Origin of the sequence: Alkalitalea saponilacus, from assembly GCF_900168165.1 — a bacterium.
GTDB classification, from domain to species: domain Bacteria; phylum Bacteroidota; class Bacteroidia; order Bacteroidales; family Marinilabiliaceae; genus Natronoflexus; species Natronoflexus saponilacus.
Genome location: NZ_FUYV01000003.1, coordinates 115,344 through 173,014, shown reverse-complemented (window position 1 = coordinate 173,014; position 57,671 = coordinate 115,344). Strand labels below are relative to the sequence as shown.

Below are 57,671 nucleotides of genomic sequence, written 5' to 3'. Positions count from 1 at the left end.
ACTTCAATCACACTGGAAATTCCGCCCCCCCAAGTACCGCTTACAGCGACATTTATGGGTCTTGTTACATCGTACTTTTTCGCAAAAGCCTGCATGTTGAGCGCAATTCGTGCGCCCTTTTCATTTCCTTCAATCATCCACTCTTCGTTACCAATTGACCAGAGGATGACGCTTGGATGATTTCTGTCCCTTATCATCAATCTACGCAGATGATCCAATATTTCATCTGTGGTTCCCATTATTCGGTTTTCATTTACCACCAGCATTCCCATTCTGTCGCAAGCTTCAAGCAGTGCAGGTGAAGGTGGATAATGAGCCATGCGGTAAGTGTTGTTACCCATGTATTGCAGCTGACGAATACGCCATTCGTGAAGTGCATCAGGAATGGCCGTTCCAACCCCGGCATGATTTTGATGATTATTGGTTCCTTTAATTTTCACATGCCGGCCATTGAGGAAAAAGCCTCTATCAGGCGTCCATTCTATGGTGCGAATGCCAAAAGTTGTTTTAAACTCGTCCACCAAAACTTCGTTCTGGTATATGTTTGTAACCAGTTGATAAAGGTGTGGATCATCAATATCCCATAAACGGGGATTGTCGACATTTAATATCATGGGGTACTCGCCATGAAACATAGATTTTAATTCTTTAATACCAGACCTTCCTGAAGCAACTACGCGTCCCTCAGCATCAATTATTTTATTCTCAATCTGAAAAGATGCCGGTTCAAGATTCTTATTCATAACAGTGATACGAGCTGTAACCTCTGACCGGCTGTCATCAACTTGTGTGGTTACATATGTTCCGTATTGCGGAACATACAATGGATCTGTTTTGGTTAAATGAACATGTCGGTATACTCCAGCTCCTTCGTAAAACCACCCCTCTTCCATACATGCATCAACACGAATTGAAACTACATTATTGCCTCCATAATTGAGATATTCAGTTACATCATATGAAAAACTGGTATACCCGCTGGGCTCGTTGCCGCAATAAAATCCGTTCACCCAAACCCTGGCATCACGAAAAACACCCTCAAATTCAATAAAAATACGCTTTCCTAAATCCTCCTCCGGAATATAAAATGAACGTCGATACCAACCAACACTTGACTCTGGAAAACCTGGCCCTACAGCCTTATAGCCGTGGCTATGACTAGCATCGGGATGAAATTCTGCTTCTACAGCCCAATCGTGAGGCAAGTCCAACAGTCGCCATGATCGATCATCGAAATCAGCAGCTGCGGCACCATCACCATATCCGGCTTTGGCCAAATAGGTAAAATAACTGGTACCAACATTAAAGTCCTTTTCAATGTTAGTTGCATGTCCAAATGCAAACTTCCAGTCATAATTCATCAGCAAGCGTTCGCGAGGTGATGACTCAGCAATTGCTGATAAAGACAATATTAAAACTGCTAACAGAACTCCCATTTTTCTTAGTATCCTATTCATTACTCTTCTAATTTATTTGTTAGAATTTATCTATTTCCTAGAACTTATTAGATATACCTCCTACTAAATGTAATTGTTTAAAATGATTTCGCATGATGGGGACATCAATAATCTTTTATAACCGGAATTAACCAAAAATCGGCATTATGTGAAAAACTCCACACTAAACAGTTGCTTGACAGAATCCAATCATGCCAACCGAAACAATTCATTAGACTTTACAAATATATTTTAACACTTCTTGATTGCTTGGACGTATTTGTATGACATCAAGGGATAATTTGTGTACATACAAGGTTGCTATGTGCACCACTTAGGTGTTAAATGTATTTCAACGTCACCACTACGCACAAACAATCAAACACTTAACTATACAAATTCTAAAAATCTCAACACAAGTGAGATATTTCCCGGAGGCTATTTATATATTCAAATACTCTTACTTTCTCTGAAATTAGTTATCCAAAAAGCAATCTTCATACAATTTGTTGGATGGCATCCTCGTCAAATGGACATAGAATTCTCACACTTGTTTAAATGTCAAAAAGAGATTCATGGCCATACCAATATTTCATTACTGGAGTAAATGATGACGTGGGAAATTAGACCCAATTCGCACCAAAACTAAAATCAGAAGTAGGAGAATTTAATCCGGAACAGAATAACAGCAGGAGTAAAAAGGGCTGTCGATCGACAGCCCTTTTTTAAAACAAATCACACCTAACAAAAATCGCGGAATATAAGACCATACGATCAATTCTAGAATTAAACACTAAGACTTACTTTTCCCGGCAATTGTAAAAAACTTTTAAAATTTAATTATACAATCAATATTTCAAGAACGATATTGTACATCTAAAAACCGTTTATCTGTACATTTTAAATTTCATGCATTTGTTGAATCTATTCAAAAGGCGGCACGCTGTTTAATGAAATTGGCAGAATATTTCCTTTTGCATCATAATTCAAACTATCAAGGCATAGCTGACGCAAAACATACTCCTGCTCCTGTGGATAGATCCGGTGATAAAGGATATAGTCCTGATTGTGGACTCTGAATACGCTGTGATGGCCGGGTCCTACCACTGCCCCATCGGGAGTTGATTGCAAAATCGGACTGTATTTTCCTTCTCTCCAAGGTCCATAAGGAGTATCGCCTACCGAATACCTGATGTGATAAGTCTCATTAATCGCCATTCCATCAGAATACATCAGGTAATACTGTCCGTTTCTCTTAATCATAAAGGCTCCCTCAAAAAAGTTTGGAGGAGTCACATCCTGGGGCTCTTCAAGAAAGGTTTTCATGTCATCATCAAGACGAACAACCAAGCAACGTCCATTAACCCAGTCCCAACCAGAACCCCAGTATAAATATATTTTGCCATCATCATCAATAAAGCAATTTGCATCAATGTGATGTATTCCTTCAATAAAATCAGATGGAATCAATGGAGTGTTGTCGGCTTTTAGGTTTTCCCAAGGGCCAAGAGGGTGGTCGCTTCCACCTGCCCATATTTCACTTCCAACAGATATATACATGTAAAAGCGCCCGTCTTTACCTTGAATAACATCTGGAGCCCAAACATTTGCATCCAATGACGTTGGACTGGTACAAGCCTCCTTAGTTGGCCAATTTAAAGAAGCTTCTTCCCATGACAAAAAATCTTCCGTGACAAACACAGCCAGATCGTCTCCTCCCCATGGATCCTTTGTTGCGTAAATATAAAATTTCCCTTCATATTCAACTATTGCCGGGTCAGCTCCAAAGTATCCTCCGAAGAGGGGATTACCCACCACTTGATCTTGTTCACTTTGATGACAAGAAACCAAAAGCAGGACAAGGGATAATGTAAAATAAAAGTAGTTCCGTTTCATTCTATAAATATTAAATTAAGAGACTATTTAAATTCATTTTGAATCATTTGAAAAGATTTTTAGATGTAAAACTTAAAGCCCGATAGACAAGACTTTAATTTATAACAATCGGAAGAGATCTTTCTAATTATCGTTATCATATGGACACGGAGTATTCGACCATCTCATTTAAACTAACAACGTGAACCAACCCTCGAAATCTGACAGTTTTATTTCTATTCAATTTTTTGAAAAACCCGAACGTAATCAACCTCATACAGAATCGGAAAATCAGTTTCAGATGGATCTCCGCCATTAGAGCCAATTGCCAGATTTAATAAGATATAATGAGGTTGGCGAAATGGATTGAATCCATCATAATTTATGGTTTCATTAAGATCAATTTCATTTAACAACTCATCATCCAAATAAATGCGGATATAATCCTCTGTCCAGTCCATCTTCCATATGTGGAATTCTTTAGCCCAATTGGGATCTTTTTCGAGAAAATACAAAAATGGAATAACTTCGGAATACCATTTGGGATTGTAATTGTTATTAACATCCCAGGCAGCGTTTGCCAAAATGGATGGAACACCATCAATACGGTAATATTCCATAACATCAACCTCTCCTCCTGATGGCCATCCTCTATCTACACCTAAAGTCCAGATTGCAGGCCACGATCCTTTTCGTGGATCTATTCGGGCGCGTACTTCCATTATCCCATATTGAAAAGAAAACCGATCACGCGTCTTTATTAATCCCGAAGTGTATTCAGCAAACTCTCTATTTCGTCTCCAATTTCGACTGTTGGGATCAAAATTCGGATTTTCAATCTGTTCTCTCCGTCCTTCAAAAACAAGAATTCCACCTTTTATGTACACATTATCACGATGATACCATTGCAATTCTTCATTTCGAACAAATCCTTCTTCGTACTCCCAATACTTCTCATTCACTCTGCCATCCTGGTCAAATTCATCCGACCATATAAGCGCATACCCATCCGGTGTCCGAATTTGCGAGTTATCTCCATTATCTGCAGCAATACAAGACATTAATAAAGATGTACATAGTACAGCAATCAATTTCATCGTTTTCATTAGCCTAAATATAATAGATAATCAACTATAGTTAACAACTTACACTCAAATGTAAAATTAGCCTTATTAAAAAACCTCAACCAACATAAATTCGGCATTATATATAACATTTTTTAAAGCAGCGATTTAATTTTTCTGATCAATAAAGGATTTCACAAATGACATATGGTTGGCAATATTAAAAGACAGGCAGAAATTTTATTTTCTCCGGGCCAACAAAAACCTTAGTAGCAGTAATGTTAAAGCGGTATATATACTTAGTACAGTCCATAAAAAATGCTCTTTGGTTGTTCTATTATTAAGAGAAATGAGCAATATTTAACACTTCGTGTGTTCAGAGAAATAAATTTTCGAAAACAGGCTTATACTGTTGTCCGAATAAGCCATATTACAACTACAAGAACCAAACAAAATCAAAGATTTTAAAAAAATTAACATCATATGCAGAGAAAATGACAAACCCTGTTTTTACAATAAAATATCTTTAACATTTATTACATATTTAAAGAATAGCTTTATGAAAAAAACAGGATTACTCTTGAAAATTTTCATGGTTATATTTGTCTTGGGACTTTCAAGTACCAATATAATCATGGCACAAACATTAAAACACTCCTACACGTTTGAGGATGGTACAGCAGCAGACATTGTAGGGGGAGCGGATGGAACATTGCATGACGATGCAGTCGTTGAAGACGGAAGACTAATACTCTCGGGCACAGGCTATGTCTCACTACCCGGCGAAGATATTAACGTTGCCTCTTATGAGAGCCTGTCAGTAGAAGTGTTTTTTAGTCAGGCTGCCGGCGTATCCGGCAATTCAACTTTATTCTGTTTTGGCCGAACCAATCATGATCCGGGATGGCCAATGGGAGTTGACTATTTGATTTATCAGCCAACCAGAGGAGGTGATGATAACTTCTCGAGATTTGCCATTTCAACACTGAACACCGAGAACCCATGGACAACAGAAGTTGGTGCCAACGGGGATATGATTACAGATACGAGAACCCATCAGGTAGTGGGAGTATTAACTGAAACTGAAATCACGCTCTATCTGGATGGTCAGTTTATGTCAACAGAACCATTGGAAGGCAACAATGCATTATCTGCCATAAGCAATGAGGAGGTCTTTATTGGTTACATTGTTTATTTAAATGATGCAAAATGGCAAGGAGAAGTTTATGAGATGAACATTTTTGATGGCGCTCTTTCTGCAGAAGACGTAGAACAACGCTTCTGGGATTTCATGGGAGAATCATACTTTGATCCAACTCTTTCAGAACTTTCATTTAATAGAGGAGTACTTACACCGGAATTCCATCCGGAAGAACAGTTCTATGACCTTTATGTGCCATATGGTACAACTTCGGTTGCCATGAACACCAGAAGTTCAGCCAATGGAGCTGAAGTTGTTGTTTATGATGGGGCAGGCAATCTACTACCTGCAGATGAAGATATTACATTCACCGAAGATGGAATTGATCTGGAAATAGTAGTGACTGCCTTGGATGAATTAACCGAGCTAACCTATTATGTTTACATCAACCATGATCCTGGCCAGGAATCTGCAGCTTTATCAGGAATAGATTTTTCAGCAGGAGCATTAACCACCGAATTCGACACCGATGTAACCAACTATATTGCAATCGTTCCTTATGGAACAACTTCTGTTGATGTGACCGGAATCCCAATGTGGGAAGGTGCTTCAGTTTCAGGAGGCGGAAGTATCACTCTTACTGAAGGAACTGGATCAACCTCAATTTCTGTAACTTCCGAAGATGGTGAATCAACATTAACATATAATATTGATCTTTACGTAACAGAATTCAGAGCGAATCAGGAACTCCTAATTCAGCATGAAGCTTCAGGTTTTGTAATAGGCGAAAGCGGAGAAGAGTACAATGTAACAAGAATTTATCATGCGATAAATGATGAGCCTTCAATTCTGTTTGTATTTGAAGAAAGCGGCGTTGATGGTCAATATTTCATTAAAAATCAAAATGATCTATATCTGACTCTGGTACCTGATCCGGTTTGGGACATGGTGATGTCAGAAAACAAGACCGATGATCTTGACAGCAGTCGTTTCGTGGTTAATGAGTTTGAACCAGGTCGTTTTAGAATTATTCCTGTTGGACGAATTAATGAAGGAGGCAGATACATCGGAACCAACAACACAAACCTAGAAGGTGGAGTATATTCTGACAAATGGCTTGATAATGAATTAGCAATATGGAGCATTAAGCCGATAGAACAGCTGGTCTCTCCATATGACACATATTTGTCTGAACTATCATTAGATGCTGATATTAATCTGCATCCGTCATTTAATATGCATATAGACGAATATTATGTAATTCTGCCAACAGGTACAACATCTCTTACCTTCAATGCGACTCCAAGAGATGAGAATTCTACAGTTTCAGGCGATGGCACTCATGAAGTAAGCGGTGACGGACAATTAACCATTACCGTTACAGCTGATGATCCTGAATACACCAGAAATTATGTGGTCAATTACATGGAAATGTCTGAACTGACTATGCAACATTCATATACTTTTGCTGATGGAACAGCCAAAGACATGGTTGGAAATGCTCATGGTGATATCAATGGTGGAACCATCGATAATGGCACATTTATATCCAGTGCAAACGGGCATCACATTACTCTTCCGGCTGAAGAAATTGCGTTGAATGAATATCCAGCAATCACCCTTGAAGCTTATATCACAAGTGATATAAACGGTGGTTTTACTATGTTGGCATACTTTGGTGGAGCATCGGGTTCAAATGCTTATTGGATGCAGCCCACTCGAGGTGGTGGCGATCTTAGTAGCCGTACTGAATTTGGCAGCACCATGTACACTCACAGCGTAGCTACGGCTTCAGGACCAAGAATGGTAGATGGTGCACAACAGCATCTTGTAAGTGTTCTTACTTATGAAAACATATACTGGTATATCGATGGTCAATTACAAGCAGTAACAGAAACGCCGGATGATCTTTTAATAAGAGGCATCAGTACAGAAAATGCATGGTTGGGTTATGGAGGATGGAACGATCCAAGTTGGAGAGGAACACTTCACGAATTCAACATTTATAAAGGAGTAATGGATGAGCAAGAGGTAGCCTTGCGAGCACAAGAATGGCCAACTCATACTAATGCATCCAATGCAACTTTATCTGAGATTATGGTTGATTCTGATATCATCGAAGGTTTTAGTCCATTTGTAATGGAGTACACAGTATTTTTGGCTGAAGGAACAACAGATATTCCTGTAGTTGAAGCTACTCCATTTTATGAAAATGCAGGAGTAGTAATCAATGCTGCTGATAATCTTCCGGGCACTACCACCATTGTTGTTACCTCAGCCGATGAAGAGTACAGTAACACCTATACTGTTGAATTTGTTGTTCTGCAAGGCGAGATAGACGATGCGAGTCTTTCAGAAATCATGATTGACGGCGTTGAACTTGATGGATTCGATTCTGAAGTTTTGAGCTATTCAGTTGAACTTCCTTCAGGAACAACGACAGTGCCGGCTGTAACCGCAGTAGCTAATAACCCTGGAGCAACCATGGTAATAAACGATGCGGATCAAATTCCAGGTACAACAACCATCGTTGTTACTGCTCAGGATGGAATAACTCAGGTGACCTACACCATAGAGTTTACTGAAGAACCAACCACCAATATTCCGGGAGAAACCAAACAACAAACTGTTGTATTCCCAACCATGACCAGTGGAAGTTTCACAGTAAAATCTGAAGCCATTGGAAGCACCATCTCTGTATTCGATATTCAGGGAAGAGTGATCAGCAGAATATTGATGGCTTCTTCTGAGCAAACAATTGATGTTCCATCTCCAGGTATGTACATCATTTTGGTTGAAAATAATTCTAATGTGGAAACATTTAGAGTGATTAAAACCAGATAGTGTTTTTTGAGTAATTAAAAGATAATATAAAGGCCGTCATTTTCTTGAAAAATGACGGCCTTTTCTATTACCCTCTGTTTATCTGCACCTTAAAAACCAATAAACAAAACCACCTGTTTAAAAAACATCAAATAATTTACACTGTTTTTAGAATTTGTACTATTATTTATAGATTTCATTTCTTTAACTTTATAAAACATAGATTTACACAAAGGATTGTTTTTAGCCTATTGTAATTAATTGTCTTTTAAACTTTTAAACAATAATCATTATGAAAAGATTCTTACTCAATCAGGCCCGATTCCTGCTTATTGTTATGGGATTACTGGGTTTTACTACAAACATTCTGGCTCAGCCCGCGGTTGACCAAACAGGAACTTTTGATCCCCCGCTAACAGGTGAACACCTTTTATATTTTGAAATGGTTTTCTATGATGCAAATGAAAACGGTAATTTCGATGCTGTTTTTTCGCTTTCCAACAATGAAATTGTTGCCTGGGGAGATGCAATCGCTGAGATAGTATTTTATGGCACAGGTGGGGGCATAGGTATTCAGCACCAACGTTCGCGACAAATCATACCTGTTCCCGGAGAACTTATGAAGCTATGGATGCCGGTTGATGTCCCAAACAACAGATTTTCTTTGTTTGTTCAAACTTCCACAATGGATGCACCGCAGGCTGTTTACGACGGATATGTTAATTTCTATGGAGATGATCACGTATCAGAATTAACAAGGTGGACAGCATACCACAATTCTCAGGGTGAGCCGGATTATTTGGAAGTGAGCGTCATTGACTTCCTTCCGCTGGATGACAATGCTCTACTTTCAGCTTTGAGCGCAAATGTAGGCCAGATGTCTCCTGAATTCAATGCAGAAGTACTAAGTTATGACTTGGTTGTTCCATACGGAACATCATCCATCACCGTATCACCAATAGCGGCGGGAATGGGTGCCTCCATCGACATATTTAACAGCGGGACAGGGGAACTTATGCCGGCAACCGGTGTCATTCCTTTCGAAGGCGATGGCGTTGATCTGGAAATTACAGTAACAGCCATGGACGGTACTGAAATTACTTACTTCATGTTCATATTTGTGGATGAAGGTGTTTCAGATGCCACTCTTCGGGACATTGAATTAAGCTCAGGAATACTTGAACCAAACTTCAGTCGCGATGTAACCAGCTATACTGCCTATGTGCCAAATGGATCATCAAGCGTTACAGTAACAGGAATTCCTAACTTCCCAGAGGCAACTGTTACCGGAGGTGGCGAATTGGTATTAAGTGACGGTGCTGCAACTGCAACAATTGTGGTAAATTCACAAGATGGATCAGCTTCTAAATCCTATACAGTTAATGTAGTAGAAGAGCCATTTGAATTGGTTCATTCATACAGGTTCGACAGTGGAACTGCGGCAGATGCCATTGGAGATGCCCACGGAGAGGTAAATGGAGGAGTCATTTCTGAAGGACGATTTACCACAACAGTTAACGGTGAGTTTATTGAATTACCAGCCAGCAAAATCGGCATATACAACTATCGCATCGTAACTCTTGAGGCGTATTTTATCGCTGGTCAAGACAATCCGTACCATACAATGATGGCCTATTTTGGTAATACCAACGCCGGAAACAACTATGGAAACGATTATTATTATTTATCAGCGACTAATGACAACAGCAGTCGTACAGCTCTAAGCATAGGTCAACATGGAAGTCCATGGGCAGCGGACATAGACGTTAGAGGAGATAAGTTGGACGATGGAATGGCTCACCATATTGTAAGTACTTTAACCCGTGACTCTATTTCTTTATACGTTGATGGAGTATATGCAGGATCGGCGGCACTTCCTGAGTCGCACAAAGTACAAAACATTGGTAGAAATCTGGCATATCTAGGAAAATCAGGCTATACCGGTGACCAAACATGGAGAGGTTCTTTGGTAGAGTTTAATATATACAACGGAATAATGGATGCAACAACAGTTGCTCTTCGTTCTACTGCATTCCCGGTATATGATGTAGCATCAAATGCAACGTTATCTGAAGTGCTGGTTGATGGAGTTGAATTGGAAGGTTTTGCACCTCATATCCTGAGCTATGTTATAGATATCGACGATACCGTTACAGAAGTACCTGAAGTATTGGCAGCAGCCACTAATACCAATTCAACTGTGGTGATCAATCCTGCAGAATCTCTTCCTGGGATAACAACAATTGTAGTAACTTCAGAAAATGGAGAGTACTCCACTACCTACAAAATTGAGTTCTACAATGCAGAGGCTGATGCTTCATTAAGCGAAATCGTGGTTGATGGCGACATTCTTGAAGATTTCGACCCAGCAGTAACTGAATATGTTATCACATTACCATTTGGAACTACCGAGGTACCTCTGGTAACAGCAACTACCAGAAATCTTGAAGCAACGATGGTAATTACCGAAGCTACAGAGTTACCAGGTGTAACAACCATAGAAGTAACCGCAGAGAATGGAATCAACATCAAAACATACACCATTGAATTTGAACTCGCTGAAGAGGTTGTGGATCCAGATCCAAGCAATAGCATTTTTGAAGAAGAAACTTCAGGTGTTGTTGTCTATCCAACAGTTACAAACGGCAGCTTCAATGTTGTTTCTGAAACGGCAATTAATAGTATCACCGTATTTGATTTAAGCGGCAGAGTTATTGCCCGATATCAAAATGTAGGCAACGAAACATCCATCGCAGTTCAAAATGCTGGAGTTTATGTTTTAATGGTAGAAACCGGTAGCAAGACTGAAATGTTTAAGGTCGTTAAAACCAATTAACACTTTGTTTTTCTGATATTTCAATAATATCAATCAAATTAAAAGGGAACTGAATTATTTATAATTAGTTCCCTTTTTTTAACCAAAAATCAAGGCTACATTAATGTCAAGACGAATCTGAATGATCTTCCTCACTCACCCCTAACCCCGTTCGGCTAGGTGTTCGACTGAGGCTTCGGTGTTAGTTAGAGAGATTATTCAGATTTAAATTGGCACTAAGAAATTGTTTAAATTTAGTTTCAAATATATGTTATAGATAAGAAGAGTGTTAGATTCTAGACAAATAGATTAGTTGAGAAAGAAGATTAGATATATCTGATTTTCTATTTAATCTGGTCTATATATCTTACATCTAAAAATCTCTAAAACAGCTTTAATATAAATTTAAACAGTTTCTAAGTCTCTCAGTGAAAAAACAATTAAAACAGATCAAAAATATTCACTGAAAGTACTCTTAAACATAAAAAAGGGACTGTGTTAGCACAAGTCCCTTTTTTCATCTAACTCCAAATCAAAAATTATGAAAACCAAAAATCATTGTATGTTATTTAGGCAAATACCAACGATTAGGATCCGAAAGAATTCCTTCCAAGGCGCTGTTTCTCCTTGCTACCATGCTAGCAAGAAATCCAGGATCATTGCGCCTTAAGGCTACACGCATCAGATCATGAAAACGGTGACCTTCATAAGCCAATTCCAATGCATACTCCTCTATGATCATATCTTCAACATATCGAATTGAATCCTGCAAAGTAGGCATAGATGGAATTCTGAAAGAATTAACAGTACTTACATTTCCACTACCCCGCTCACGAATTCCCCGACTGTAGTTAAAGAACGTATTAGAAAAGTTCATATAGGTTGGTAAGTTATTTGTGCGTTCTCGAGAAGGCACAATACTGTCATTCATAATCACCTGCTCCTTCAATCCGTGCTTAATCACTGAAAACGCAAGATTAGGCTTACCTGCCCTGTTAACAGCTTCGGCATACCTCAAATGAAGTTGCGCTGCTCTATAAATAAAGATTGCACTTGCTGATTCTGTACTGGCATAATTTACATATTTTGATATATAACCTGCCTGCCCAGCAAATTGGTCGGGAACAGTTCCCAAAATTTCATCGAACAGCTGGAAAGTATGTACGCGACGCAAATCGCCGTCGGTTGTTACATTGGCATTGTGATAATAGGTCTGCTCAAGAAATGTTTCAACAGCGGCATTGCTCGGCGCCACCTCAAAATTATATATCATAATTGAATCTAGATAAGCACCAGAACCATGTTCGGTAGATTTAGCCAGGATGGTAATCCTTTCTTCGTGGATATTTTCCATATCAAAGGCATTCCACCAGACACGATTTTGTCCGATAAAAGCAGAACCAGTTACCTCCCAGGTATTTCTAATAGACCAGGCTATTATTTCCTCTGCTACCATCAGATTTCTGTACTCCAGCGCAGCACGTTCATACTCTCCATTCCATAAATAGAGATCGCCCAGTACAAACCTCACCGGAAAATGTATCATCCCACTATTGATATTGTCATCAATGATTACCTCATTAGGGGGAAGAATATTTCTCCAAGGTTCTAAATCAGCTATAAGAACTGGTAATAACTCATTCAAAGAAAGTTCAGGAAAATCCTTTTTGGCAGCATTTATACTAAGTAAGGGTTCTTCATAATACCTTACTGATCCGTAATTGAGAGCCATTTGCAAATAAGTCCATGCACGAACAGACTTAACAGCAGCCATATCGCGCATTAGAACTTTCTCTGCCTGAATGACCACAGAAGTATCTAATTTGCTAATAATATAGTTACACTGATTAATAACTGCATAATAATCTCTTATGTCAGCGTAAGGATTATCAGGTGAAATATTAAATTCGGAAATTTCACGTAAATCACGACCGGCATTATTGGTAATATCCATCATGTCGCCCCGAAGCTCCCCCAGAAGCACATACCTTCGACCTAGCTCCTGAAGTTTGGCATAAACCCCGGTTTTGCCATACATGGCGTCGAAAGTCGTATTAATGGTGTGATTCTCTTCTAGCAACCGTCGATCTGAATCAACCTCCAGGATATCATCACAGCCGCTTATCAAAATAACGGCCATGAAACTGCCTGCTAATAGTTTTAATATATTTCTCATCTCTTGTTTCATTTATGCTACAGAATAAAATATCTGCTAAAATTATACAGTACGTTCTGTTAGAGATTCATTTTAACTCCTACAAAAAAGCTCTTGGTAGATGGAAGAAGACCTGCATCTATACCTTGATATAGGACTCCGTTTCCAACAGAAACTTCAGGATCCCGACCAAGATAATCTGTCATTGTCCAAAGATTATTGGCCGCTACCCAAACATCCAGACCGCCCAGCCAGTTACTCTGCACAGGAACCTTATAGTTTAGTTTTATGCTCTTTAGCTTAAGAAATGACCCATCTTCTATCCATCGATCAGAAAATCTTGAGTTCCCCATTGGATCTCCATAGTATGCACGTGGCTGATTGGTTTGTTGACCTTCTGCTCTCCATCGAGTGAGCATGGCGGTTGACTGATTACTGAAATCACTACCAGACTCCAAACTGGCTCTTAAATGGTTATAAACATCGTTGCCTACAGAGTATGTAAAGAAAGCATCAAATGTAAAATTCTTATAACCAAGTCGGGTATTAAATGAGCCATAAAAATCCGGATTTGGATCACCAATAATCTGTTTGTCATTGGCGGTAATGAAACCATCACCATCAACATCTTCGAAATGAACATCTCCTGCTCCAAAAAGGTAAGTGTGTCCTTGAGAATTGGTCATTAACAATCCAGCAGCTAAAGCTTCAGCTTCTGTTGCAAAAACACCATTGGTTTTATATCCATAAAAGAGACCTGCAGGATTTCCAACAGATGTGAGAATTTCTGCACCATAAATGGTTGTAGTATAATCTCCATCAGGAAGTGAAACTATTTCATTTCTATAATGTCCGATGCTGGCTCCAAGTTCCCACTTGAAATTACTGTTGTTGATCACCTTAACATTGGTTGAAAAATCAAACCCTTGATTTTGAAGTTCTCCACCATTTTGCCAATAATATCCCTGTCCGGCCACTTCCGGAAGTTCTTTTAAACCCAGCAAATCTTTTGTATTATGGTGGAATATCCCTGCAGATAATGCGACCCTGTCATTTAGCATGATGGCATCAAATCCAAAAGTTGCTTTGGAAGTTGTTTCCCATTGAATAGATGTGTTAGCAATATTACCAATGATTAAACCATTCGCTCGATTCATATAAGGTTTAGATATAAGATAAGAATCTCTGGAAAAAGCGGCAATGTCATCATTACCAGAAATTCCATAACCTGCACGAATCTTTAAACGGTCAATAAAATCTGCTCCGGCCATGAATTCTTCAGAAGAGATAAGCCATCCGGCATTTAATGATGGAAACACACCCCAGCTGTGGCCTAACATCTGAAAGCCACCTTCTGTCTCTTTTCCAAAACGGGAAGATGCATCCATTGAAACACCAGCCGTTACAAAATAGCGGTTATCAAAACTGTACTCTACATTAGCATAATTGGCAATTGACCTGATTCTGTCATTAATTCCATCAATAAAACGAAACTCCATGTCTCCATAAAGATTTCTTCTTTGATCCGTTCCAGAGTTATGCCCTTCTCCATAATCCAATTCGTAGTAATTGGATAGGAAACGCCAGCCAGCCATAGCATCAATTCTATGCACATGATCAAACGTATTGCGATAAGTCAACCGTGTGTCGTCAAAAATAGCAACATTACGCATTTGCTGAGACATAAACATATTTTCTGAAACGCCATACCCAGGTAAATCAATATCAGCCACCCCCAAAATAGGTCTGAAATAAGTCTCCTTGACTTTGTCGAGACTATAATCAAAGTGAGTACTCAACTGAAGCCTTGGGGATATATAAAAGGTGGGTTTTGCACCCAATGAAAATCGGTAATGCTTGTTAACATTTAAGGAGCGATCCATAACTGCACTTGGGTTACTGATGCCAAACTCATCACTATCTTCGTGATCATTGGATTGTACACCGGCAGAGGTAAAAGTATATGGATTTAAAAATGGTGACTTGATCATAGCCAGATAAGTAGGAGATGTATGAAATACAACTCCGTCATCAAACAGTTCCCTGTCAACATTTGAAAAAGATACATTCAATCCTAAAGTAAAAAGTTCAGAAAGATCAAAATCAGCATTAAATCTGGTGGTTAACCTTTCCATTCTTGTGTCTCTTACAACACCTTCAACACCTGTATATCCAACAGAAAGAGCGTATAATGCCATATTATCACCACCGTTCACACTTACATGGTATGAATGGGTTAAACCAGTCCGATATACCTCATTATCCCAGTTTGTGTTATTATGAAAACGGTTGTATCCCGGGCGAGATGGATCAGTCATTAAAAAGCCAAATTCGCTGTATTCACTTCGGTGAATATTGGTTGTTCCCAGAAGTTCAGATGCATAGATTCTGAATTGATCTCCCCCCATAACAGGCAATGATTCAGGTTGAGTGGTGATTCCTCCATAAGCATTAAATTCTATTTGGGTAACAACCCCCTCTCCTCTTCTGGTTTTAATAAGGATAACTCCATTAGCACCTTTGCTTCCATAAATGGAAGTACCATCTTTGATCACACTAATACTCTCAACATCATTTAAATCCAGGTCAGCCAATGTGTTGCCAAAATATCCGGTATGTATTGAGTTTACATCATAAAGGCTGTTCCATATAACACCATCTACAATAATTAACGGCTGCGCATTCATGTTTAGTGAATTGAATCCACGAATAAACATGGAAGATCCCATTCCTGCAACACCGGAACGATTTACAGATCTCACATTTCCACCTAAACGGGTTTTAATGACATCATCGATGGTTAAAATTGACGGATGATCGACATCCCTGGTTTCGCCATATGCCAAAGGCATAAAGCTTTTACGAACAGGGCCCTTTAAACTTTCAATCTCCCGATAATTGTCGGTGAATATATCTGGAAACAAATCAATTTCAAGACGTTCTCTTCCTCTCAAAGGGACTTCACGCGTGCCATAACCAAAGGCCTCAATTCGAAGAATTTCGTTGGACGAAGTAAGGCTTATGATATAACTTTCATCATCCTGAAGAGTTGCGGCAGCGGGGTTATTAACAGCCTCAATCCGGGCAGTTAATACAGATTGTCCGGTATTTGCATCCCGCACTAAAACGTGAACTGAGAAAGAATCATCTCCCTGAGGAGCAACATTACCGGATACCGTAGAAAACATTGCTATAGCTCCAAAGACCATTAAAATCCTCAGGCTTTTCATCAGTGCGCTGGCTCTAAAGCCATGGTTTCTTAAGATATTGTGTTTCATTATCATCAAAATAATATTTAGCATCCCCTTACTCAATTACGGGTTCTAAAATGATACAATCGATACGCATTGTTCTGCTAAACTCAGCAGTCTCATCGGTTCGGACAGCATTGGTTACTTCCAATACCACAGGGACAGAAGGATACTCCTGATCAACTACATTAGCAAAATCAAAAGTAAATTCACCCAAATGCATCCTTGTCACTTCATGCGCATCTGTCACATTGTTTGAAGGTGTGATTGGATTCCTGCGAATACGACCTGTGGTTGTATTAATGGATACCAAGGTAAAGTTTGCTTTATTTGGCCTTGGATTGCTTGGATTTACAATTGCTTCCGGCACAAAAACTACATGAATATTATAAGTAGCAGATAACGTATTTGGAATTTGAAAGGTCACTGATGGTTGAGCAACGTTACTCAAGCCGGTGGGCTCTACAACAATGTACCTGTCGTCAGATATATCAAACCCTGAACCTTGGCTATTACGTTGAAGAATACTGCTGTTTGCATTGGTACGTCCTTGAGGAAATTCTGCTTCAACCAAAATTGGTTTAAACCATGAAGCTGTGTCTGAAATCTGTATGGAAGCTGTTTGATAAACCCAACCATTGCTCAACTCCTGCGCAACAGTATTCGAAAACAAGCTAGCCGGATTATACATCGTATTTCCATTGGTAGATGTCATATAAGGCATTGCCTCTGGACTTTCATAAACTCCTCTGTAAAACAAATCCTGAATAATGGTAAATTGTGTAATAAAATGGGCTCTTCCTGCCCCACCAAAAACATCCGGGATATTGAAATATGGACGTATTTTCTCATAGGCCTCATTCCACGCATCGTTGTTTGGAAGAAGCGCTGTATATATACTATCCTCATCATTAATATGGCCAAGACGATCTAAAACCAAATTGCGGTAAACAAAAATTGAATCATAAATAGGCTGGTCGTCTTCATTATAACCAATCTCAACACTATTTACAGGATCAAACACAAATCGATCTTGTCTATAGAGAAAACTACGCAATGAATCTAACCCAGATGTCCTACCAATATGCTCCCAAATGTTATTGGTATATGGAACGTATCCATCAATAATATGTAACAATCCATTCTTCAGCAAGGTATTCCCCTCGCTTAGGAGCATTCGCCCAAAGCTAAATCCGGCCTCTTCACGAATAAATGTAACATACTTACCGTTAAGCATACTCACTCTGCTTAACATTACGCCTGATGTAGAAAAAATACTCCTGGCTATATGGTTTCGAACAATTTCTACAACCAAATCTTCGTTTTGCAAATCTACACCTTCCAGTGCAGCATTGTTTGGTGCCCATACAGTATAGGACTGATCAGAATTAATAACTTTATCATACCCGGAAATGCGCAGCATTTCTGCAAAAGTGCTTAGTTCAGGTTTTGAATTAATATACCCGTATAAAGTCTGATCGGAAACAACTTTGGTTGATTTTGAGTAATGATCATCCCATGAATCATTACAGCTTGTTAACACCAAGGTCATGACCAGAATTAATACGCTAAAAATGCGATATAATGCTGTCCTTTTCATATATAAAAAATTATAATCCACGTTTAATAAATATCCTCAAATTCCAACACCTCCACGGGAACAAACTCTAGATAATCGAACATAAATTCTCCTGAACGCGCCGCACGTACAGTAAACTCATGGTTCTTTGCCTCGTCAAAAGTATAAATACCGAGTATTCTTCTTAATGCAGATGGGCCTTGACGTGCAGACTGTGTTGAATGTCCATACCATGTTCCGTTGATGACCCTGAAACTGGCAGGAGCTTTCATATACCCACGGTTGCGCATCATTCGGTCATTCTCAAAACCCTCAGGATCGTTCGGATCGCTACCCGGTGCAATGTAACCTATTGATGCATGTCCTGCATTTCTGGACAGATCCAAAGGAATCCCGCTGGGGATTCCGTTCCAATACAACTGAGCAGCACCTCTGTTTCCTGTTGCTACAAATCCAAATCGAACTTCGTAAGTTCCGGGTGGAACAGGTGGGGTAACGATGGTAAACTCGTACATTCCTAAGAGGAACACTTCATCTCCCTGGTAATTAACAAATCGGTCATCAGAGTTAAAATATCCAAATTCTGTGGTTTCTGAAACATCTACGCGTTCGATATAACCTCTAGGGAAATAATATCTTTCCGATGGATAACCACCTCTTCTATTACCCACTCGGATATTGTTATTAGTTAATTCGGGGAAAAAACTGGCAGAATTCATTCTAATTCTCTTGCTGGATAACATCTGCTCAACTTCCTCATTATATAACAGAATTCCGTCAATTTCATGGTAAACACCGTTTAATGCATCATTATCAACATTATCAAGAACTAAACGAATCGCTTGACCGGAAGACGGGATCATATTGAACACATCGTATTCATTATTATCCCTGAAAGTTCTTATCTCCAACAATGTGTTTGGAGCCATTGGCTCAATGTACTCAAACATATCTACAGATTTAACAGAATGACTTTCCGTTGAATTCGATCCGGTATTGTCGTATGCTTCGATCAACAAATGTCGTGGAAGCTTTTTGTTCACCAAATGATATGCAATAAACCTGTTCAAACTATTTCTTCTGTTTGTAATGTCTTCGATACCCGAATCATTGGGGTACATTCTGTCATAAACAGTTGCTGCATAGGCTGCCATATCTTCCAGAGAATTTATTCCATATTCGGCAAGAGTAACATCGCTAACTGCAAAAATGGTAAAACCATACAATCTTTCCTGAGGAACTACATTTAAACTTCCAATGTTATTGGTCACTGGCAAATCGGCATATTCAGCCGGGATAACATAATCCTCATCTCTTATTTTTAGCAATTCCTGGTAAAGCTCAGTTTCAACCAGAGCTTGATACATGAGAGAAAATCGATCATCCTGTGAAAAGGCTTCAACCACGGTCAGATCACTGGGCTCTATAACTTTATCTATAACATGTATAATCCCATTATGAGCCGCGATATCACGATTACGAATAACTGAAAGTTCGTTCACAACAAAATTATATCCTCCACCTGTACTCTGGATTTGGATGTTTAATGATCGACCAGTCATGGTTAGATATGGAAGGGTTCCTGCTGTGAACTCCATAGAAGGAACCTCAAAGTTTCTAATGATGTGATCATGTACAATTCTACGAATTGTATCAACCGGAAAATCTTCTACTGAAGATTTTCCTCTGGAACTATACAATGCAATCATGGCATCGTTTTCTGGCAAAAACACGGTATAGCTTCCATATGCATTTAACAAACCCATTACACCAGATAACTCCAGCATTTTTTCAAATTCAGAAAATCTCTCAGGGCGTGCCTCAATATACTGACCAATTGTTTCGCCTCGAAATGTGTAGTAGTTTTCACCAATATCATCATCATTGCAACCACTAAAGAGACCAACCGACAAAACCAACATGATAGCAGGCAGTGATTTCGTCAACACATTCATTACCTTGAATGTGTTTCTTTTTTGATTAAAAATATTTTTACTATCCATAATACTTTATTTACCAGTTGATAGATTGATCACTTAACAAATAATAGGGATTTTGTTCCAAAGCCCGGTTGTTTCTTAACTCACTGATGTGAATAGGAAGATAGAGCGCATCCATGGACGACAACTTATCCGTAGGAAGAGACGTAACCTTGCGTGCAACAACATTTAGCAGTGAACCGGGATTATTCTCCCGACGTGCAATACGTAACAAATCAAAATATCGTTTTCCCTCAAACATCAGTTCACGTTGACGTTCTCTGTATAATAATCCTTCCAATTCCAACCTTGAATTGTAGTGATCCAACAGAAGTGGTTGCTGGAATTCGTCAAAATTAGATCGCAGATATACAGTATTAATTAAGTCCATAGCTTCGGCATAATGAGCCTCGCCCATTTGGATCAGAGCTTCAGCCTTCATCAGCTTAATATCTGAAAGGCGATAAAATATCCAATTAGCAGTAGTAGACCGGTAAAAATATGAGCTAACTCCAGCCGCACTTTCAGTTCGCAAGCCTACATACTTGAAAGGGAAAACCATATCCACAATGGTTCTGGCAAAATCCTTTTGACGGATATCATCTACACTCTCTATCACATTCCCAGAATTAGGTCGGTTGAAGATACGGAACGTATTAGTGGGACTTACCAAATTATAATTAAGTTGCCAGTGCCCTATGGTATTTCCACTTCCACCATAAAAATTGTAAATAACTTGATTAAAACGGTTATCAGTATCAAATTGCAACTCAAATATGGATTCAGTGGAATTCCCGCTATAAAACACCTGCTGTAACAGAGCCTCTCCGGAAACAAGGCTGAACTGAGAATCATTGATGATGGCATCAGCCATAGCAACACTCTCTTCATACTTTTCGCGCCACAGATAAATATCAACCAACAGTGCACGAATAGCATTCCGTGTAACCCGCCCCTTAGTATGACGATTGGTTTCAAAAGTCTCTCTTGCATAAATCAAAGCATACCTAAGATCCTCTTCCAGTTTATCAAGTATTTCATCCTCTGGTGATTTAGGCACACGATAATCCTGATCATCATCGATACTTGGTTGCTCAATCCATGGAACATCACGAAAAGCACGAACCAAATAAAAATAGGACAATGCTCTGATTGTTAACACCTCGGCTGTAAGAGAGCGCAACCGATTTTCCGTAAAATTCTCGTCACGTCTAACGACTTCGGGAGCAAAGTGCAAAAATGTATTACAATAATTAATGGTGGTATAAAATGGCCCCCATTGAGCATATCGATTATTAGGAATGATATCAAAATTCATCATTCTCAACATATCTGTAGCAGCGCCATGATCATTGGGCAAGTTTCCAGGCATAATATTGTCAGAACGCACCTCACCCCACATCAACATTCGCTCCATCGCCCCACCTTCAGTCAACGACTGATAACATGCAGCCAAAACCTGCATTACATGACTTTCATCTTGCCAGAAATCCTCTAAAACTACTTCACCTTCAGGTTTGAGATCCAGCCAGTCATCACAACCGGAAAAAACAAAGATCAATCCGGTCATCATCACTATTGAAAATATCTTTTTCATTAGAGTATAATTAAATTTATTCATTGGCAGAATGCAATGGACATGAGTTGTTGCAAAATCGGATTTCATTCTATTCTTCTTGCTAAATTCTCTCATGTTCATATCTTATTCTATTTGTTTTTTCAATCTCACATCAGCCAAAGTTCAATACAATCATTTGCCTGATAAAAATTTAATTCATGGTTAGAATATTGCCGTTACGCCCAAGGTAAAGTCTCTGGATCGAGGTGTATGTGATCTGTCAACTGCAATACCGCGCCAATCTGTTCCAACTTCTGGATCCACACCTGAATAATTGGTCCAAACATAAAGATTGTTTATAGTCAGGTAAAAACTTAATTGCCGGAAATAGTTCAAATTATTACTTGGAACAGAATAATTGATTGTAAGATGTCGGAATCGTAAAAATGAACCATCCTCTACAAAACGGTCACTTCCAAGCCAATTATAACCGTGTCCAAAAAGAGCTCGTGGAATTTCTGTTTCATCGCCATCTTTGCGCCAACGCCAATTCACTGCGGTGCTTTGATTGTTGTTTGTGTACATATTCTCGGCATGCATTTTTGCCTCATTCACAATCTTATGTCCGACACGAAAGTTGAAAAACGGTGTCATTCTCCAATTTCTGAAACGAATGGTGGCGCCAAAACCGCCGCTAAAATCTGGATTGGAATCTCCAAGATAAACAATATCTAATTCATCTATTGAACCATCATTATTTATGTCCTCATAAATAGCATCTCCCCCTCTAAATTGATATTGGTTACTGCGACCAAATGCGAACATCATTGGCAAAGGAACGCCATTGGCATCTAAAATGACATTTCCATTTCTATCTCGAGCAACAGGGGCACTTTCCTGAACACCTTGGATATACTCATCGTATTGGTAAACTCCCTTAAAACGGAATCCATAAATTGATCCAAACGGATTGCCTTCCTGAACACGTGTTAGATAACTACCATTTTCGAAATTAAAATCTGAGTTATAATTATCTAAAATATCATCCCTTAGTTCTACAATGGTATTAACAAAATTAGCTATGTTGAAATTAAAATCAATGGTCCAGTCATTGGCACGTATGGCATTGCTGGTCCACAGTTCAACCTCCCATCCTTTATTATCCATAGTTCCAACATTCTGCCAAGGAATTAGACCATGACCTGAGGATGAAGGAATTGACAAATCTCTCATTAATAAATCCTCAGTTCTCTGATTGTAAAAATCCAATTTCAGATTATATCTGTCATCCAGAAATCCTATATCAAACCCATAGTTTAGAGAAGTTGTTGTTTCCCAACGTAAATCTGAAAGTTGTAATGTTGATGGTCGGGTAGCACTCATATCCATGTAACTCCCATATGGAGAATAACGACTGAAATGAAGATATTCATGTACAGGTTGGTTTCCGGTAATACCCCAACTGGGTCGAATCGCCAACATACTCAACCAATTATTGGAAAAATCCATAAACATTTCATCAGAAATAATCCATTTAGCAGATACGCCGGGGAAATTTCCGTATTTGTAATTGGCTCCAAACTTAGTGCTTCCATCGCGCCTGAATACTGCACTCAAAATATACCTGGACAAATAGGAATAGTGTCCTCTCAAAAGCAATGCATTTGATCTGTAACTGTATCGATCTGTGTTGAAGTCATTAATAAAACCCAAAGCAGATGCATCCACTATTTGTCCTGAAGGTAAATTAGCAGTTGCATTTCTGTGTCTCATGTTGCTTCCGGTTGTAGCCTGAACAGAACCATAAAGCAATAAGAAATGGTTGGGATTTGCTATGTTAGGCTGCCAGGAAATATTATGGTCAGTATAGACTGTTACATTCTCCGAATCGTTATGGTCGGCAAGATTAACCCTATCACTGGTCCAAACCATATTAGATGCTTCGGCCGGCAAGAATCTAGACGTTTTGTCGTTATTCACATCAAAAGAAACAAACATGTTATAGCGCAACATCTGCCTATCAGTTCTGGGCAACATATCATACTGCAAACGGAATGTTGGCAGAATTCTATAGTTCTGTATGTTACTGGTAGCCAAATTGGCAACTGCTACTGGATTAAACATATCTCTCTGTGAAGGATGCAAATCAGAATCTCTGGAAATATTGTAATAAATATTGGTGCTATTTCCTTGTAAATCCTGTTGGTAAACACTAACGTTTGGCATCTTTCGGTAGGCCAAATCCAAAATTGTAGGAGCTTCGTTATTTTCCCGCCAGGGACGATCATGGTTAGTATATGTAAACGAGAACTCCGATATGAATCGGATCCTGTTAGAAACGGCATAATCAAGATAAGCACGTGATGATATCCTGCTTAAACTATTTCCGATTACAGTACCTTGTTCTTCCAAGAAACCCCCGGAAACTCTAAATCGAGCACGTTCACCTCCACCGGTAAGAGTAATATAATGATCATGTTTGTAACCAGTTCTGGTAACCTCATCAAACCAGTTTACATTGTTATTAAAGTTCTGATATTCAGGAAATGTCGGATCGTACATTAACTCAGGAATATTTGCTGCTGCTTCATTTTGGAACGGGTTAAAATAAGCTTGTCGTATCATCATGGTATAGTCATCACCAGTAAGCATCCTAATGCCCTGAGGAATGGTAGCCCTAGTCATACGATAAGAATACTGCACCCTTGTTGGCCCCCTGGTTCCTTCTTTGGTGCGAATTTGCAAAACCCCATTCGCGCCACGAGAACCCCAAATAGCTGTTGAAGCAGCATCTCTTAAAACAGTGATCTCCTCGATATCATCCGGATTGATACTTAACATGTTTGCAAACTGCTCTTCATTGGCACTTGAGAAGTCGAAATTAGGGTCAATGGGCTGCTCATAAGGAATCCCATTTAATACAATCAATGGTTGAGCATTAGCATTAATGGAGGCAGTTCCTCTAATTCGCATGGTTGAGCCACTTCCGGGGTCACCGGAGGAACCTACAATATCAAAACCGGGAACACGTCCCTGTAGTGCATCATCCAAGGATGTTACCTGAACGCCTTCAAACGCTTGGGAACTAATTGTAGACATTGCCATGGAAATCTCTCGTTGAGGAATCGCAAAAGCCCCGTCTGAGTAAGTACGTTCTGCAGTAATGGTAACATCCATCAACTCCTGAACCTCCTCTTGCAATTGAACATCAATTCGTCTCTGATCGCCAACTTCGATGGATTGACTGACAAAAGAAATAAAACTAAAAACAAGACGATTCTGAGGGTTTCGAACAACAAGCAGATACCGGCCATTCAAATCTGTTACCGTGGCACCTACCATCCGATTGGTATTATCAATCTCGATAACGTTTACTCCTATAAGAGTTTCACCATCGGTGGACGAAGTAACAGTTCCCTGAACCACTACATTGCTTTCCTGAGCTTGCATATAATCTCCGCAGAGAAAAAGCATGCAAAGTATGAATGTTAATGCTGAAAAATTAATCTTCATCTGATTATAATTATACATTTACCAGGGATAAACCCTATTAAAATAAATTCCATTCTCGATGTGATGTGTGGTTACTTATCACACCCTCCATTCCATTTATCATTTACTCGAATCATATCTACCTTATTCAAACCTTAACACATTATCAATTTGATGAATTACGGCTGTTGAGGAAGTTGTGATAGCCGAATTGGTAAAAAGAGTACTTTCGAGATTCACAACATTTCCTGGGTTTGAATTAAAAATATAATCCCTGGCCATGATGTTGTAAAAACCACCATCGGTTCTAACCCTGGCACTTACCACATCGATATTCTCCTCTATTTCCGTAGTAAGAACAAGATCTTCGCCACTGCTTTGAACTCTAACGCGATAATACTTATCTTGATAGGTTCTAAAAAGAGTCTCTTCATCATCAAGTTTAATGGTAGAGGTTTGAAATAACCCTGTGAAAGCTTGACCTCCTATGAAAAGTGAATTATCCTGGAAATGATATCTGATGAACCTTTCAAGTTGATCAATGGCCTCCTGACGAGAAGGTCCTTCATCCATATCTTCAATTCCCTGAATGCCCGGACGACTTACCCATGGGGATATCAATCCCTGCTCTATGGCATCATTCACCGCATCATTTGTCGGAACATAAACTGTATAGTGGAAAGTATTGAAGAATCTTGTTGAAAAATCAATGCCAAAAAAGTTATTCCCTGTTACAAAAATTCTTCTGTCAGGATCCTGTGATGTTGCAGGGGGAGGAAAACCAGTCATCAAATTAAAAAACTCGCTAAACTCAGGTGTTTCGCTCAATATAGCATAAACAGATCTAAGTGGCGTTTGAATCGGCTTATCGATAAAATATGTACGCCCATTCTCCTGATTATATATCTCTGTAACATTTACGATGGCACCATTTTCAATATCACCACCACCTTGAATTGTTAAGTTCTCGCCAGCACCCTGAATACGTATGGTATTATTTCCTTTCGTCCTGTAATAACGAGCACCTGACTCCACATCTCCAATAACAATATGAGAGTCAAGCAAATCAAGCAAACGGTTTTCTAGAAAAGAAGCAGAAGTAATCACTCTTAATGAGTCTCCCACTGTTTGTGTAAACGGATCGTACTCATATACAGTGGCATTTACAGCCTCCGTTTCGGTATTATACCAAAATTTAAGTGCCGCTTTTTGATCCATCCCAAAGGCATATGGATCGATGTAATTCTCAAAAAACTCATCGGTTGGCACAAAAAAGCTATAACGTGAAACCAGGGAGTTCAAATAGAGTCGGAAGTCGTTTCGACGAATTCCCCAATTGAATACTCTCGTGTCTTCACTAAACAAAACCGGACCGTATATAGAGATAAAATCATCGGGCGGATACACATTGCTTGTGTGATAAACAACACCATTAACTCCTACGTAAGCACTTTCAATATCAGAGGTTGAAATAGGTATTGGAGAGTTCTCTGCATCCCTCAACCGATGAAAACGAGCAGGTACCGATTCAAGAAAAGAGGTGCGCATATGTCTTCTGAGCAACAACGCGGCTATGTCATCAGGAACATTTTCCCAGTTTCCATAACGATCTTTCAGTATGGCACCACTACCACTGTTAAAATAAAACTCCATTGTTTCATCAGTAGGTGCGAAAATGGCACCCATATCAGCCTGTAATCCTGCAGAAGTAGGATTTTGATAACTATTCCAACCGGGATTAAACGGCAACCAGTATTGATCACTAATGACAGTAAGATCTGGATATTGAATCCTGCCACCAATATTACTGAAATACTCTTTTGTGTAAATGGTGTCATTAAATCCGGGGTTAATCTGGCGGTAATTATCAGTTAAATCCATGGCCGGATAAGGAGCACTAAACCGCTCAAGTAAACTTGAAAAGATTGTGGTACGTTCATTTTCTGCAATGTGTTGTGCCATATTTACTCTGGGAACAAGAACCTCCTCCAAGATATGAATGTATCCGTTTTTACAGGTGATATCCCTTTCAATAATTCTACTATCAAAAATAAAAGCATCATCGCCATTTCTCTGAACTCCGGTAATTAATTCGAAATCGCTGTCGCTGATCCCAGCTCTGCGTAAAGGTCTGTCGAGAAAATGAACAAGCGGCCAAGGAGAATCATCTTTTACAAGATAAAGACCCGATTGGCGGAATGGATCCCAGTGCGGTCCGTCAGGTAATTGCGCTCCAGATTCAAAACCTACAGTATCAAGAACTGAAATAGACGAAGCACGACGTAAAGCGGTTCCTCTGTTTAGCTGTCCGCTGCCATAGAAGTTAGCCAGCGTTTCAATTAGGTAGGCATTATCAATGGAACTAAAGTTAAGTAATATATTCTTTTGAGCTAACGAAAGTTCTTCATACCGGGCAACACCCCAAGGGTTTCCCTGAAAAAACCTCTCAAACGCTTCATCATTGGCAGCAAAAACAGTTTTACTACCTGTGCGCTTCATCACCTCAGCGTACCCAACATCATCAATAATACGCAGATAATAATTGAAATTACCATCCTCTGCGAGATAATCATAGATACTCTCACCAAGCCACTCTGGTTCCTTTTCGGTATATAGGGAATCATCCTCGCAGGAAACCATCGCAAGCATTCCTACCAGAAAAAAGAAAGCCGTTATGACATAACGAGAATTTCGTTTCCAAATTCTTTGCTTCATCTTAATATTAAAATTTAATTAAAGTATGATGATAAATACAATAAACAGACTTCTGTGACTATTGGGTGATGGGAAGGATATTGGTTCAGTAATTATGACTCTTCTGAAATTAGTGTTAAAAAAAATCTTTTTTAACACTACAAATATATTTTCTCATATCCTATATGTTTTGTAATAAATCAACATAAACTATAAGAAATTCGACAAACGCTATACAAACCTCATTTTGTGACCATTAAACAAACCCCAAAATCGAATTAATACAACCATCCGATAATAAATCTGGATGATTTCAAGTACATAACACTTTTATACAATTAGAGCAGAGTGTAAAAATCGGATCTAATTTTAAAAAAAATAGGTAATGAAATAAAAAGCGAATTCAATTATGGGTCAAAGAATGATGGAATAGTAAAAGATGAAAGTATAAAAATAATAAACCAAAATGGAATTTCATTTAAAACGACCACAGCAAAAAACAAACTTTAACACTAATCTAAAAAAATTACACCTCCCTGGATATCTTGCTGATATTTAAACAATAAGGAAAAGACAGCCTAATAAAATTGATTAAAACCTTCCGTTAAACATTAGCACAAATTCGATTATAACAATTCAAAAATTCAACGCTAGTTTAAAAAAAGCCGGGTAATCCAATGAATTGGACTACCCGGCTGAAAAATTAACACCATCAAATTATTGCTTTAAAAACTTGACAGGTTGATGATCCTCTACTTTCAGAACATAAAATCCTGATGGTAATGAGCTCACATCTATCTGGTTTATCGCAACTGTTTCAATCTGTACCCTTCCAAACATATCTACAACCTCTATTTTTGCAGGTTGATCAATATTCAAAAACAAAACCCCTCTCGTGGGATTTGGAAAAATATTTAAGCTGTTAGAGCTTTGGATTCCTCCAATACTGGTTGACTGACCGGCAGCAAAATCGATGATCATCCATGCAAACACATCGGATTGGATAGGCACTATAGCGCCGGACATCTCCCTTTGGCGTAACAAATTCACCGATCCGGTTTGAAGATTATGATGCCTTACAACAGATGCAAAATTATTATTTGTTGATTGTAATCCTGCAAAAACCCCAGGCTCAGAATATGTATTATCAAAGGTTATATTAACAGGTTGAGATGTTATTCCTGAACCTTCTTCTGAGCGCCCAACAGTGATTCTTTTACCATCAACTTCTCCGGTACCGGTTTCAATAGCCAGATAATTAATCCGCTCTCCAAACACATTGGAAGTAACTCCTTCCTCCTTTCTGATGGAAACCTCAAATCCCTCAGTGGTAATATTCCTCACCGCTACAACTGTCGCGAAATTGTTGCTATTGGACACCTGTGTACAGAATACTGCCGGAACTGTCTCAAAGGACTCATCAAATGTTACTGCCACCCAATTCTGAGTAACTCCTGTTACAGCTTTGGTTTCGGCTTTTAACCCTCCAAAATTATAATTACCTGCAACCAATGCTATGGTAGATAATTGATCAATTGAATTGAAATTTGGATTGCTGATGTAATTCCATGGATGCAAACGGAAATTAAATGAATTTACAGAAGCCGAATTGACCCTGGTTGAATATGCTACAACATTTTGGAAAGATGGAGCTCCTAACAAAACCATCGGATTTTCAGAAAATCTTTCGGCGAATATCACTCTTGACCAATCAGGGCTATTAACAGGAAATTTTCCTACCTGAATTTGTTGGTCACCCTTTGTTTGATAGAAAGAATATTCATTGGAATAAACATACCCCCCAAACATAGACTCTAAACCCAGTCGATAAGTTGTCATCCCTGAAACATTTGGATCCACAGGGTCAGCAAATGTTCGAACCGAAACATCACTGGAATTATAGATTACTTCAAAACTGCCATTCCCGGATTTCTTCTCAATAATGTAGGATTGAGATAAATCACCATTGGGATCAGTCCACGACAAACTAATGCTGTTGGACAATGTTAAATGCCTTCCTGACAATTCAGGTTTACGGTACGACCAGCTTGGAATAACTTCAAAAGCTGAATTATACCCAATAGGAGGTGTCGTACTGGCATAATATGCACCGGCAGGTGTAAACTCTCCATTTTGGAATATCTCACGATGCGCCTCTACCCAGCTATAAATAGAATATCTTTCAACAAAAGATGTGGTATCAAGAACATTAAGAATTCCTTGCAAATCGTTTAATTGTTTCTGCAACTTATCTTCCCAGAATTCAGGCCACCACTCATTGGTCCAGTTGGCTCCGTTGTTCCACTCCTTGATCCAGATTGGACGACCTCCTGTGCGCTCATGAACATGAAGAAGCCTGTCATACCATTGTCTTGGAGTCATTCCACCCCAATATGCATGTATAACAACAAAGTCAACTCGATAGTCAAGCTCATCACATTTGTCAATAAAATTAAATAGGGACCAATTGTTAAAAGGATCAGAAGTTGCCGGGGAACCAATTCTGAGTCCGGACTTCATATATTCAGGCCACATGGCCAAAGCAGCATCAAATGTCATATCAGCCTGATCGGGACGATCTGGCTCATTGAATCCCATTAAATGGGAGATATTCTGCTTGTTATTAATTTCATTCCAACCTGGCCAACCAGCATTATGCTTGTTGGGAACATATTCATAATCCAATGAAGTATTCCCTCCTGCTCCCCAGTCATAGTACCAGGTCGAATTTGTTCTTCTTACTTCATCCATATTCCAACCGGCCCATCCTTTCTTACTGACCCATTGGTGACGAAATACTCGAACAAAGGAAACCGTTCCATTTAATAGTTCAGGCATAACATCGATTTCAATATCTTCCTTATCGGCAACAAAAACCCGACTATAACCTAACCCATCAGAGTTAACAGCAAATGTTGCCTGATAACCTCTTTTAAGAATAAATGACCGAATCTCATTGTTGAAGTCACCTAAATTGTTGTGGTAAGTGTGCAAATCCAACTCACGTGATTCGCCTTCAAAACCTTCTTCGGTAAAAACAGTCAGTGGTCTAAAAGCTGATCCGTGTGGCATTAGCACAGCTCCATGCGCATAAATACCAATGCGACCGTTTACTCCATGCTGAAAAGGTTCACCATTGACAAAAATGTTTTCTATATAATTATCATTAACAACAGAAGGTTTAATATTTAAAAAGAAAACCCAACCATCCACATGATTTAAAGAGATTGTGCTGTTTACTAAAGGATTTTCATCCGCAGTAATATGCAGCTCATAAGGTTGATGCAAAACACGGTTTTCATTCTCAAGAAATTCAACTACTTCAGGAGTAATGGCCATGGACGAGAACATCAGTAAAAACATCGGGATAGTAAAAACCAGTTTTAGTTTGTTTCTGACTGATACTATATTATTTAAGGAGAAAAGTTTTAATAATACACCTTCTCCTATGGAAAAGTAATGTCTGCTCATTTGAAAATATTTATTTAAGTTACTGGTTTAACGTTTCATAAGAATATAAATCTATGATAATATTGCTGTTTCTTGGAGGGCAAACCATAGTTGGTGATAATAAACTACCAGTTACCCAAACCATCCAAAGTCATAGAATAAACTATTTTACAATGGTTTATAAGATCCTGTTCTGAACTATATTCATGATAAAAATTTAATCCATAAGGCCAGAAATGTGCAGCATCTCCATTTATTCTCGCAGTTGCATTTCCTGTAAGATATCTTAGCATCGATGTGGCATTAGCACCTTGGTAAACCCCTCCAACAATCAGATTACTCCTCCAATGATTTGTTGTTCCTACCCCTACAGTATGAGCAATTTCATGCATAGCAGTTACCTTTTGCATGGTATTTTTGTTCCCAAAGCGAATGGTTCCGTTAAAGTTACCATCAGCTGTTGGAACATCGGGATTATAATATACATTAAGATGTTTTTCAAAAGCGGTATACTTATTATAATAATATAATGCCTCATCCATAGCAATTGTGATCCGATCGTACGCATCTAACTCATCTGCCGTTGGGTTAGCTGATCGGTGTAAAGTATAAGTAACATTTGCTTTATTAGTAGTAAAGGTAATTTCAGATCCATAAGCGATTCCTTCCCCATTGATGGCAAAACCTCTTACATAATATTTTGTATTCGGTTCAAGCCACTCAATTCTTGTTCGATAAGTTCCAGTTCCTTCACCTTCTATTATATGATTGTTCTCTATTGTAGGATTGGGCTCTTTGCTCCAGGACACTCCGCGGCTGGTAACAGGTGAACCTCCATCATTTGGAACACGTCCTAAATAGTTGGCAGTGATACCTGTTTGGCTCTCAATTCCTCCAGCAAAAACCCGGGCCAGTTCAGCAGCATCTGTTTCAATCTCCATTTCTTCACCATAACTAACGCCTGTGCTGTTAATAGCAAAAGCACGGAAATAATAAGTTGTAGAGCTATTTAAGCCGCTTACTGTTGTAACAAACTCTCCGACACCATCATCCTCATCCTCAACAAATGAATCGTCTATCTCAGGCATGCCAGTTGTATTCCAGCAAACGCCCCTTGAAATAACCGATGTTCCCATATCATCTTCTATTAAAGCTCTAATCTTTACAGAATTGGCAGCAACTTCTATAATTTCTGATTGTCCAATTTTTGCTACTTCTGTTTCAAGGGTACTAAAAGAGTATTCCTCTCCATAAATTACTTCTGCATCAATAATCGCATAAACCCGTACATAATATGTCTTTCCACTTTCAAGATCGGATAAATCAACAACAAAGGAGCCTTCCTGGTCTATCGCCTCACCCTCCACTCTATTAGATTCGAGGTCAGGAGTTGTGTCAAGATCCCAAACTATGCCATACTCTTCCAAATCGAAACCTTCATTTACTTTTACGGCGGCAATAACTCTGGCAGATGCATATGAAACATCAGTAACATCTTCTACCAAAATTTTACTGGTGGGACTTTTGTCTGTAATAAAACTTACATCATCGCTGTATGCTATGCCTATTTCGTTAATAGCAAAAGCTCGGACAAAATACTCTGTTCCGCTTTGAAGTGAAGTGATCTCAACTGAAAAAAGTCCATCAGGACTTATTTCTGAACCTTCTATATACGAATTATCGATATCAGGTGAAGGATTAACATCCAGGTAAACACCATAACTTATAACAGAAGAACCGCCGGTGGAGATGATTTGTCCTAAAACTGTTGCCGAAGAATTGGAAATATTACCAACCTCCAACGCAGCAACAACCGGTAACGATTTGGAGTCCTTATCATCAGAACATCCAAAGGAAATAAATATAAATGCTAAACCTAAAAACACTAAAAAAAGACTTCTCATATGATGATTAATTTAAAAATTTAAACAAGTGCTTATTTATAAAAACCGGAGCATACATTTTTTATAGTTTTTAACATTTCAAAAATAACATTTGAATTCTATTCTGGATATAACAAAAAAAACAATCAATAACACAAATTTGATGTGCTATCGAAAACAAGATCTATTCACACATGCTGATTAATTGAGATGCTGTGCAATTAAATTGAAAAGTGAAAAATTAATATATCAGGTTTATTCTATGAATGGAGTAGTGGTGGAAAGATGATATGCATCTAACCATATTGAAATTGGCCATCAATTGATAAGTGGAGTTTATATCCTAACCATTACGCAGGACATCGGCAGCAAAAATGTGAAGGGGGTAAAAATGTAGCCTTGTTCATTTAGCTTAAGGCTCCTAACCTGCTTAATTCATAATATTTAAATTGAATCTCTAATTGGTTATGAATAAAAATGGCTAATCACCATTTAGTTGATAAGATTTTATCCACAAAGATCATTAGGTATTTCCCTAATAGCCTTTGTTTTTTGATGTGGCTATGACCAAATCAATTGTAAGAAAACAATTAAAACATCTCAATCGTCAGGAATCAATTTTTAACATCGTTTTTTTAGTTCTTTTATTGCAGAACTCAAAAATATATTATATATTTGTACCATTATTAAAATACGAAGAATAGAAATATGTCGACAATAAACGATAGAAGCGCATACATTGAAGAGACAGGCCTGCTGTTTGAAACATTTGGGATGACACGAATGGCAGGAAGGATACTTGGCTACCTGATGGTAACAGATAAAGAAATGGTGTCTTTTGACGAACTCACGCAGGTCTTACAGGCCAGTAAAAGCTCCATCAGCACAAATGTTAAGGCAATGACTCAAACCAAATTCATAAAACCAGTCAGTGTTCCCGGTGACCGCAAAACTTATTACATGTTATCGGATGACATTTCATGGGTAGAACTGTTTTATCAACGCACAGAACAACTCAAATACCTGAAGGCGCTGTATGAAAAAGGATTAAATCTCAGATCCAATAAAAAAGACAAATCATCGGTTTGGCTCGAGAATGCCATAGAGTTCTATGACTGGATTATATTAGAATTTCCGGAAATATTGAAAAAATGGCAGGATTTTAAAAGCAATAAATAGTCATACGACTATTTATTTATACATACAGTTCTTTATTCACCGAACCTATAGAATCTAAAAAACCACATAAACAGAAAATAATATGAGAAAAGAGATGAAACTTACAAAAATGATTCTGGCAATATGCTTAATTCTTCTTACGGTTTCTTCAACCGCTGCTCAGAATCCGAAAGAGATCATCCGTCGTATGGAGGACAACATGCGAGGGGATGCATCATTTAGCGAAATGACCATGAAAACGGTTCGTCCCCGATACACACGCGAAACCACAATGAGATCTTGGGCATTAGGCGATGATTACTCGTTAATACTCGTAACAGCACCAGCACGTGATCAGGGAACCTCTTTTTTAAAACGTGGTAACGAAATATGGAACTACGTACCCAACATTGACCGAACAGTAAAAATGCCTCCCAGCATGATGTCTCAATCGTGGATGGGGAGTGACTTTACCAACGACGATTTGGTGCGGGGCACTTCATCTGTTGATGATTATGACCACAAACTGTTGGGCAGCGAAACTATTGAAGGTATTGAGTGCTATAAAATTGAAATGATCCCCCACCCTGAAACTCCGGTGGTTTACGAGAAAGTGATATACTGGGTGAGCAAAAACAACTATTTGCCGGTAAAACTTGAAAACTATGATGAATACCAGGAATTGGTCAGCAGTATACGCTTTCGTGAAGTAAAAAAAATGGGAGGAAGAGAAATTCCATCGGTTATGGAAATAATTCCTCACGATAAGGATGGTCACAGAACCATTATTACCACACACAATATGGACTTTACAATAACTTTGACCCGTGATTTCTTTTCACAACAAAATATGCGAAATGTGAGATAACTCAAACTCTAATTAAAAGATTAAAAATGAGCACAATTTATAAAACAGGCTTTAAAAACCTTAGACAACTCAGAAATATGAATCCAATTGAAATGGGTGTGTTTGTCACACTTCTCATTCTGGCACTGATTATTGCTTATATAACAATTGGCCTAAAAGAAATAATATCTGATCATTAAAATATAGATGATTAGAAACTTAGATTAAAGACAGAATAGATGAGAGAATAAAAAGAACCACAGATATTTAGAAACTAAAAGATATACGGATGAAAACAGTCATAAAAACCACCAATCTTCAAAAGATATACAACAATTCCGTGGCGCCTGTTAAGGCGGTAAACAACATCAGTCTGGAATTTCAGGAAGGAGAGTTTACAGCTATTGTAGGCCCTTCCGGCAGCGGCAAAACCACGTTTCTGAATTTAATTGGAGGGTTGGATAAACCAACCGGGGGCGAAATATACATTGATGGGACTGAAATCTCCACCATGAAAGAGAGCGAGCTATTCGATTTTAGATTACGAAACATTGGTTTCGTGTTTCAATCGTACAATCTGATTCCGGTGCTTACTGCCAAAGAGAATGTCTCTTTTATTATGCTTTTGCAAAAACGCTCCAAAGCCGAAATGGAACAAAGGGCAACGGAGATGCTTGAGCAGGTTGGTTTGTCCGACAAGCTTAATTCACGACCAAATCAGCTTTCAGGTGGACAACAACAAAGGGTTGCTGTGGCCAGAGCGCTGGCTTCCAAACCAAAATTTGTACTCGCCGACGAACCGACAGCCAACCTCGACACCGAATCGGCATTTAATCTGTTGGATATCATGGAAAAACTCAATAAAGAAGAGAACATCACCCTGATTTTCTCTACGCATGATCAGCGGGTTATTGAGCGCGCGGGAAGAGTCATCACTTTGGTGGATGGAAGTGTGAGTAAGGATGAGGTTATAAGTTAAATGTTTGAAGTTTAAGGTTTAAAGTTGAAGGGTTGAGGGTTGAGAGTTGAGAGTTGAGGGTTGAGATGGATTACAATATTCAGAAAACCATAAACCCAAAACATTGAACCTTGAACATATTTAAAATATAATAGCATGAAGATTCTATTAATACTTGCCTGGCGCAATCTCTGGCGCAACAAAAAACGGACATTGATCACCATCAGTTCGGTATTATTTGCCGTATTGTTGGCTACGCTTTTTGTCTCAATGGAGAAAGGATCCTACGAGCGTCTGATTGACAGCATGGTGAAATACAGCACCGGCTACATACAAATTCAGGACATCCTATACGATGAGGAACCATCCATTGACCATACTCTATTATTCGACGAAGAGATAGAAGAGATTCTGAATAAGTACGAAGAACAAATTGCCTACCATGTTCCACGTTTACAAAACTTTGTACTGGTTGCCACTGAAAACAATACCCGGGGCAGCATCCTCAATGGCATAGATCCGGAACTGGAAATAAAGATGAATGACTTAAATGAAGACGTTGTAAAAGGAGAATTCCTAAAACCCAACGATAATGGTCTGATGCTTGCTGAAGGCCTGGCCGGCATTCTGAATGTTACCGTGGGTGATACGCTGGTGCTTCTCGGACAAGGCTTTCATGGCTCCACCGCCGCCGGAACCTACCCAATTAGAGGGATTGTTGACCTGAAAATTCCTGATATCAACAACAACACCATTTATATGTCGCTCAGTGAAGCACAGTGGTTTTACGGAACAGATAACCGGGTAACCTCCCTTATTATCATGCCGGAAAACCCCGCACGTACACAACAACTGGCAGAAAGTCTCAGAAAAGTGATTGATCCTGAGTGGCACCGAGTATTGACATGGGAGGAGTTGCTAGAAGACCTGCTCAACTTAATGAAGTTTGATGTTGCGGGAACCATGGTCATGATGATGATTCTCTACATTGTAATAGCTTTTGGGTTGTTCGGAACCATTCTCACCATGCTCATTGAACGACGTAAAGAGTTCGCGCTGCTCTTTTCTCTTGGGATGAAACGGGCACAGGTTGCCATCGTTTGCTTTTTTGAAGCCTTATTTATCTCTATGGCGGGCGTTATACTCGGAATCATCATCTCAATTCCGGTTGTGGCGTGGTTTTACCACCACCCCATCCCTCTCTCAGGAGATATGGCCGAAGCCATTGCAGATTATGGATTTGAACCCGTGTTGCCATTTTCGGCAGATCCCACCATATTTATAAATCAGGCACTAATTGTACTTATTATCTCTTTCCTGATTGGGTTATTCCCGGTCTACAAGGTTTTCAGGATCAACATAATGGAAGCTAAAAAATAAATCAGCATGAAGACACTACTTATCATATCGTGGAGAAATATATGGCGTAACCCTCAACGCAGTTTTGTAATGATTGTAGCGATCATGGCCGGGTTGTGGGGCGGCCTTATGGCCGCATCCCTGGCGCAGGGACTAATGAATCAACGTTTCAGAACCGGCGTGGAACAGGAGTATTCTCACCTCCAAATTCATCATCCCGAATTCATCAAACAGGACAATGCAAAATATGTGATTGATAAGCGGGAGGAACTTTCAAATCATCTTGACAATGATGAGCTGGTAGCAGCCTGGAGTGGCCGAACCATTGTTAGTGGAATGATGGGCACCGCAACTTTGACCAGTGGTGTAACCATAAAAGGAATCGACCCCGAAATGGAAGCTCAAACCACTTTTCTGGATAAAAACATCATAGACGGCTCATATTTAGAAGAATCAGCACGTAATCCCGTGCTGATTGGCCGAAGTCTGGCGGAGAAAACAAAAACCCGTCCCGGATCACGCATTGTTCTCACATTCCAGGATCTGGAAGGGGAGCTCGCATCAGCTTCATTCAGGGTATCGGGTGTTTTTCAAACAGCCAACTCCTATTTTGACGAAACCAATGTGTTTGTGTTAAAACAGGACATTGGCCAGTATCTGGGAAAAGAGATGGTTGTAAATGAAATTGCCATCGTTCTGAACGATTTGGATCAGGTATCAGAATTTGCAAGAACCTACGCTTCGAAATATCCTGAACTGGAAATCAGAACCTGGTCGCAACTGTCGCCCCAACTGGCATTTTACAATGAACTGGGCAGCACCATGTTCATGATCATTCTGATGATTATACTTATGGCGCTGGCTTTCGGACTGATGAACACCATGCTGATGTCGGTGATTGAAAGAATCAGAGAACTTGGCATGTTGATGTCCATTGGAATGAGCAAGAGAAGGGTGTTTGTGATGATTTTACTGGAAACTACTTTCCTGACTCTCACCGGAGCGTTTGGAGGTATGTTGGTGGGATATACAACGGTACATATTTTTCAGAACAAAGGAATAAATCTGGGGAATGTTGGGGGTGATTCACTTACCGACTTTGGTTTTGAACCCATCATTTATCCCGAACTGGCACCGTCCTATGGCTTGATTTTACCCATACTGGTAATTATAACAGCATTTGCAACGTCCATATATCCTGCATTAAAAGCCATCAGACTAAAACCGGCGGAAGCGGTCAGACAGGAATAAATAAATGAATTGATGAGAAAGGTTTGACGTTTAAGGTTGGGGTTGGATGGTTTATTGTTTAAGGTTTGGAAGCATGGAATTGCCTCCGGTTTCCCCTTCCTCCTTCTCTCCTTGTTACCTTATCACCTTTTTCTCCGGTCTCCGGATAAAAAAGCGCTTTTCAAAAAAAACTATTTGAATATGAAAATAAAACCAATCATACTGTTCATATTTATCACAACTTTCAGTTGCTTAACGGCAACTGAAAACATCACCATAAGAGGTTATGTAAAAGAGATGCCGGGTGTAAGGCTCAACAACAGCTTTTCTGATCCGGCTTTCGATAATATCATCCATAATCGTTTAAACTTTAGATGGGATTTGAACAACCACATGCGGTTTGTCGTTGAGGGACGAAACAGGATGATATACAATCCATTGTTTGCGGACTATCCTTTTTTTGCTGATATATTGGCGGAAGATGATGGATTAATGGATTTATCGTGGAATTGGATGAATAGAGGCCGATGGGTTGGAAATTCAGAAGTGGACAGGTTGTACCTGGATTACAGGTACAACGACTGGCAGTTCCGTCTGGGCAGGCAACGCATCAACTGGGGAATCAATCTGGTGTCGAATCCAAACGACTTGTTTAACACCTATTCATTTTTTGATTTCGATTATGAAGAGCGTCCCGGAGCCGATGCTGTCAGAGTTCAGTACAACATGGGCTTTGCATCGCGTGTGGAAGCGGCTTACAGTCCCGCTCGCGATGGACGTGAAAGTGTTGGAGCTCTGATGTGGGTCACCAATCACCGGGGTTACGACCTACAGCTATTGGCCGGATATTATCGCCACCGTAGTGCATTTGGTTTTGGATGGGCAGGAAGTATCGGCGGTGCAGGATTTAAGGGTGAAGCCACGTGGTTTCAGGATTTGGACAACAGCAGCACCAACAAAGTTGTGGCTGCAACCGGGGTAGATTACATGTTTTCCAACGGCACTTTCGGAGTGTTGGAATTTCTATACAACGGAGGTTACCGACCATTGGGAAGTGCTGCACTGTTGCTGAATCAGCCGCTTTCGGCAGATAACATCATGTTCTCAGAATACGCCATCACACTCAGCCTGCAACATCCTTTCTCGCCGGTATTTTCTGGCGGTATGGCCGTTATGTCGCTTCCCGACCAGCAATCATTCTTTGTTTCACCATCCTTATCCTACTCCCTCATGACCAACTGGGATTTGGATTTCATTTCTCAAATTTTTGCGGGAGGAAAAAACACCATTTTCGAAGAGGCCGGCTCGGCATGGTATTTGGCGTTGAAGTATTCGTTTTGAAGGGTAAGTCATTCATTGAATAAATGCAGCAATTGGTCAAATTCCAAAATTCTTCGAGAGAGTATTTACGGAAAATTTATATATTTGAAAAAAATATAAAATTTCCGTAAATATATGTTAAGCTTATTTAGAATTAGTCTAATAAGCGTCTTTTGGATTATTAGCTCTCACCTATTCGCACAGGAATTAGCTGTAACCCATATTCCGGAGGAATTAAAAAAAGATGCGAATTCTGTTATTCGTTATTTCAACCACTCGGTTGAAATAACTCCCAGATACCAAATGAATGAAACCATTGAATGGGCTGTGACCATTTTCAATGCATCAGGCAACTATCACATGATGCCGGGGGGCTTTTACAACAACAACAGCCGAATTCGAAAAATGCAGGCAACAGTTTATGATGCCAATGGAAGGCAAATCACAAGACTTAGGAAAAGAGATATTCATGATGCCAGTGTTGTTACTTCTTCCAATTCTTTTACCGATCATCGAATCAAATACTTCGACTATTCTCCCGGCAGGTATCCATATACCATCGTTTTTAGAATGGAATACAGCGGTGGAAATACTGCGTTTATACCTATTTGGCGACCAATACAAAGCAGTAATCAAAGTGTAGAGAAGAGTTCTTTTCAACTCAATTACCCATCAGAGTGGAAATTAACAAAAAGCGAAAGATTATTTGAGGAATACCAGATAGAACGGGAACATCTAAGTGGAATTTACAAAGCATCTGCAAAATCAATTCCGGTCATTAATGAGGAGTCAAATGCACCTGCTTATGGCCTCATGCTTCCAAGCGGCAGGTTATCGCTCAACCACTTTCAACTTGAGGGGTACAAAGGCAAAGCTGAAACCTGGCAAGAATTTGGTAAGTGGTACTACAACAATATGCTGAAAGGGCGGGACAATGTTCCTACAAGCACCATTCGTGAAATAGAGTTAATTAAATCGCAAGTGGGCAATGACACCATAGAAATGGCTCGCCGAATTTTTGAAATGGTGCAATCCAAAACCCGTTATATCGACGTTGCCATAGGAATTGGTGGCTGGAAGCCATTAACAGTAGAAACTGTAGATCAGATGGGTTATGGTGATTGCAAAGCACTTTCATTTTATACCATGGCTCTGTTCCGTCAGGCCGGTATTCCGGCCTACTATTCCATAGTTCATGCCGGGAACAGACCGGTGGACATAGACACTTCCCAGGTAGCAATACAAGGAAATCACATTATTGTATGCGTTCCACTAGCTGATACAACACTCTGGGTTGAAACTACAGACCAATCCATACCTTTTGGATTTATCGGAACCCATTCAGACAATCGAAAAACATTGGTAATAAAAGATGATGGTGCCATTGTGAAGAGAACCACCATTTACCCCGACACCCTGAATCTAAGGAAATCACAAGCAAATATAATTCTCCTCGAAGATGGCACAATTGAAGCATCTGTAAAGATAAGATCGTACGGCATTCGTTATGATAGAAAATACCTTTTGCTAAATACCAGGCAGTCAGATTTGGAAGAGATGTATAAAAAAAGATGGAGCTATTTCCAAGGGATGACCGTTAAAAACATCGAACTGAACAATGACAAAATCAGCCTTTCTTTTGAAGAAGCAATGGACATAGAGGCCAGATCTTATGGATCGAGAAGTGGAGACAGAATTCTAATACCTTCAGGATTCTTTAGCCGCAATCAATATATACCTCCAAGATACCCAGAAAGAATAAATCCCTTAGTTATCGACCGAGGTTATATCGACCAGGATCAGTTTAAATTCATCATTCCCGAAGGATATGAAATTGAGGCCATCCCAAATATCGACAAAATTGAAACAAAGTTTGGAGTCTATCACCTTACCATAGAAAAAGAAGACGATCGAACGATAATTATTAACCGCTACCTCTGGGTAAAAAGTGGAACATTCAAACCAGAACTTTATAGTGATTACCAACAATTCAGGAGAAGTGTTGCCAGCCTTGATCAATCCAATATAGTACTCATTAAAACAAACCAACAACCATGAAACTTCATCTGGCTCTCATTCTTTTTTTCATCGCAACATCCAGCCTATCACTGGCAAACGAACCCAATGTTAGATTCAGGAGAATTCCAAAAGAAGATCTGAAACAAACATCTCATCCATTGGATCCCGAGGCCGAGGCAGCCATACTCTATCAATCCTGTAGACGAAGTATCACTTATAATCGGTCTGTTGGATTTCAATTGAGAACACGATTACATCAAAGGATTAAAATATACACTCAGGATGGACAATCGTGGGGTGACTTTGACATACCTTATTCAAAAGATGCGCAATTTGCCAGATTCAGAGCATACACTTACAACCTGGAAGATGGTAAAGAGGTTGAAATCAGACTTAACAATAGAGATATTTATACCGAGGATGTTTCACAATTTACTAATCTACGCAGATTTGCCATGCCAGGAGTTGTGGCTGGATCGATAATAGATATTGACTATGAAATCGTAGAGCCCGCCCGATCTTCTTTTCAGCCTTTTATTAAACAACACACCATCCCTGTTGACTATTCTGAATACATCGTTGATATCCCTGAATATTTTATCTTTAACAGATCAACCAAAGGACTACCTCTAATTATGGATATTCAGAATTCTGAATATAATGAAGGAGAAACATTCATCGACTCTTCAGGAAACTCATATCGAGTAACCTTTAAAGTAAGCAGAGACAACTATATTGCTCACAATGTACCTGCTCTTCGACCAGAACCATTCGTTCCATCAATGAGTAATTACCAGTCAGCAATTACGTATGAGTTATCGGAGCTCCATCCCCCTCACAGTCGGACAATAAGCTTTTCAAGAACCTGGGGTGACATCGTAAGGTCATTAATGGAGGACAGGAATTTTGGAGGACAAATTACAACCAGAATTCGTGAAACAGAGTCATTCTTGGCAGAGATCACTGACTTACCGGAAATAGAGAGAATTGAAAAAATTTACTACTATGTACGTGACAACCATGAGTGGAATGGGAATTACGGAGAATTGGCACAAAATGGTGTACGAAATCTACTTTCAGAGAGAACTGGAAATATAGGAGACATAAATCTCCTTCTGCTAAACATGCTAAAAAGTTCGAATATCGACGCGAAGCCAGTTGTTATGAGCTCCAGAAACAATGGTTTTCTCAACCTTGCTCACCCAACATATCAACAACTTAACTATCTGATAATTGCCATTCAAAGAGAGGAGAACATGATGCTTTTAGATGCCACAGATAAAAACATGTTGGTTGGTTATTTACCGCTAAGAGCGCTGAACCTGGATGGCATTTTAATAGAAAGCAGTAATTCGGGAAAAAGAATTGAAATCGAAAACCCAAATAAGGGTTCAAAGCAGACAATCGCAATCATACAATTAAATGATGATTTAACAATTAATTGTACAGCTAGATTAACCTATTTGAATCATTCTTCTATCGTAAAAAGATCACAAATTCGCAGCCATCAAAATGAAGAAGAATACATAAAGAGTTTAATGGATAAACACCCATCGATTGATATAACTTCATACAACGTTGAAGGATTAAAAGACATATCAAACCAAGTTGTTGAAACATTTGAATTTACCAGTAACGGATATATTGAACAAATTGGAGATATGTTGTATATCTCACCTCTGCTTTTATGGCAAACCGATGAGTCACCATTTAAATCTGAGAAGAGAGAGTTTGCTGTGTTTTATCCCGATGCAGGAATTGAGACCTACCTGATAACATTCCAAACCCCTGAAGGGTATAAGATTGAATCAACGCCTCAACCAGTTCAGATGATTCTGCCGGAGAACATCGGCAGCATGCTTTATAATATTTCCATTTCTGATAATACAATTCAGATTCATTATAGATACATCCGCAACGAAACAATTGTATCTCCATCAAATTATGAATACCTGAGAGACTTTATGATTCATAAAATTGAGAAACAAAACGAAAGGATTGTTTTGAGGAAGATCTAAACATAGAGGTATGATGACTATATCAAGGATCATCCCACAGAATTTCAAACAATGAATTTCTCACAACCAAGAAGTGCTTTTATTTTTTGATAGCACCGAAAGGGAATCTCATCATTGTGGAGTGTAATAATTAAAGAATAGCATCGGACTGCTGTCACAAATATCAAAAAATGAGGTATTCCGATACAAATCGGAATACCTCACCAAATTTCGTAATTATATCAATGACTGAATCACGCTATCCAAGGCAATTTCTCTATTCTTTTAAGAGCGATTGCTTGGGCTGCTAATCCCGTATTAATTAACTATCCTCAACAATTTTCCATCCTTTTTATCGTGACCTGTAACCATTTGATAGAATAAAATTTTATCGTTGCCATTGCCGCTGAATTTAGTTCGATAGACAACACCTTTACGCATTTTACCATCAAAAATGGTTTCTACCGGAACACCTGCCTGGTTATAAATGATTAGTTTTCCATGGGTGTCAACTTTGGATTCAAACTCAAACCAAGTGTCGTCAGCCGAAGGATTTGGATAGGTTATCATTTGAAGATACCCTGCGTTTACCGTATTAACTTCTGAGCTGAGTTCAACAATTTCAAGACATCTTCCGGCTTTGAATGCCACCAAAAATAAACCTGAATAGAACTCTGTGGCATCACAAAGTTTAAATGATACGGTAAAGCTGTCGCCGGCAGTTTTTCCAAAGCCCTTTATTACGTCAATTTTAATTCCATTTAAACCCGATTTTGGGTCTGTGAGATTGATTTCCTGTTTCCAATTCCGAGAATTGGAAACTTTGTATGCTGTATATCCATCCAAATCAATCACCAAATGAGATAAATCGTATCGACAACTACCATCGGTAACAAAAGTTAATTCATACTTCTCACAGTTCTTATATGAATCAGTAATTATTACTTTATCCAACCAAATGCAGCCCGTCATGCACCCGGAATCAGGCTGGTCTCCAGTATCATCTCCATTATCATCGGGATTTCCTCCATCACCGGGTTCGTCTCCGTCTGAGTCAGAATTGTCACCATCACCGGGTGTTCCCGGGTCATCATCGTTCCCGGCATCATCAGTGGAACATGTTAACTCGATGGAATCGAAAGCTTCACACCCGTTGGGCGAAGTAACCATTAAGCTGATTACAGCACTTCCGGTTCCTGCAATATACTGCAACGTAGTTGCAGTATAATCTGTAATCACCCATCCGGATGATTCCGAATCGATCATCCATTCATACCCTTCAACATTACTCACTTCGGCATAAAGCCAATTATCAATACTTTCACATTCAGGATTATTAGAAGACAAAATATTTACCTCGGGCATTGTTATCTCATCTATAACAAAAGACGAAAAAGCCTCACAACCCATGGCATCCACCACATGAATTTCATAAGATCCCGAAGAAAGGTTTTTCTCAAGTACGGCTTCTTCAGTTCCATTCCAATATATGGTATATGGTTCAGTTCCGCCGGTTACAAGGAGCTTGGCAACACCCGATTGTGGATTAAAACAGTCGGGTTGGATCACCTCAACATTCAGGTTCAGTGCCTGCTCCGAAAGGTTGACTGAGATGTTTTCACTTGCGGTACACCCCTTCTGGTCGGTGACGGATATCAGGTAATTTCCATCGGCGTCAATCGTGAAATGAGAGTCTGTTAATTCTCCATTGAGGTAAAATTGGTAAGGAGCCTCTCCCCCTTCGGCTGACAAATCAACCGTAACGGATCCGCTGGCATCACAGGACAGAGAACTCAACGCCACATTCAACTGCACGGCATTATCCGCCTGAATATTTACCTGTTGTGATATTTGACAGCCATTTGCATCTGTAACCAATACAGAATACTGACCGGCAGAAAGGTTTTCAACTTCCAAACCCGTATCACCGGTACTCCAACTTGCGGTATAAGGTGCTGTTCCATTATTTGGGATGAGAACGGCAGAGCCGCCTTCCCCCTGACAATCGGCGTGGGTAACCTGCACTGAGGTGTAAAACACTTCTCTGGTTATCATAAAAGAGCGAGTCTGAGTACAACCTTCGGCATCGGTTACCGTCACGCGGTAAGATCCGGTTCTTAGTCCGCTCAGATTCTGCGTTGTAGCGCCATTCGACCATTGAAAACTATATGGCTCGGTGCCACCTGTGACATTGATATCGATGGTTCCGGCATTGGATTCGTGACAAGCAGGGCGATTGGTGACTCCCGTAATTTGAATGGGCGACTGGCTGTTCACATAGTAGGAACGTGAAACAGTACACCCCGCTTCATCCGTAACCGTTACAGTGTAACTCCCCGCTTCCAGATTATAAATATTTGCACTTTCGGCTCCATTACTCCATTGGAACTGGAAATCCCCGGTTCCTCCGGTAACATTCAGTTCAATCTGTCCGTCGGCTTCAGTGCATGTGGCCGGTAGGTAAGAAGCTGAAATATTAATGAGGGAAGGCTGAGTTACCTCCTGAGAAAGCTCAATGGAATTACCGGCGGCATCTGTAATCAAAACTGAATAATGACCTGCCGGAACATTTTCCAAAACGGCTGTCTCAGCACCATTTTCCCATAAATAACTGTAGGGTAATTCTCCACCGGAAACTTCAACCAACACGGAGCCATCAGATGCTCCGTAACAACTGACATCTGTCGCTGAGATTTGAGCATCCAGTTCAACCGTTTCATCAATAATATCGGGAATGATTTCTTCATAATATACACACCATGCTGCTTTATAAGAGACCTGAAAACCATTCAGGATTGTTTCCAGACATTCAGCGTCTCCACAAACTGTATATGTGAGGATGAATGACCGGGGCTTTCTTTTCTCTCCAATTCCCTTGATATCGTCCACTTTTAAGCCACGTACACCCGTTGTGGGGTCGGTGATGATGTACTCCATTTTCCAACCACCGCTGTTCCATGCTTCGGATACAGTACCGCATGGAATGGCTACCACAAAATGTGAAAGTGCAAACTTGCAGGTTTTATCTGCATGAATTTCCAGAGATATGGTTACACAATCATCTGTTTGCTCTATGGAGATTATTTCTGTGGAGAAACACTCAACACATTTATCTTTTTTATTTGTGGCCTGCAACACTGTAGATAATAAAATCACAGCCAAAAAGGCACAAAACCGGGGTATCCAATAGTTCATCCTCTTCATTTTCAGCGTGGTTTAAATTGGTAATTTTTATACGCTGAATAGGGTTGAAGGTTTCGTTAGTCAAACAATTATTGTGTTTTATCAACATTAAAACACCGTTCGTCAAACACCGGGTTAAAACCGATATCCTAAAGCCAGTCTTAATCCCATTACCACACCCCTATCGGTATATCTAACCGGAAATGTTTTTTTCAAAACGCACATTTTGACTGTTTTAATTTAGCATCGGAATAAAACTCTGCAAATTGGTTTTCAATTGAGGTTTCTGTCGATTCATTCCATTCTCCCTTTCCCAAATACAAACTCAATACCGGTTTCCGATTTGAAAAATAATCCACCAACGCCACATAAAACAAGACCTGTTTTATTCCGGATTTCTTCGCAATGTATTCGATGCCCGGCTCAAATGGCAAAACGCCTGCCGAGAAAGAAGCTATCCTTCCCTGAGGATACAGCAAAACAAGATTTCCGGGCTCCTGCAACAGTTCAACGGCATAATTCAGGCTTTCAACAACGGAACGTTTACCCGGATGAACAGAAAAACAACCTATTTTACTCAAAAACCTGCGGGCTTTGAGCTCCTCTTCAAGCATCATGGCATGAAACTGCTTTTTCAACAATCTTTTGTTCAGATAATAAACCCAAAATCCGTCCCACCAACTCACATGGTTTCCTATGATTAATTGGCTGTTGTCGCCTGCCGCATCCCATTCACCATATATGTTTATGGAATGAAAATCCTTTTTAAGAATACGATGAATGTAAAAATTAAAAAAAGTGTCGTATAACCAGTGGTGGCAAGCTTTAATCATAAATCAGGTTGTTAGAATATTAAATGACAAGATTAGAAGAGTTATAGATTTCAATTTTGAGACTGTCTCTACAACGTTTTGCTTGTATGTAGAGTAGCGGATTAGAAGCACTTTCCTATCCGTTTGCACAAAATTTATAAAAAGCACAGACCTTAAATTTATCACTTCACCAGCTATTGCTACATACACGCTGTTAGCGGTTTGGTCTCTTATTTCAGTCTTATTTGTCAATCGACTGCTCAATATCTTTGGCAATTTAATTGATAAGCTCTTTCTCTGATTTATCTTCATTGATTATTGAAAAGTCAGTTTCAAAATTTCTTTCTCTTACCTTTTCATTAATCATTAAAACTTGGTCATCTGAAAAGTTTATATGTATCTCTTGGTCTCTGGATTTAACTCTCTTTGAACAAGTTGTTCTGTCTGCATAAACACCAATTGTTGTTACTTTAAAATCCCTTCTCAAACTCTCAAGCATTATATCAAAGTATTCAGTCAGTCCTGTGGACTCGAATACAATTATATCCTTATCATTTAAGCTGTCTCGAACCCCATTTTCAATTTCTTCAAATACTTGTTTTAAGTATGCTTCGTTATCAACATTTCTATCTTTCTTGATTCTCTTAGCCCATTCTTCCACTCGAATGAATTTTATCCCAAACTCTTTTTCCATAAGAGTTCCAATGAAGGATTTCCCGCTTCCTTTTTGTCCAATTAGAAGATAGATAATTTTACCTTTCATACCTTTATTCAATCGGCAATTTATGTAATTTTAAAAACGACAGTTTATCCCAATAACCGCGTTGAAATATAATCTTATTGTTTTTAATCTGGAAAAATCCACACCCACGTAGTCCGTTTGGGTCTCTCCATTCTAAAATTGCCCATTCCCCGTCTTCAAAAATGTTTTCAGGGATACAGGTCATTTCGGCTGTTTCAAATTCTCCTTTAAACATTTCCTTGATTGCAAATTTGCCAACAACAGGGTCGTTTGCAACTTGATGGTTGACTGCATTATCAGCATACAAACCTGAAATTGTTTCTAAGTCCGCCTTGTTAAATGCGTCAATCCATCTTTGTAATATATCTTTTGGTGCCATATCATTTGCATTGTGTCGTCTTTTAGCCTGACCGCTAACAATCATCTATAAAAAAACATTCAACACCAAAAAGAACACCATCTGTACCAGAAACAGACGTATGGCTACCGGCTTAACGGTTTTTACATTGAATAATTCAAAGAGTCCTACCACAATAACCGACACCACAAACCACATAAAGTAATTTTGCATTGGCACCACACCACCTGCCCAATCCCACATTCCGGTTTTCATAGCTACGGGTTCCATAATGAAATCAAACAAAACCATGAGCGCTGCTGCGGAGAATGGCACCCACTTTCGTAATGCCGGATACTGACGCACAATAGCAGTTGCTCCATAAGCCAGAACCAACCAGTTAGCTCCTATGAGTATGGGGGTATCAAAGACTTTCCACCCAAGGTTTGGTCCGTAAAAATAACTTCCAAACAGCATCCCGGTTTTCGTTCCAATGGCTTCCACTGCAATGGTAAAAAGAAATATAAAAGAAAATACTGCAATCTCTGTTTTATTGTAAGTTTTGTGAAACAATAGAATCAGAAAGATATTCAACATCACCGACAGAGGAATCAATGCCTCAAAAATTGGCCGGGTATAAGGTACCAGAAAACCTGCCACCCCCACGGTATAGTAAATAATTAAAAACTTCTTAACCTCTTTCTCGGTAAGGTTTTTGCAATAATTGACAATAAAACTCATGATATCTTATTTTTATATAAAAAACATTAGCAATCAAAGAAAAATTTTTACTCTAAAATAAGTGCTCAAGCCGCACGGGCTCTTACTTTTTCTACTCATGTTGTGTTAATCTTTTAAAGGTATTGCGTGATCCGCTTCGCTCCACAACAGCAAAAAAAGTAAGCAAAAAATGCCGCCGCTGCTGAAAAATTGCCTAAATAACAATTTGGCAGGCTAAAATCTGCGAACTCGCTACGCTCAAACAACGCATATTTTCACGCCTACCAAATTGTTATTATTAACGGCATTTTTCAAAGGCGGAGACATCCATTACATATAGGTTGCTTCGCACCTTTGCGTTTAAACTAATCATCAATCATCCCATCCACAATCTTAGCCGATGCAAGACACAATGGAATTCCTCCTCCGGGATGAACACTTCCGCCGGTAAAATAGAGATTTTTATACTTCCTGCTGAAATTAGGATGTCTTAAAAAAGCAGCCATAGGTGAATTACTGCTGTGACCATACAGTGAACCATGCACAGACCCTGTTCGCTCTTCAATATCTTCAGGAGTAATTATCTGCTCAAATTCAATTTTTTTCTCAACATCCAGATTCAACATGCTGTTAATTTTTGAAATAATCAACTCTCTGGCGCGGGTTGTCTCTTCTTCCCAATCCTGGCCAACATTTTCAGGTGCATTGACCATCACGAACCAATTTTCGCATCCATCAGGTGCATCATTCGATACTACTTTTTTACTGATAAATATGTAAACAGTTAAATCGTCGGCAAACAATTTGGTTTTAAATAAGCCTCTGAACTCTGCCTCGTAATCGTTACTGAAAAGGATGTTATGTACATCCAGTTCAGATTTCATTTTCATGCCCCAATAAAATATGAGAGCCGATGATGACCTCTCCCTTTTCATCAATTTTCGCAACTTTTGCCTGTTTGGCATAATGTCCCTATAGAATAAGGTGATATCCGTATTGTTTACAACAACCGATGCAGGATAAATACAATCACCTGTTCTAACTCCGGTAACTTCTCTTCCGGAAGTTACCAAACCGGTAACTTCTGTATTAAAAAGGAATCGGACACTCTCTTCTTCAGCAAGTTTCTTTAAGGCATTTAAAATGCCATACATGCCATTTTTCGGAAACCAGGCTCCTGTATTATGCTCCAGATGCGCAATCATGTTCAAAGTTGCCGGAGCCCGGTACGGGTCGCTCCCATTGTAAGTGGCGTACCTGTCGAACAACCTAACCAGGTGGCTCTCACCAAAGGTTTTTTGATTTCGCTGATGCATGGATGTAAAAACATCCAGTTTATGCAATGCTTTTAAGCTTTTTTTTCCGGCATCGCCAACAAAGGTAGAAGGTTTATGAATGGAATTGAACAGGAAAAAATCAGCCGTGTGCGTATAAAGAAAAGATTGCTTTTCAAGGTACTCCTCAACAACCTGTCGGGTAACGCCTGAATTTTGAACCTCATCAAGAAATTTCTCACGGTCGCTCCATGCTTTTATCTTTTTCCCATCAGGAAAAAAATAGTTGCAGGTCATTGGTAATTCAACCACCCCCAAATAGTCCTCCATTCGCTTTCCAAAAAGAGCAAAAAGCTCCTCCACCAAATGTGGTAAGGTAAAAAGCGAGGGGCCCATGTCGAAACGGTATCCCTCTTGGGAAAATTGAGCCATTTTTCCGCCAGCCTCAGAATTTTTCTCCAGAACAGAAACATCATACCCCTTTGCTGCAAGCCTTAAGGCTGAAGCAATTCCACCAATTCCGGCACCAATTATTATGGCTGTTTTTTTACTCAAATCAAGTATTTTTTACTTCTGTTTAATAATTTTTCTTACTTCATTAAACAAAACAAACCGAAAAATGGTTTAATAACAGTAAATATAGTGCAATCATCAAAAACATTATCTAATTTGCAGAAATAAAGCTAAACAAATGTCCCAAAAAAAGATAATCATAGCAGGTGCCGGACTTGGTGGTTTAGCCACCGCTCTGCGGCTGGCTTCAAAAGGTTTTGATGTCACCATTTTGGAGAAACACCATCAAGCCGGAGGTCGCCTCAACATGCTGGAGAAAGATGGTTTCAAATTTGACTTAGGCCCGACATTTTTCAGCATGAGTTACGAATTTGATGAACTGGTGCAAAGTTGCGGTATTGATTATCCATTTGAATTCATTGAGCTGGAACCTCTGTTTACTGTGAACATTGACGGAATAGACCAAACCTTTACAATTTATAAGGATTTGGACAAGCTTTCTGCGCAATTTGAACTTTTCGAGCCGGACTTTAAAGCAAAGATGGAGGCTCACCTTCTAAAAACCGAAAGTCTTTATAACGATACGGTTAACCGCATCGTTCATCGCAACTTCAACTCGTTGCCTGATTATCTTTTGCAAATAACAAAAGTTCCCCTGAAACACACTCCTTTGTTGTTTAAAACAATGTGGAAAGAGTTGTGCGACAGCTTTGAAAGCAAAGAAGCGCGCATGGTATTTTCTCTGGTTGGGTTCTTTTTGGGTGCAACTCCCTTTGATACACCTGCCGTTTTTTCCTTGCTTAATTATGTTGAGATGAAGCACGATGGTTATCACAACGTGAAAGGCGGGATGTATAAAATAGTGGAGAGTCTGGAGAAAATTTTGAAAGAAAAAGGGGTAAAATTCCATTACAATACAGAAATAACGGGTGCTGTTTATGAAAACAGCACCCTGAAATCAATTACCGACAGTTCCGGAAAACATTGGGATGCCGATATATTTGTGATAAACGCCGATGCCGCATCGTTTCGTGGCCAAATTCTAAAACGGCCAAAATACAGTGAATCAAAACTTAATAAAAAGAAGTGGACCATGGCGCCACTCACCATATATCTTGGTATCAAAGGAAAACTTGACAATCTCCAACATCATAACTATTTTTTAGGTAACAATTTTGATGAATACGCCAAAGGGGTATTCAAAAACCGGGTATCGTTTCAAAAGCCGTATTACTATGTAAATGTGCCATCAAAAAACAATCCTGAATATGCACCCGAAGGTCACGAGAGTCTGTTTATTCTTTGCCCGTCGCCCGATTTACGCTTTAAGCCCGACTGGAACGACCGCGAAGAGATAGCACAAAACATCATCGAGGATTTGTCACGAAGAAGCGGATACAACCTGAATGAGATGATTGTGAGTAAAACCATACTCTCTCCCGAGCATTGGGAAAGCATGTTTAATCTTTACAAAGGAAGCGGACTTGGCCTGGCGCATGACATGAATCAAATTGGCTGGTTCAGGCCATCCAACAAGGATGAAGAGTTGAAAAACCTCTATTACGTTGGAGCGTCCACCATTCCCGGCACCGGATTGCCCATGACGGTCATCAGCAGTAAACTGACCACCACCCGGGTATTAGAAGACTTAAATCAAAAGCATTAAAGAAGAACGTTATGAACATCTATCGTAAAAATAATCTGAAGTGCAGCATCAGCACCACGCGGTTGTACAGTACATCCTTTTCGCTGGGTGTACGCATGTTGGACAAAGAGTACCGCAATCACATTTACAGCATTTACGGATTTGTGAGATATGCCGACGAAATTGTTGATACATTTCTGGAACACGACCGGCAGACACTTTTAAACGAATTCCGTGATGACACCTGGAAAGCCATAGAGCGTGGCATAAGCTTGAACCCCATTCTGGACAGTTTCCAGCACACGGTAAATGAGTGCAAAATTGATTATGGCCTCATCACAGCGTTTCTCGACAGCATGGAAATGGATCTTAACTACAAAACCTACACCCGCAATGATTTGGAAAAATACATTTACGGCTCGGCCGAAGTCGTTGGATTGATGTGCCTACGGGTTTTTTATGTTAATGATGACGAAGAATACAATGCGTTGCGTTATCCGGCTCGAAAACTTGGCGAGGCTTTTCAGAAAGTAAACTTCCTGCGCGATGCGCAGGATGACTATCAAAATAAGGGACGCATCTATTTTAAAGACATTGATTTCAACAACTTTACACCTGAAGCGAAACAAAAAATTGAAAAAGAGATTCAATCTGATTTCGACGAGGCCTTTAAAGGCATCGTCAGGTTAAAACCTCAAGTCAGGCTGGGAGTTTATCTTGCATACAGATATTATCTGAATCTGTTTCACAAAATTAAGTTTGCTAAGCCCGAAGCTATTTTAAAACAGCGGTACCGGGTTTCAAATCCACAAAAAGGAGTTTTGATGTTTAAGGCATCATTAAGAAATGCCATGGGGTTGTTTTAAAAAAGATAATTCAACCCAACATAGAATCCGGAGTCACCATCCTGCTCATTAACAGCACGTCCGTAATCCACCGCAATGATAAAATTGCGGTTCATGGCAATGCGTATTCCCATTCCATAACTCACATGCAGTGATTCTGCGCCAAAATCAAAATAATCATCAATGGGCTCGCTAAAATCGGAAAGTCGCGATTCCACATCAATTTTTGATGTGGTTCTGCCGGCATCCAGAAAACTGTTCACTCCCAAATAGAATTGTTGATTAAAGAGACTAAAATAGAGTGGTTTCCACCTCAATTCAAAATTTCCAAACACCATTCCATCTCCCACCACTCGGTTACGACGAACGCCCCGCAAACTTCGAACACCACCTAAACCTGTAGATGTAGCTCCGGCCATGACCGATGTAATAATTTGGGATTGATAATACCATGGAACATCGCCCGAAAGAGTTTGCTGCCACCCCAGACGATAAGCGAAAGACAAGTCTTCGGGAATGATGGTGAAATACTGACGGTGTGTAACTGCCAATTTTGAAAATCCTGATGTTGCTCCCAAAAATTCCGGTGCGCCCATCACAACCGCCTCAGTCCAAATGCCTCTCATGGGGTTGGGTCGATTATCCCGTGAATCGTAAACCATCCCGGCTTTTATTTCCGGTACAAAACCACCAGTTGCATGCTTGTCAGGAATGATTCCCCAATCCAGATACCTCTCGTATAGTCCGGGCTGGTCCTCCAAAGAAGGCAGCTGGTCATCATCGCTTCGTCTGCGATTCAAACGGTCAATATCCACCGAACCAATATCGAAATTCAACAGGTTAACACCTGCTATCCATCTGAAATAACCATCTCCAATTCCGCCCTGAACATCGGTTTTAAAGCGAAACAGATTGTGTTGCATCTTATAGAACATACGTGATCTGTAATTTGCAGAACCATCGTCCTCCCAATCTTTATTCAGAACCGATTCATATCCGTTAAAACCGTAGAAATCATAAGCTTGCTCAGGCATATAGGTTAAATCGGTGGTAACGCGCAAGCCTTCGAAAAGCCGGTCTGAATCATAATAAAAGCGGAACACTCCACTTCCTCCGGTGTACCGGGAAATCTCAAAATAGAGAGAATGGTCATAATCAGGAAATCTGCTTCCATCTCCATAATGGAAGAAATTAACCAATCCGCCGTATTGGAATCCCAAATCGGCATCGAAAGAAATGGCCGGTAACACTCCAAATCCCCAGCCCTGCTTATTGTTTTGCACAAGGTCATCTTCGGCCAAAACAGAGGTAGTAATAATTACAACCAGTAAAATCGGAGCCAAAATGCGGGAAATGTATTGCTTAAAAATCATAAACGGATTACATCAACTTATTTATAAAAAGAATCCTAATCTTTAGTCCAGATCCGGGTATTAAGGTTGAGTTCATGAATGATTACTTCATTAACACGGAAAAGGTGATACATGTTTTCAATTTCATGTAAGTCAACTATTGAACCAAACAGTTTTGGTTCAAAAAGGTTCTTTCTAATGCTCAGAGCACAATATACCCGCGATCCTATAAACGAGAAATGCACATTACAGTTGTAGTTTTTCCTGATGTTTAACATCGCCTCCATTATGGTTGGAGTTAAGATATATCGTGCTTCAATCTGATCTGTCGCATGCACCACAAACTCCTTTTCAAATTCTACATTCTCAAGCACCACCAAAGGAGCCGGTCCGGATATTTTCTGAAATTTTCGTCCGATTCTTCCCAGAAAACGTTCTGCAAAATCAGGCGAGACATAGGTTCTTCCATGGAATTCCTTATTGAAATCAGCATGAAAAAACAGACCTTTAAAGATGGTTACCCAGCGGGTGCGGGTTCTTCCTTTACTATCAGTTGTAACTTCCCGGTATTGTGTGTGAAGTTCAGAGCATTCAAAATCAGTTTTATCTAGAGTCCCTCTTACCAAATCATCTCCCCTGTACTTGTCATAACTTCGTCGGAAAATATCACTTGTACGGTAAACCGATTCCGAAATCATCCCATCGGCATGATACAACCACTCAGGGTTAATTGTTTTAACAATTCGGGCTACGACCTTCTCCTTAAAGGCCGTGCGGTATAACTTCATTTTTTGATTTGCCCTGATTCCAAAAACAATTATTAAAGCTATAACGCCAATAACCGGAACCAGAAACAATCCACTCCCAGACTGATTAAATAGCAGTATAAAAACAACCAAGGCTAAGACGGACAAAACCATTCTGAAAATTTCCTGCTGAAATTTTCCTCTTTGTCCTTTTAATTCAACCAAATGGGGTTCTATTTTTTCGTTGTAAAGAGATTCAAGGCTTACAACCCCGGAGGTTTGGGTATTATCCATTAAACAAATCTTTAACGTTTACATTCTGCCTTTCAACTTCAGGGATAAGAAATACCTCTTTCCGCTCCATCTTCATCATTCCGGCCATCATGTTTCCGGGGAAAGTTTGAATTCCGTTATTATAATCAGTTACCGCAGCATTGTATGCACGACGTGCTGCTGAAATTTGAGACTCAACCTCATTCAAGGTTCTTTGCAGATTAAGGAAATTCTCATTTGCTTTTAAATCAGGGTAGTTTTCAACTGCCACCATAATTCCTTTTAACGTACCGGAAATCTGATTGTCCAAATCAACCTTCTCATCATTGTTTAAAGAACCGGAGACGGCTCTTGCTCTTAATTCCGTAATTTTCTCCAAAAGTTCTTTTTCATGCGAAACGTATTGTTTCACAGTGGAAACAAGATTTGGAATTAAATCATATCGTTTCTTCAACTGAACATCCATGCCACCATAGGCATTATCTACTTCGTTACGCCTACGAATTAAACCATTATAAATCAATATAACGATTAGAGCCAATACTACAATTATTGCTAATGCTATCATGTTTATTAGATTAAATGATGATAAACTTATTTAATTCAATGAGTTAATTTAGATAATATCGAGATAAAAATCAGATAAAATAAATCCAGTTTGAATTGAGTTTAAGATTGAATCATGAAAAGAATCCAAATAGGATTCTTTTAAATTGAAACAATAGCACTCGTTAACTCAGTAAATTTACATAAAAAAGAGTAAAGCCTGATCTATTTATCTGGCAATAAATAAATCAGGCTCGAAATATTAAAAAAAAAGTATCGCTAAATTACTTTTCAGAAATAGGTGCTGTGCAACTGGCAAGTATGTCCATTAGTCTGCTCAACCCCTCAGTGGGTGGTTGTTGTTTAGCCGATACACTTATTTGGTATTTTGCAGTTTGGTTTGTACTGCGGGTATTTTCTCTGGAAGTGGTTACTTTTCCGTTGACTTTCACGCTGGCTCTTCCCCAGAGTCCCATCTTAAAACTGCCTTTTGCTTCAGCTGACGCTTCTTTCTCGTTTTTATTTGATGAAGCGGTAACTGAATTAACTTCCATTTGAAAATCAACTTTCACATCATCAATCAGAAGCGAGGGTATTGGA

General features: G+C 39.4%; 35 protein-coding genes (2 of these 35 cut by a window edge). 13 read left to right on the top strand and 22 right to left on the bottom strand.

Annotated elements, in window-relative coordinates; genetic code table 11:
• The 3 genes from galA to B5X70_RS04085 form a co-directional block, all read right to left on the bottom strand.
• A protein-coding gene (galA, locus tag B5X70_RS04095) for a beta-galactosidase GalA (RefSeq protein WP_079556609.1) crosses the window boundary here: on the bottom strand, positions 1–1,457 show its 5' portion. Its footprint begins 1,423 nt before the window's first position; 1,457 of the gene's 2,880 nt are visible here — the first part of the coding sequence; the start codon lies at positions 1,455–1,457; its stop codon lies beyond the left edge, outside the window.
• A 903-nt stretch (positions 1,458–2,360) separates the two neighbouring features.
• Positions 2,361–3,332 carry a family 43 glycosylhydrolase gene (locus B5X70_RS04090; protein WP_079556608.1) on the bottom strand — a complete coding sequence of 324 codons (972 nt, stop codon included), beginning with the start codon at positions 3,330–3,332 and terminating at the stop codon, positions 2,361–2,363.
• Positions 3,333–3,547: 215 nt separating this feature from the next.
• Positions 3,548–4,417, bottom strand: a complete 870-nt coding sequence (locus B5X70_RS04085; RefSeq protein WP_232468303.1) for a glycoside hydrolase family 16 protein — start codon at positions 4,415–4,417, stop codon at positions 3,548–3,550.
• A gap of 517 nt (positions 4,418–4,934) precedes the next feature.
• On the opposite strand from B5X70_RS04085, the gene B5X70_RS04080 reads away from it, so the two are divergent.
• On the top strand, positions 4,935–8,360 hold the full coding sequence (locus B5X70_RS04080) for a cadherin-like beta sandwich domain-containing protein (protein ID WP_079556606.1): 3,426 nt from the start codon (positions 4,935–4,937) through the stop codon (positions 8,358–8,360).
• Positions 8,361–8,631: 271 nt separating this feature from the next.
• Complete coding sequence (locus B5X70_RS04075) at positions 8,632–11,175, top strand: cadherin-like beta sandwich domain-containing protein (RefSeq protein WP_079556605.1); 2,544 nt, start codon at positions 8,632–8,634, stop codon at positions 11,173–11,175.
• 544 nt (positions 11,176–11,719) lie between these two features.
• Here B5X70_RS04075 and B5X70_RS04070 read toward each other — a convergent pair.
• The 9 genes from B5X70_RS04070 to B5X70_RS04030 all read right to left on the bottom strand — a co-directional run bounded on the left by B5X70_RS04070 (position 11,720) and on the right by B5X70_RS04030 (position 33,216).
• Positions 11,720–13,330, bottom strand: a complete 1,611-nt coding sequence (locus B5X70_RS04070) for a RagB/SusD family nutrient uptake outer membrane protein (protein ID WP_159449981.1) — start codon at positions 13,328–13,330, stop codon at positions 11,720–11,722.
• Between the two features lie 59 nt (positions 13,331–13,389).
• Positions 13,390–16,587 carry a SusC/RagA family TonB-linked outer membrane protein gene (locus B5X70_RS04065; protein ID WP_157666507.1) on the bottom strand — a complete coding sequence of 1,066 codons (3,198 nt, stop codon included), beginning with the start codon at positions 16,585–16,587 and terminating at the stop codon, positions 13,390–13,392.
• A 28-nt stretch (positions 16,588–16,615) separates the two neighbouring features.
• Positions 16,616–18,160 carry a fasciclin domain-containing protein gene (locus B5X70_RS04060; protein WP_079556602.1) on the bottom strand — a complete coding sequence of 515 codons (1,545 nt, stop codon included), beginning with the start codon at positions 18,158–18,160 and terminating at the stop codon, positions 16,616–16,618.
• Between the two features lie 23 nt (positions 18,161–18,183).
• A complete protein-coding gene (locus B5X70_RS04055; RefSeq protein WP_079556601.1) occupies positions 18,184–20,142 on the bottom strand; it encodes a fasciclin domain-containing protein in 1,959 nt (652 codons plus the stop codon).
• 10 nt (positions 20,143–20,152) lie between these two features.
• Positions 20,153–21,715, bottom strand: coding sequence for a RagB/SusD family nutrient uptake outer membrane protein (locus B5X70_RS04050; RefSeq protein WP_159449980.1), 1,563 nt, complete (start codon positions 21,713–21,715; stop codon positions 20,153–20,155).
• 183 nt (positions 21,716–21,898) lie between these two features.
• Entirely contained in the window at positions 21,899–25,189 is a 3,291-nt protein-coding gene (locus B5X70_RS04045) for a SusC/RagA family TonB-linked outer membrane protein (RefSeq protein WP_079556685.1), read from the bottom strand.
• 123 nt (positions 25,190–25,312) lie between these two features.
• The gene (locus B5X70_RS04040) at positions 25,313–27,883 is read right to left on the bottom strand and encodes a fasciclin domain-containing protein (RefSeq protein ID WP_079556599.1); all 2,571 of its coding nucleotides are present in this window, start codon (positions 27,881–27,883) and stop codon (positions 25,313–25,315) included.
• 696 nt (positions 27,884–28,579) lie between these two features.
• Positions 28,580–31,333 carry a glycosyl hydrolase gene (locus B5X70_RS04035; protein WP_079556598.1) on the bottom strand — a complete coding sequence of 918 codons (2,754 nt, stop codon included), beginning with the start codon at positions 31,331–31,333 and terminating at the stop codon, positions 28,580–28,582.
• Between the two features lie 104 nt (positions 31,334–31,437).
• Positions 31,438–33,216, bottom strand: a complete 1,779-nt coding sequence (locus tag B5X70_RS04030) for a fibronectin type III domain-containing protein (protein ID WP_079556597.1) — start codon at positions 33,214–33,216, stop codon at positions 31,438–31,440.
• A gap of 687 nt (positions 33,217–33,903) precedes the next feature.
• Here B5X70_RS04030 and B5X70_RS04025 point away from each other — a divergent pair.
• The 9 genes from B5X70_RS04025 (at position 33,904) to B5X70_RS03990 (ending at position 44,104) form a co-directional block, all read left to right on the top strand.
• Positions 33,904–34,374 (top strand): GbsR/MarR family transcriptional regulator, encoded by a 471-nt coding sequence (locus B5X70_RS04025; RefSeq protein ID WP_079556596.1) that lies wholly within the window; start codon positions 33,904–33,906, stop codon positions 34,372–34,374.
• A gap of 82 nt (positions 34,375–34,456) precedes the next feature.
• Positions 34,457–35,221 carry an outer membrane lipoprotein-sorting protein gene (locus B5X70_RS04020; protein WP_232468302.1) on the top strand — a complete coding sequence of 255 codons (765 nt, stop codon included), beginning with the start codon at positions 34,457–34,459 and terminating at the stop codon, positions 35,219–35,221.
• Between the two features lie 26 nt (positions 35,222–35,247).
• On the top strand, positions 35,248–35,400 hold the full coding sequence (locus B5X70_RS18015; protein WP_157666506.1) for a hypothetical protein: 153 nt from the start codon (positions 35,248–35,250) through the stop codon (positions 35,398–35,400).
• A gap of 89 nt (positions 35,401–35,489) precedes the next feature.
• Entirely contained in the window at positions 35,490–36,179 is a 690-nt protein-coding gene (locus tag B5X70_RS04015; protein ID WP_079556595.1) for an ABC transporter ATP-binding protein, read from the top strand.
• Between the two features lie 135 nt (positions 36,180–36,314).
• Positions 36,315–37,538 carry an ABC transporter permease gene (locus B5X70_RS04010; RefSeq protein ID WP_079556594.1) on the top strand — a complete coding sequence of 408 codons (1,224 nt, stop codon included), beginning with the start codon at positions 36,315–36,317 and terminating at the stop codon, positions 37,536–37,538.
• A 6-nt stretch (positions 37,539–37,544) separates the two neighbouring features.
• Positions 37,545–38,768 (top strand): ABC transporter permease, encoded by a 1,224-nt coding sequence (locus B5X70_RS04005; RefSeq protein ID WP_079556593.1) that lies wholly within the window; start codon positions 37,545–37,547, stop codon positions 38,766–38,768.
• Positions 38,769–38,948: 180 nt separating this feature from the next.
• The gene (locus B5X70_RS04000; RefSeq protein WP_143255023.1) at positions 38,949–40,088 is read left to right on the top strand and encodes a hypothetical protein; all 1,140 of its coding nucleotides are present in this window, start codon (positions 38,949–38,951) and stop codon (positions 40,086–40,088) included.
• A 114-nt stretch (positions 40,089–40,202) separates the two neighbouring features.
• Positions 40,203–42,125, top strand: coding sequence for a DUF3857 domain-containing protein (locus tag B5X70_RS03995; RefSeq protein WP_079556591.1), 1,923 nt, complete (start codon positions 40,203–40,205; stop codon positions 42,123–42,125).
• Complete coding sequence (locus tag B5X70_RS03990; RefSeq protein WP_079556590.1) at positions 42,122–44,104, top strand: DUF3857 domain-containing protein; 1,983 nt, start codon at positions 42,122–42,124, stop codon at positions 44,102–44,104. The genes B5X70_RS03995 and B5X70_RS03990 overlap by 4 nt, the downstream gene beginning before the upstream one ends.
• A gap of 297 nt (positions 44,105–44,401) precedes the next feature.
• Here B5X70_RS03990 and B5X70_RS03985 read toward each other — a convergent pair whose 3' ends face one another.
• The 6 genes from B5X70_RS03985 to crtD form a co-directional block, all read right to left on the bottom strand.
• Positions 44,402–47,287 carry a SprB repeat-containing protein gene (locus B5X70_RS03985; protein ID WP_079556589.1) on the bottom strand — a complete coding sequence of 962 codons (2,886 nt, stop codon included), beginning with the start codon at positions 47,285–47,287 and terminating at the stop codon, positions 44,402–44,404.
• Between the two features lie 191 nt (positions 47,288–47,478).
• Entirely contained in the window at positions 47,479–48,099 is a 621-nt protein-coding gene (locus tag B5X70_RS03980; protein WP_079556588.1) for a lysophospholipid acyltransferase family protein, read from the bottom strand.
• 256 nt (positions 48,100–48,355) lie between these two features.
• Entirely contained in the window at positions 48,356–48,841 is a 486-nt protein-coding gene (locus tag B5X70_RS03970; RefSeq protein WP_079556586.1) for a P-loop nucleotide/nucleoside kinase family protein, read from the bottom strand.
• A 4-nt stretch (positions 48,842–48,845) separates the two neighbouring features.
• Positions 48,846–49,199: a nuclear transport factor 2 family protein gene (locus tag B5X70_RS03965; protein WP_079556683.1), complete on the bottom strand. Its 354-nt coding sequence runs from the start codon at positions 49,197–49,199 to the stop codon at positions 48,846–48,848.
• Between the two features lie 45 nt (positions 49,200–49,244).
• Complete coding sequence (locus B5X70_RS03960) at positions 49,245–49,898, bottom strand: carotenoid biosynthesis protein (protein WP_079556585.1); 654 nt, start codon at positions 49,896–49,898, stop codon at positions 49,245–49,247.
• Positions 49,899–50,242: 344 nt separating this feature from the next.
• A complete protein-coding gene (gene crtD, locus B5X70_RS03955; protein ID WP_079556584.1) occupies positions 50,243–51,706 on the bottom strand; it encodes a 1-hydroxycarotenoid 3,4-desaturase CrtD in 1,464 nt (487 codons plus the stop codon).
• A gap of 136 nt (positions 51,707–51,842) precedes the next feature.
• Here crtD and B5X70_RS03950 point away from each other — a divergent pair, with 136 nt between their 5' ends.
• The gene (locus B5X70_RS03950) at positions 51,843–53,330 is read left to right on the top strand and encodes a phytoene desaturase family protein (RefSeq protein ID WP_079556583.1); all 1,488 of its coding nucleotides are present in this window, start codon (positions 51,843–51,845) and stop codon (positions 53,328–53,330) included.
• An 11-nt stretch (positions 53,331–53,341) separates the two neighbouring features.
• A complete protein-coding gene (locus B5X70_RS03945) occupies positions 53,342–54,175 on the top strand; it encodes a phytoene/squalene synthase family protein (protein ID WP_079556582.1) in 834 nt (277 codons plus the stop codon).
• Here B5X70_RS03945 and omp85 read toward each other — a convergent pair.
• The 4 genes from omp85 to B5X70_RS03925 all read right to left on the bottom strand — a co-directional run.
• Positions 54,172–55,527 carry an Omp85 family outer membrane protein gene (omp85, locus tag B5X70_RS03940; protein WP_079556581.1) on the bottom strand — a complete coding sequence of 452 codons (1,356 nt, stop codon included), beginning with the start codon at positions 55,525–55,527 and terminating at the stop codon, positions 54,172–54,174. The genes B5X70_RS03945 and omp85 overlap by 4 nt on opposite strands.
• Positions 55,528–55,562: 35 nt before the next feature.
• Positions 55,563–56,546, bottom strand: coding sequence for a DUF3137 domain-containing protein (locus B5X70_RS03935; RefSeq protein WP_079556580.1), 984 nt, complete (start codon positions 56,544–56,546; stop codon positions 55,563–55,565).
• Complete coding sequence (locus tag B5X70_RS03930) at positions 56,539–57,093, bottom strand: LemA family protein (RefSeq protein WP_079556579.1); 555 nt, start codon at positions 57,091–57,093, stop codon at positions 56,539–56,541. Before B5X70_RS03930 ends, B5X70_RS03935 begins: the two co-directional genes overlap by 8 nt.
• 262 nt (positions 57,094–57,355) lie before the next feature.
• Positions 57,356–57,671 carry the 3' portion of a DUF2589 domain-containing protein gene (locus B5X70_RS03925; protein ID WP_079556578.1) on the bottom strand. Its footprint extends 254 nt past the window's final position, so the window shows 316 of its 570 coding nt (coding positions 255–570); its start codon lies off the right edge, out of view; the stop codon is at positions 57,356–57,358.

What these genes read in the sequence shown, in the direction of transcription:
- B5X70_RS03960 (WP_079556585.1), bottom strand. Translation starts at nt 49,898, where the DNA reads ATGAGTTTTATTGTCAATTATTGCAAAAACCTTACCGAGAAAGAGGTT.
- B5X70_RS04085 (WP_232468303.1), bottom strand. Translation starts at nt 4,417, where the DNA reads ATGAAAACGATGAAATTGATTGCTGTACTATGTACATCTTTATTAATG.
- B5X70_RS03985 (WP_079556589.1), bottom strand. Translation starts at nt 47,287, where the DNA reads ATGAAGAGGATGAACTATTGGATACCCCGGTTTTGTGCCTTTTTGGCT.
- B5X70_RS03965 (WP_079556683.1), bottom strand. Translation starts at nt 49,199, where the DNA reads ATGGCACCAAAAGATATATTACAAAGATGGATTGACGCATTTAACAAG.
- B5X70_RS03995 (WP_079556591.1), top strand. Translation starts at nt 40,203, where the DNA reads ATGTTAAGCTTATTTAGAATTAGTCTAATAAGCGTCTTTTGGATTATT.
- B5X70_RS03950 (WP_079556583.1), top strand. Translation starts at nt 51,843, where the DNA reads ATGTCCCAAAAAAAGATAATCATAGCAGGTGCCGGACTTGGTGGTTTA.
- B5X70_RS03930 (WP_079556579.1), bottom strand. Translation starts at nt 57,093, where the DNA reads ATGATAGCATTAGCAATAATTGTAGTATTGGCTCTAATCGTTATATTG.
- B5X70_RS04015 (WP_079556595.1), top strand. Translation starts at nt 35,490, where the DNA reads ATGAAAACAGTCATAAAAACCACCAATCTTCAAAAGATATACAACAAT.
- B5X70_RS03935 (WP_079556580.1), bottom strand. Translation starts at nt 56,546, where the DNA reads ATGGATAATACCCAAACCTCCGGGGTTGTAAGCCTTGAATCTCTTTAC.
- B5X70_RS04040 (WP_079556599.1), bottom strand. Translation starts at nt 27,883, where the DNA reads ATGAAGCAAAGAATTTGGAAACGAAATTCTCGTTATGTCATAACGGCT.
- B5X70_RS04055 (WP_079556601.1), bottom strand. Translation starts at nt 20,142, where the DNA reads ATGGATAGTAAAAATATTTTTAATCAAAAAAGAAACACATTCAAGGTA.
- B5X70_RS04010 (WP_079556594.1), top strand. Translation starts at nt 36,315, where the DNA reads ATGAAGATTCTATTAATACTTGCCTGGCGCAATCTCTGGCGCAACAAA.
- B5X70_RS04090 (WP_079556608.1), bottom strand. Translation starts at nt 3,332, where the DNA reads ATGAAACGGAACTACTTTTATTTTACATTATCCCTTGTCCTGCTTTTG.
- B5X70_RS04030 (WP_079556597.1), bottom strand. Translation starts at nt 33,216, where the DNA reads ATGAGAAGTCTTTTTTTAGTGTTTTTAGGTTTAGCATTTATATTTATT.
- B5X70_RS04025 (WP_079556596.1), top strand. Translation starts at nt 33,904, where the DNA reads ATGTCGACAATAAACGATAGAAGCGCATACATTGAAGAGACAGGCCTG.
- B5X70_RS04020 (WP_232468302.1), top strand. Translation starts at nt 34,457, where the DNA reads ATGAGAAAAGAGATGAAACTTACAAAAATGATTCTGGCAATATGCTTA.
- B5X70_RS03945 (WP_079556582.1), top strand. Translation starts at nt 53,342, where the DNA reads ATGAACATCTATCGTAAAAATAATCTGAAGTGCAGCATCAGCACCACG.
- B5X70_RS18015 (WP_157666506.1), top strand. Translation starts at nt 35,248, where the DNA reads ATGAGCACAATTTATAAAACAGGCTTTAAAAACCTTAGACAACTCAGA.
- B5X70_RS03990 (WP_079556590.1), top strand. Translation starts at nt 42,122, where the DNA reads ATGAAACTTCATCTGGCTCTCATTCTTTTTTTCATCGCAACATCCAGC.
- B5X70_RS03970 (WP_079556586.1), bottom strand. Translation starts at nt 48,841, where the DNA reads ATGAAAGGTAAAATTATCTATCTTCTAATTGGACAAAAAGGAAGCGGG.
- B5X70_RS04050 (WP_159449980.1), bottom strand. Translation starts at nt 21,715, where the DNA reads ATGAAAAAGATATTTTCAATAGTGATGATGACCGGATTGATCTTTGTT.
- B5X70_RS03980 (WP_079556588.1), bottom strand. Translation starts at nt 48,099, where the DNA reads ATGATTAAAGCTTGCCACCACTGGTTATACGACACTTTTTTTAATTTT.
- B5X70_RS04065 (WP_157666507.1), bottom strand. Translation starts at nt 16,587, where the DNA reads ATGAAACACAATATCTTAAGAAACCATGGCTTTAGAGCCAGCGCACTG.
- B5X70_RS04035 (WP_079556598.1), bottom strand. Translation starts at nt 31,333, where the DNA reads ATGAGCAGACATTACTTTTCCATAGGAGAAGGTGTATTATTAAAACTT.
- B5X70_RS04060 (WP_079556602.1), bottom strand. Translation starts at nt 18,160, where the DNA reads ATGAAAAGGACAGCATTATATCGCATTTTTAGCGTATTAATTCTGGTC.
- B5X70_RS04080 (WP_079556606.1), top strand. Translation starts at nt 4,935, where the DNA reads ATGAAAAAAACAGGATTACTCTTGAAAATTTTCATGGTTATATTTGTC.
- B5X70_RS04075 (WP_079556605.1), top strand. Translation starts at nt 8,632, where the DNA reads ATGAAAAGATTCTTACTCAATCAGGCCCGATTCCTGCTTATTGTTATG.
- omp85 (WP_079556581.1), bottom strand. Translation starts at nt 55,527, where the DNA reads ATGATTTTTAAGCAATACATTTCCCGCATTTTGGCTCCGATTTTACTG.
- B5X70_RS04005 (WP_079556593.1), top strand. Translation starts at nt 37,545, where the DNA reads ATGAAGACACTACTTATCATATCGTGGAGAAATATATGGCGTAACCCT.
- B5X70_RS04045 (WP_079556685.1), bottom strand. Translation starts at nt 25,189, where the DNA reads ATGAAGATTAATTTTTCAGCATTAACATTCATACTTTGCATGCTTTTT.
- B5X70_RS04070 (WP_159449981.1), bottom strand. Translation starts at nt 13,330, where the DNA reads ATGAGAAATATATTAAAACTATTAGCAGGCAGTTTCATGGCCGTTATT.
- B5X70_RS04000 (WP_143255023.1), top strand. Translation starts at nt 38,949, where the DNA reads ATGAAAATAAAACCAATCATACTGTTCATATTTATCACAACTTTCAGT.